The organism is Anaerolineales bacterium, assembly GCA_003105035.1.
In the GTDB taxonomy this organism is placed as follows: Bacteria; Chloroflexota; Anaerolineae; order Anaerolineales; family UBA4823; genus FEB-25.
Genome location: PQAL01000035.1, coordinates 1 through 57,671 on the forward strand (window position 1 = coordinate 1; position 57,671 = coordinate 57,671).

53 protein-coding genes (1 of these 53 running past the window's edge) are annotated in these 57,671 nt (G+C 53.0%); 27 read left to right on the top strand and 26 right to left on the bottom strand.

Annotation, left to right across the window (positions count from 1 at the left end; all coding sequences use genetic code 11):
- From C3F13_14590 to C3F13_14620, 7 genes are all read left to right on the top strand, one after another.
- On the top strand, window positions 1–1,251 hold a 1,251-nt coding region (locus tag C3F13_14590; protein PWB51087.1), incomplete at its 5' end, for an AAA family ATPase.
- Window positions 1,252–1,260: 9 nt separating this feature from the next.
- Window positions 1,261–1,923 carry a phosphoglycerate mutase gene (locus C3F13_14595; GenBank protein ID PWB51088.1) on the top strand — a complete coding sequence of 221 codons (663 nt, stop codon included), beginning with the start codon at window positions 1,261–1,263 and terminating at the stop codon, window positions 1,921–1,923.
- Window positions 1,924–1,966: 43 nt separating this feature from the next.
- Window positions 1,967–2,494 carry a DUF3090 domain-containing protein gene (locus C3F13_14600; protein ID PWB51089.1) on the top strand — a complete coding sequence of 176 codons (528 nt, stop codon included), beginning with the start codon at window positions 1,967–1,969 and terminating at the stop codon, window positions 2,492–2,494.
- Between the two features lie 57 nt (window positions 2,495–2,551).
- Window positions 2,552–3,280, top strand: coding sequence for a hypothetical protein (locus C3F13_14605; GenBank protein ID PWB51090.1), 729 nt, complete (start codon window positions 2,552–2,554; stop codon window positions 3,278–3,280).
- Window positions 3,281–3,284: 4 nt separating this feature from the next.
- Window positions 3,285–4,310 carry a homoserine dehydrogenase gene (locus C3F13_14610; protein ID PWB51091.1) on the top strand — a complete coding sequence of 342 codons (1,026 nt, stop codon included), beginning with the start codon at window positions 3,285–3,287 and terminating at the stop codon, window positions 4,308–4,310.
- Window positions 4,311–4,344: 34 nt separating this feature from the next.
- Window positions 4,345–5,193, top strand: a complete 849-nt coding sequence (locus C3F13_14615; GenBank protein PWB51092.1) for an LLM class flavin-dependent oxidoreductase — start codon at window positions 4,345–4,347, stop codon at window positions 5,191–5,193.
- Between the two features lie 15 nt (window positions 5,194–5,208).
- Window positions 5,209–5,724 (top strand): hypothetical protein, encoded by a 516-nt coding sequence (locus tag C3F13_14620; protein ID PWB51093.1) that lies wholly within the window; start codon window positions 5,209–5,211, stop codon window positions 5,722–5,724.
- Between the two features lie 14 nt (window positions 5,725–5,738).
- Here C3F13_14620 and C3F13_14625 read toward each other — a convergent pair whose 3' ends face one another.
- Together C3F13_14625 and C3F13_14630 are read right to left on the bottom strand one after the other, a co-directional pair.
- Window positions 5,739–6,467: a hypothetical protein gene (locus C3F13_14625; GenBank protein ID PWB51094.1), complete on the bottom strand. Its 729-nt coding sequence runs from the start codon at window positions 6,465–6,467 to the stop codon at window positions 5,739–5,741.
- Window positions 6,468–6,484: 17 nt separating this feature from the next.
- Entirely contained in the window at window positions 6,485–7,183 is a 699-nt protein-coding gene (locus C3F13_14630; GenBank protein ID PWB51095.1) for a hypothetical protein, read from the bottom strand.
- 139 nt (window positions 7,184–7,322) lie between these two features.
- Here C3F13_14630 and C3F13_14635 point away from each other — a divergent pair, with 139 nt between their 5' ends.
- The 7 genes from C3F13_14635 (at window position 7,323) to murI (ending at window position 11,847) form a co-directional block, all read left to right on the top strand.
- A complete protein-coding gene (locus tag C3F13_14635) occupies window positions 7,323–8,192 on the top strand; it encodes an alpha/beta hydrolase (GenBank protein PWB51096.1) in 870 nt (289 codons plus the stop codon).
- A 2-nt stretch (window positions 8,193–8,194) separates the two neighbouring features.
- On the top strand, window positions 8,195–8,692 hold the full coding sequence (locus C3F13_14640; GenBank protein PWB51097.1) for a hypothetical protein: 498 nt from the start codon (window positions 8,195–8,197) through the stop codon (window positions 8,690–8,692).
- Between the two features lie 2 nt (window positions 8,693–8,694).
- Window positions 8,695–9,126 (top strand): hypothetical protein, encoded by a 432-nt coding sequence (locus C3F13_14645; GenBank protein PWB51098.1) that lies wholly within the window; start codon window positions 8,695–8,697, stop codon window positions 9,124–9,126.
- A gap of 146 nt (window positions 9,127–9,272) precedes the next feature.
- On the top strand, window positions 9,273–9,740 hold the full coding sequence (locus C3F13_14650) for a GNAT family N-acetyltransferase (GenBank protein ID PWB51163.1): 468 nt from the start codon (window positions 9,273–9,275) through the stop codon (window positions 9,738–9,740).
- Between the two features lie 55 nt (window positions 9,741–9,795).
- Window positions 9,796–10,533, top strand: a complete 738-nt coding sequence (locus tag C3F13_14655) for a hypothetical protein (protein ID PWB51099.1) — start codon at window positions 9,796–9,798, stop codon at window positions 10,531–10,533.
- Entirely contained in the window at window positions 10,434–11,003 is a 570-nt protein-coding gene (locus tag C3F13_14660) for a hypothetical protein (protein PWB51100.1), read from the top strand. The genes C3F13_14655 and C3F13_14660 overlap by 100 nt, the downstream gene beginning before the upstream one ends.
- A 13-nt stretch (window positions 11,004–11,016) precedes the next feature.
- A complete protein-coding gene (gene murI / locus C3F13_14665; GenBank protein PWB51164.1) occupies window positions 11,017–11,847 on the top strand; it encodes a glutamate racemase in 831 nt (276 codons plus the stop codon).
- A gap of 825 nt (window positions 11,848–12,672) precedes the next feature.
- Here murI and cyaB read toward each other — a convergent pair.
- From cyaB to C3F13_14705, 8 genes are all read right to left on the bottom strand, one after another.
- Window positions 12,673–13,284 (bottom strand): class IV adenylate cyclase, encoded by a 612-nt coding sequence (cyaB, locus tag C3F13_14670; GenBank protein ID PWB51101.1) that lies wholly within the window; start codon window positions 13,282–13,284, stop codon window positions 12,673–12,675.
- 24 nt (window positions 13,285–13,308) lie between these two features.
- Entirely contained in the window at window positions 13,309–13,842 is a 534-nt protein-coding gene (locus C3F13_14675) for a hypothetical protein (GenBank protein PWB51102.1), read from the bottom strand.
- Window positions 13,809–15,323 carry an acetyl-CoA carboxylase biotin carboxylase subunit gene (accC, locus tag C3F13_14680; protein PWB51103.1) on the bottom strand — a complete coding sequence of 505 codons (1,515 nt, stop codon included), beginning with the start codon at window positions 15,321–15,323 and terminating at the stop codon, window positions 13,809–13,811. The genes C3F13_14675 and accC overlap by 34 nt, the downstream gene beginning before the upstream one ends.
- Before the next feature lie 24 nt (window positions 15,324–15,347).
- Window positions 15,348–16,166 carry a hypothetical protein gene (locus C3F13_14685; GenBank protein ID PWB51104.1) on the bottom strand — a complete coding sequence of 273 codons (819 nt, stop codon included), beginning with the start codon at window positions 16,164–16,166 and terminating at the stop codon, window positions 15,348–15,350.
- A 54-nt stretch (window positions 16,167–16,220) separates the two neighbouring features.
- Window positions 16,221–17,771, bottom strand: coding sequence for a methylmalonyl-CoA carboxyltransferase (locus C3F13_14690; protein PWB51105.1), 1,551 nt, complete (start codon window positions 17,769–17,771; stop codon window positions 16,221–16,223).
- A 44-nt stretch (window positions 17,772–17,815) separates the two neighbouring features.
- A complete protein-coding gene (locus C3F13_14695; GenBank protein ID PWB51106.1) occupies window positions 17,816–18,364 on the bottom strand; it encodes a hypothetical protein in 549 nt (182 codons plus the stop codon).
- Between the two features lie 21 nt (window positions 18,365–18,385).
- Window positions 18,386–19,417, bottom strand: coding sequence for an alcohol dehydrogenase (locus tag C3F13_14700; GenBank protein ID PWB51107.1), 1,032 nt, complete (start codon window positions 19,415–19,417; stop codon window positions 18,386–18,388).
- Between the two features lie 318 nt (window positions 19,418–19,735).
- The gene (locus tag C3F13_14705; protein ID PWB51108.1) at window positions 19,736–20,905 is read right to left on the bottom strand and encodes an acyl-CoA dehydrogenase; all 1,170 of its coding nucleotides are present in this window, start codon (window positions 20,903–20,905) and stop codon (window positions 19,736–19,738) included.
- 141 nt (window positions 20,906–21,046) lie between these two features.
- Here C3F13_14705 and C3F13_14710 point away from each other — a divergent pair, with 141 nt between their 5' ends.
- From C3F13_14710 to C3F13_14725, 4 genes are all read left to right on the top strand, one after another.
- The gene (locus C3F13_14710; protein ID PWB51109.1) at window positions 21,047–22,891 is read left to right on the top strand and encodes an amino acid permease; all 1,845 of its coding nucleotides are present in this window, start codon (window positions 21,047–21,049) and stop codon (window positions 22,889–22,891) included.
- Window positions 22,892–22,907: 16 nt separating this feature from the next.
- On the top strand, window positions 22,908–23,732 hold the full coding sequence (locus C3F13_14715; protein ID PWB51110.1) for a peptide ABC transporter substrate-binding protein: 825 nt from the start codon (window positions 22,908–22,910) through the stop codon (window positions 23,730–23,732).
- An 8-nt stretch (window positions 23,733–23,740) separates the two neighbouring features.
- The gene (locus C3F13_14720; protein PWB51111.1) at window positions 23,741–24,286 is read left to right on the top strand and encodes a hypothetical protein; all 546 of its coding nucleotides are present in this window, start codon (window positions 23,741–23,743) and stop codon (window positions 24,284–24,286) included.
- Between the two features lie 120 nt (window positions 24,287–24,406).
- Window positions 24,407–28,558, top strand: coding sequence for a hypothetical protein (locus tag C3F13_14725; GenBank protein ID PWB51112.1), 4,152 nt, complete (start codon window positions 24,407–24,409; stop codon window positions 28,556–28,558).
- 160 nt (window positions 28,559–28,718) lie between these two features.
- On the opposite strand, the gene C3F13_14730 is transcribed toward C3F13_14725, so the two are convergent.
- Both C3F13_14730 and C3F13_14735 read right to left on the bottom strand, forming a co-directional pair.
- Window positions 28,719–30,569: a hypothetical protein gene (locus C3F13_14730; protein ID PWB51113.1), complete on the bottom strand. Its 1,851-nt coding sequence runs from the start codon at window positions 30,567–30,569 to the stop codon at window positions 28,719–28,721.
- Window positions 30,570–30,681: 112 nt separating this feature from the next.
- Window positions 30,682–32,136, bottom strand: a complete 1,455-nt coding sequence (locus tag C3F13_14735) for a hypothetical protein (protein PWB51114.1) — start codon at window positions 32,134–32,136, stop codon at window positions 30,682–30,684.
- Between the two features lie 662 nt (window positions 32,137–32,798).
- On the opposite strand from C3F13_14735, the gene C3F13_14740 reads away from it, so the two are divergent.
- A complete protein-coding gene (locus tag C3F13_14740) occupies window positions 32,799–33,485 on the top strand; it encodes a hypothetical protein (GenBank protein PWB51115.1) in 687 nt (228 codons plus the stop codon).
- Between the two features lie 135 nt (window positions 33,486–33,620).
- On the opposite strand, the gene C3F13_14745 is transcribed toward C3F13_14740, so the two are convergent.
- The 5 genes from C3F13_14745 to C3F13_14765 form a co-directional block, all read right to left on the bottom strand.
- A complete protein-coding gene (locus C3F13_14745; protein PWB51116.1) occupies window positions 33,621–34,112 on the bottom strand; it encodes a hypothetical protein in 492 nt (163 codons plus the stop codon).
- Window positions 34,113–34,117: 5 nt separating this feature from the next.
- The gene (locus tag C3F13_14750; protein PWB51117.1) at window positions 34,118–35,839 is read right to left on the bottom strand and encodes a long-chain fatty acid--CoA ligase; all 1,722 of its coding nucleotides are present in this window, start codon (window positions 35,837–35,839) and stop codon (window positions 34,118–34,120) included.
- Between the two features lie 18 nt (window positions 35,840–35,857).
- Window positions 35,858–37,732, bottom strand: a complete 1,875-nt coding sequence (locus C3F13_14755; GenBank protein PWB51118.1) for an aldehyde ferredoxin oxidoreductase — start codon at window positions 37,730–37,732, stop codon at window positions 35,858–35,860.
- Window positions 37,733–38,095: 363 nt separating this feature from the next.
- Window positions 38,096–38,569, bottom strand: coding sequence for a hypothetical protein (locus tag C3F13_14760; protein ID PWB51119.1), 474 nt, complete (start codon window positions 38,567–38,569; stop codon window positions 38,096–38,098).
- 165 nt (window positions 38,570–38,734) lie between these two features.
- Window positions 38,735–39,202, bottom strand: a complete 468-nt coding sequence (locus tag C3F13_14765) for a hypothetical protein (GenBank protein ID PWB51120.1) — start codon at window positions 39,200–39,202, stop codon at window positions 38,735–38,737.
- Window positions 39,203–39,397: 195 nt separating this feature from the next.
- Here C3F13_14765 and C3F13_14770 point away from each other — a divergent pair, with 195 nt between their 5' ends.
- Genes C3F13_14770 through C3F13_14785 form a run of 4 tightly spaced genes read left to right on the top strand, consistent with a single transcriptional unit; the run spans window position 39,398 to window position 44,486 of the window.
- The gene (locus tag C3F13_14770) at window positions 39,398–40,207 is read left to right on the top strand and encodes a hypothetical protein (protein PWB51121.1); all 810 of its coding nucleotides are present in this window, start codon (window positions 39,398–39,400) and stop codon (window positions 40,205–40,207) included.
- On the top strand, window positions 40,208–41,392 hold the full coding sequence (locus C3F13_14775) for a hypothetical protein (GenBank protein PWB51122.1): 1,185 nt from the start codon (window positions 40,208–40,210) through the stop codon (window positions 41,390–41,392).
- A gap of 18 nt (window positions 41,393–41,410) precedes the next feature.
- Window positions 41,411–42,703 (top strand): hypothetical protein, encoded by a 1,293-nt coding sequence (locus C3F13_14780; GenBank protein PWB51123.1) that lies wholly within the window; start codon window positions 41,411–41,413, stop codon window positions 42,701–42,703.
- Window positions 42,704–42,707: 4 nt separating this feature from the next.
- The gene (locus C3F13_14785; GenBank protein ID PWB51124.1) at window positions 42,708–44,486 is read left to right on the top strand and encodes a beta-galactosidase; all 1,779 of its coding nucleotides are present in this window, start codon (window positions 42,708–42,710) and stop codon (window positions 44,484–44,486) included.
- A 21-nt stretch (window positions 44,487–44,507) separates the two neighbouring features.
- On the opposite strand, the gene C3F13_14790 is transcribed toward C3F13_14785, so the two are convergent.
- The 8 genes from C3F13_14790 to bfr all read right to left on the bottom strand — a co-directional run bounded on the left by C3F13_14790 (window position 44,508) and on the right by bfr (window position 50,205).
- Window positions 44,508–45,443 (bottom strand): hypothetical protein, encoded by a 936-nt coding sequence (locus C3F13_14790; protein PWB51125.1) that lies wholly within the window; start codon window positions 45,441–45,443, stop codon window positions 44,508–44,510.
- Window positions 45,444–45,445: 2 nt separating this feature from the next.
- A complete protein-coding gene (locus tag C3F13_14795) occupies window positions 45,446–46,282 on the bottom strand; it encodes a DNA-formamidopyrimidine glycosylase (protein ID PWB51126.1) in 837 nt (278 codons plus the stop codon).
- A 47-nt stretch (window positions 46,283–46,329) separates the two neighbouring features.
- Window positions 46,330–46,884, bottom strand: coding sequence for an N-acetyltransferase (locus C3F13_14800; protein PWB51127.1), 555 nt, complete (start codon window positions 46,882–46,884; stop codon window positions 46,330–46,332).
- Window positions 46,885–46,940: 56 nt separating this feature from the next.
- On the bottom strand, window positions 46,941–47,486 hold the full coding sequence (locus C3F13_14805; GenBank protein ID PWB51128.1) for an N-acetyltransferase: 546 nt from the start codon (window positions 47,484–47,486) through the stop codon (window positions 46,941–46,943).
- Window positions 47,487–47,504: 18 nt separating this feature from the next.
- On the bottom strand, window positions 47,505–48,524 hold the full coding sequence (locus C3F13_14810; GenBank protein ID PWB51129.1) for a methylmalonyl Co-A mutase-associated GTPase MeaB: 1,020 nt from the start codon (window positions 48,522–48,524) through the stop codon (window positions 47,505–47,507).
- A 10-nt stretch (window positions 48,525–48,534) separates the two neighbouring features.
- On the bottom strand, window positions 48,535–48,942 hold the full coding sequence (locus C3F13_14815; GenBank protein PWB51130.1) for a methylmalonyl-CoA mutase: 408 nt from the start codon (window positions 48,940–48,942) through the stop codon (window positions 48,535–48,537).
- Between the two features lie 255 nt (window positions 48,943–49,197).
- Entirely contained in the window at window positions 49,198–49,701 is a 504-nt protein-coding gene (locus tag C3F13_14820) for a rubrerythrin (GenBank protein PWB51131.1), read from the bottom strand.
- A 36-nt stretch (window positions 49,702–49,737) separates the two neighbouring features.
- Entirely contained in the window at window positions 49,738–50,205 is a 468-nt protein-coding gene (gene bfr, locus C3F13_14825; protein PWB51132.1) for a bacterioferritin, read from the bottom strand.
- Window positions 50,206–50,454: 249 nt separating this feature from the next.
- On the opposite strand from bfr, the gene C3F13_14830 reads away from it, so the two are divergent.
- From C3F13_14830 to C3F13_14845, 4 genes are all read left to right on the top strand, one after another.
- Complete coding sequence (locus tag C3F13_14830; protein ID PWB51133.1) at window positions 50,455–51,678, top strand: hypothetical protein; 1,224 nt, start codon at window positions 50,455–50,457, stop codon at window positions 51,676–51,678.
- Window positions 51,679–51,683: 5 nt separating this feature from the next.
- Window positions 51,684–53,015, top strand: coding sequence for a hypothetical protein (locus C3F13_14835; GenBank protein ID PWB51134.1), 1,332 nt, complete (start codon window positions 51,684–51,686; stop codon window positions 53,013–53,015).
- A gap of 145 nt (window positions 53,016–53,160) precedes the next feature.
- Window positions 53,161–53,628, top strand: a complete 468-nt coding sequence (locus C3F13_14840; protein ID PWB51135.1) for a hypothetical protein — start codon at window positions 53,161–53,163, stop codon at window positions 53,626–53,628.
- A 92-nt stretch (window positions 53,629–53,720) separates the two neighbouring features.
- Entirely contained in the window at window positions 53,721–56,825 is a 3,105-nt protein-coding gene (locus C3F13_14845; GenBank protein PWB51136.1) for a hypothetical protein, read from the top strand.
- A gap of 106 nt (window positions 56,826–56,931) precedes the next feature.
- On the opposite strand, the gene C3F13_14850 is transcribed toward C3F13_14845, so the two are convergent.
- On the bottom strand, window positions 56,932–57,671 hold the end of the coding sequence (locus C3F13_14850; GenBank protein ID PWB51165.1) for a hypothetical protein. Its footprint extends 3,520 nt past the window's final position; the window shows 740 of its 4,260 coding nt (coding positions 3,521–4,260); the start codon falls outside the window, past its right edge — the gene reads right to left on this strand; its stop codon occupies window positions 56,932–56,934.

The window sequence follows — 57,671 nt, forward strand, 5'->3', positions numbered from 1 at the left end:
TCTTCCATCATCCTGTGGGGACCACCCGGTTCAGGCAAGACCACCCTGGCGATGGTCATCGCCAACCTGACCAAGTCACATTTTGATACGTTATCGGCAGTTCTGGCAGGCAAAGCTGAGCTTAAGGAAGTACTGGGAGCTGCCACAGAACGCCGTAAGCTTTACCAGAAAAGGACCATCCTGTTCGTAGATGAGGTGCACCGCTGGAATAAGGCTCAGCAGGATGCACTCCTTCCGCATGTGGAAAACGGCGCGGTGACGTTCATCGGGGCTACTACCGAAAATCCATACTTCGAAGTGATTGGCGCGTTGGTATCTCGCTCGCGCGTCTTCCAACTGCGCCCATTAGGGGATGCTGATGTCCACTTGCTGCTTGAGCGCGCCATCCAGGACGTGGAACGCGGCTATGGCAGTCGCAAGATCGAAGCGGACGATGACGCCCTCGAGCACATCATCCATGTGGCTGGGGGCGATGCCCGCAATGCCCTGAACGCCCTTGAGCTGGCAGTAGAGTCCACTCCACCCAATGAGCAGGGTGTCATCCATCTCACCCTTGGCGTTGCCCAGGATTCGATCCAGCGTCGCGCCGTCCTGTATGATAAGGATGGGGATGCCCACTATGACACGATATCAGCCTTCATCAAGTCGGTGCGCGGCTCCGATCCTGATGCCGCTCTGTATTGGCTGGCAAAGATGCTGTATGCCGGTGAAGATCCGCGTTTTATCTTGCGCAGGTTGATCATTCTTTCTGGCGAAGATATTGGCCTGGGAGATCCGTTGGGGCTGGTCGTCGCCAGCGCTGCAGCTCAGGCTTTCGACTATATCGGCATGCCTGAAGGCGTTTACCCCATTGTTGAAGCTACGCTTTACCTTGCTACTGCGCCTAAATCAAACACGGCCACCTCGTATTTCAAGGCCTTCCAATTGATCGAGCAGGAAGGTACCGGTGATGTGCCTCAGCACCTGCAGGACAGCAACCGTGATGCAGTAGCCTTGGGCCATGGCAAGGATTATCGGTACCCGCATGAATCCCCTGAGCATTTCCTCCCGCAGCAGTACCTGCCTAGATCTGTCTTAGGGACCTATTTCTATACACCCTCCAGCCAGGGGTATGAGGCAGAAGTGGCTGAACGGCTGCAACGCTGGCGCCTGGCCCAGCGCAAAGCTTTAGGCATCACCAAGACCGAAGAAATCCCCGACCTGACTCAGGATACCATCCTGGAGATCAAGCACAAGCACAAACCAACCTAAAGGCTGTTTATGACTATTTTCCTGCTCATCCGTCACGGCGAGACTGATTACAACAAGAAATGGCATCTGCCTGGACGCATCCCCGACGTGCACCTCAATAAAAGAGGCTGCCAGCAAGCCCAGGCTTTAGCTGACCATCTCTCAACGGCACCCATCAAGGCAATTTATTCCAGCCCGCTCGACCGCACCCTCGAAACTGCCGGACCGCTGGCAAAACTACTCAATCTTGAGGTAATCCCAATGGTGGGGTTGCTGGAGACAGATTGTGGGGAGTGGCAGGGCTTATCGGTGAAAAAGCTACGCAGGCTGAAGGTCTGGCAGGAAGTTCAACATCACCCCTCATTGTTTACTTTTCCAGGTGGTGAATCAGTGCGCGAGTGCCAGCAACGCATGGTGCAGGCCATAGAATCCCTGCGGTTGATCCATTCGCCCGATGATGTGGTGGCGTGTTTCAGCCATGCCGACCCCCTCAAGCAGGTCATCGCCTATTATCTCGGCTTAGGATTGGATAACTTCCAACGCCTGAGCATCACACCTGGCTCTGTCTCTGCTTTGAGCATCACTGGCAACAGCAGCCAGCTGATGTCATTGAACTATAATCCATCATTCTCTTGGGAAGCCTTACAGCCATCCAATCTAAATAAATCAGCCGCTAACGCCAGGTCTAAATGATCGCAGCTTCAAATGGCGGGGAAATAATTGGTATACTACACTTATGACTTCTATTGATATCGATCTCCACCCGGTTGACCATATCTCCATTGACGCCCTCGGCCAGCCAGGGAAACGCGTCTTCTACATCCAGGGTTGGCAGGGTGAGCGCACGGTCACCCTAATCATTGAAAAATTGCAGCTGCAGACACTGGCAGTGGGAATTGAGCAGTTTCTTGCAGAAGTCCAGGACAAAGCCTCCAGTTTACGAGAGGCTTCGGCGGAGTATGACGAGGAGCAGATGCACATCCACCCCCCGGTTGACCCCTTATTCCGGGTGGGTGAGTTTGGCCTGGGTTATGACGCCGAGAATGACTTGATGGTGTTGGTGGCGCATGAATTGCTGCCGGAAGGAACACCTCCAGAAGAAGTTGGTGTGGTGCGATTTTGGTGCACGCGCGACCAGCTGCGCGCCCTGGCGCGTTGGGGCATTGAAGTAGCCTCACGCGGCAGGCCGATCTGTCCACAGTGCGGCGAGCCAATGAACCCCGAAGGACATTTCTGCCCCAAGAAAAACGGCCATAAGCATTAATCAACGACAAACACCCTAATCTTTTGCCGATTGCGTCCGCATCAGCCTGGTATATAAATGCCAGAGATAGCTACTCCACAAATCCTAAACCTGCTACAGATTGGCGAGATCATCATCAAAGGTGAATTCGTCTGGGGCTCAAATTATACATTTCTGGCAGAGGTCAACCAACAGGGTGATATGATCCAATGTGTATACAAACCCAGCCGTGGGGAACGCCCGCTGTGGGATTTTCCTCCCTCCAGCCTGGCACGGCGTGAAGCTGCAGCTTTCCTGGTGAGTGAGGCCTTAGGCTGGGAGTTAGTGCCACCCACAGTTTATCGCCGAAAGGCTCCTATTGGCCCAGGTTCACTGCAGCTGTATATTGAGCATGATCCCGAAATCAATTACTTTAACCTCAGCGGAGCTGACCGGCAACGCCTGCGCCCGGTAGTTCTATTCGACTTATTAATCAACAATGCTGACCGCAAAGGCAGCCACCTGCTTTTTGATGATCAGCATCACTTATGGCTGATTGACCATGGAATTTGCTTCCATGCCGAGAATAAACTACGCACGGTGATTTGGGATTTTGTCGGTGAACCCATCCCCGAAAAATTGCTGGATGACCTGCGTTGCTTTAGGCAGGTACTAATGCCTGGAACTGATTTGATCAAAAACCTGCAAACCCTCCTTTCCACACAGGAAATCAAAGCGCTGGCGAAGCGTACCGAGCAACTACTTTCAAGCCGTCAGTTCCCGAGACCCGATCCTGACGAACGTTCATTCCCCTGGCCGTTGGTATAACCCTATGACACATTACAACTTAGCATTGATCGGATTTGGCAACGTGGGGCAGGCATTCCTGAGCCTGCTGCAACAGAAAAAAGACCTGCTAATGGATGAGTATGGGCTCAGCTTCACGGTGACTGCCATCGCTACCGGGCGCCATGGTATGGCAATCAACCGGCAGGGGATGGACCCTGATCGCGCTATCCAGCTCATCTCTCAAGGAAGCTCCATTAACTCACTATCAAACCAGACTGCACCGATAGATACATTAGAACTGATCAGAAGTTGTAGGGCAGATGTGTTATTCGAGAACACGCCGGTTAATTACGAAACAGGGCAACCTGCTCTTACTTACTTGGGTGCTGCATTGGAAAATGGCATGCACGCTATCACCGCCAACAAAGGCCCGGTTGTGCACGGCTACGAGGAGTTGACCCATCTGGCTAAGCAACATGACCGTAAGTTCTATTTTGAATCTGCTGTGATGGATGGAGCTCCCATTTTTTCCCTGTTTCGCGGCAGCCTGCCCGCCCTCGACCTGAAAGCCTTTTTAGGTATCCTGAATTCCACCACCAACCTGGTGCTCACCCGCATGGAAGCCGGTGACAGCTTCGCTGGATCCGTGGCCTATGCGCAATCCATCGGGCTGGCTGAGAGCGATCCTACCGGCGATATTGACGGATGGGATGCAGCCGTAAAAGTTTCAGCCTTGGTCACGGTATTGATGGGTATCCCGCTCAAGCTGGCTCAGATTGACCGTACGGGTATTCGTGGGCTTACCGCGAATGATATCCAACAGGCTCAAGCCCAGGGAAAGCGCTGGAAGCTGGTTTGTAATGCTCGGCGTGAAGGCGAGACGGTCATAGCCAGGGTTAAGCCCGAGCTGGTCGGACCTGATTCACCTTTATACGGCGTAACCGGTACCTCCAGCATTGTCACCTTCGAGACGGATGTCCTCCCACAGCTATCCATTGTGGAAGGCAACCCAGGGCCGGAAACTACCGCATACGGTTTGCTGGCAGATTTTATCAACGCCACGCGCTAGGTTTTCTAATCGATAACAATGGAGGGGAACAGCTATGTTTTACGGTATATACACGCCTAATTTTGGAGCAGAAACCACGCCACGTCTGCTGGCTGAGTTGGCTGCTGAAGCGGAAGAGGCGGGTTGGGATGGTTTCTTTCTGTGGGACCATATCGTCTACAGCCGCAAGCAGCTGCTGCCGCTATACGACCCATGGGTTACCCTGGCAGGCATTGCATGCCATACCGAGCATTTACGCTTTGGCACGACCGTCACTCCCCTAGCCCGCCGTCGCCCTTGGAAGCTGGCTCGCGAAACGGTCACCCTCGACCATCTTTCTGGCGGGCGGCTGATCCTTAGCGTGGGCATCGGTGACCCAGACGAAGATGATTACGGCACTTTTGGTGAGTCAACCGACCGCAAGGTGCGGGCCGCTATGCTGGATGAGGGCTTAGAGATCCTGGATGGCTTATGGAGTGGCAAGCCCTTTGCCTTTCAGGGAGAGCATTATCAGCTAAAAAAAGTCACCTTCTTGCCCACGCCTGTCCAAAAACCACGCATCCCAATCTGGGTGGGCGGGTTTTGGCCGCATAAACGGCCATTCCGTCGCGCAGCCCGCTGGGATGGAACATTCCCCCTAAATTCAGGTGGGCCGTATACGCCTCCACCAGATACCCTGCGTGAGATCCGTGCATATATCGATAAGCATCGTCAAAGCCAGGCACCTTTCGACATGGTCATTATGGGCACCACACCCGGCAATGATTTAAAGGCCGGCCAGAAGAAAATAGCTGGATATACCGGAACGGGCCTTACCTGGTGGCTTGAAAGCCTTTACCGCTGGCGCAACTCGATCGAAAGCATGCGCCAGCGTATCCGCCAGGGCCCACCCCGCATCGACTGACTCTCGTAGGCATCAATGGAGGAAGGCTTTACCATGATCACTGGGCATTTCAATGCTGGAATCGCGGCGTTAATCCGCTCTCCCAAGACCGGACAGTACTTGCTCCTGCGCCGAGCTGCAGATAAAGATTACGCTGCTGGGGTTTGGGAATGCGTCACCGGGCGAGTTGACCAGGGAGAAGGATTTGAAGATGCCTTGTACAGGGAAGTACAGGAAGAACTTGGGGTTACAATAAAAGCCGATTATATCCTCGGTACCACCCATTTCTACCGCGGTGTTCCCACACCAAAGAACGAGCTGGTGGGCGTGGTTTTCCTCTGTTCACTGGATGAATCCCAATCCATTTCAATCAGCAGGGAACATTCCGAATTCCGCTGGCTTTCTGCAAGCCAGGCCTTCGAGCTGCTTTCATCGTCTGACCCGACCACGCAATGGGCACGCCGGGTGATCGAGCGAGCTGAAAAAGTACGTGCTCTGTTGCTAGATGAGCTTCTGGCTTTTCAGCGGGAATCAGGGTTTGAGTTTGGTTAGGGGTGTGTAAAATATCAGGATAGCCTGTGCTTGAACAGGAAAGATTCGGCAGCCTGTTCTTCTGTCGCCTCAATATACATCCGCTTGATGGTTTCTTCGAGCAGGGTCGCCATCCGCAGACGCTCCTGATGGGCATCATTATGCGTATTGTAAAATACTGCCCGACTGACCCTGACCACCCCGGATTCTTGGATCATCACCGGGTAAAAAGGCAAGCAATCACCAGTCTGTTGGTAATACAGCTCACCCAGGCGTAAAAAGCCGCGTTTGAATCGAGTGATTCCGGTAAGTGGGTTGGGTTCCGCTTTGGGGTTCTCTGGCGCGACCAGTAAATACTTACCTTGTTTCAACAGAGATATGCTCGTTTGGAACATTGCTTCCTGCTCTGAGCGATCTTCCGGCACTGGGATGCACCCCACTGATAGAAGCAATGGCGTAGATAGCATACAAATGGTCTGGGAGATGGTTTCACTAAGCGGAGGCCCAATATGCAAGACTTTTTCCACAAAATCTTGGCGAACATTTTCCGGGCCTTTAACCTTATCAACTGTGGCTCCATCGACCCATGGGTATAAGCGCATCGGTAGCGCGATACATAAGCCTACCGGCCCAATCGCCCCCATGTGGTTGGAGACGATAACGCCTGCTCCATCCTTTAGATTCTCTTCCCCAATGAGCACACCATCCCACATAAAGGCTTGAAGGATGCTGAGAATGAGATGGTAAGCCGTGTCACTAAGCACTTAGTCACTCCTGCAGATCATTCTCGGATATCAGGAAAATCATAAAATAATGGCTTGGCTGATACCGATAACGATATCACATTAATGAAATATTTGAGATTCGAATCAAACGATTTCCTTAATCGCCTCGCTGAAGTATTTACCAGCAGGCTCCGGTCGACTTTAATCCGCCCAACTTTACGTAGCTTCAGGGTCAGCCAGTAATCCACACTGAGGTTGATATGCGAATCAATGCCTCCCATGTGTGCCAATGCCTCTCGCCTGACCGCCATATTATTGCCTGGCATTGCACTGTTCAAATACAGGATGAGCTGAAAAATATTGTTTACTATCGGCGGTACATCATAAAAGGACAGTTTTCCACCTACCCCAACGATATCTGCTGATATTGTAAAAGAGGATAGGATCTTCTCGGCCCAATTAGGTGGTACCCGGCAGTCGGCATCGGTAAAGGCGATAAATTCAGTGTCACTGACCTCCACTCCTTTACGGATGGCATGCACATAGCCTTTTCGTAACTCCTTTTCAATTCTCACTCCTTTTTGAGTGACAATTCGGTTAGTTAAATCACTAGAGTTATTATCGATAACAATGATCTCGTACAGGTTTTTATCCAGCGTTTGATTAATGAGGCTATCAAGGCAGCTTGCGATCAGCGCTTGTTCATTGTAAACTGGCACAATAATCGTCAATTTTTTGTCCACTTGTCCCTCCATTTTCTGACGAAAGCAACCATCGGTTACTTAATTTTTATTATAGTCTAGCTGCATCTGAGCAGCGTATAATTGTTATTAATGTTCGCTAAACAATCACTCATCATAAGGAAATCTGGTGTGGGGTAAATAACAAAAAGCTATGAACATACCAAATTTGGAACATGTACACCTCCCAACAAATGGGATTCGCCTGCACATCGTGCAGAGCGGCTCGCGTTATGGCCCGCTGGTGATCCTACTGCACGGCTTCCCAGAATTCTGGTACGGCTGGCGGCACCAGATTCAGCCCCTGGCTGATGCCGGGTTTCGAGTCTGGGTGCCAGATCAGCGTGGCTACAACCTCAGCGATAAACCCACTGGAGTTGCAGCTTACCGGTTGGATGAGCTCGCAGCAGATGTGGCAGGCCTGATCGATGCTGCTGGTACTGATCAGTGTTACCTCGTTGGGCATGATTGGGGCGCCGCTGTTGCCTGGTGGGTGTCATTGAAGTATCCAGAAAGGGTGAAGAAAGTCGCCATTCTGAACGTACCCCACCCAGCTGTGATGATGCAGACCCTCACCCATAGCCTGGATCAATTACGCCGTAGCTGGTATATGTTCTTTTTCCAGATTCCCTTTCTTCCGGAAGCGATCCTGCGGAACGACGATTGCCAAGCTATGGTCCAGATGCTGCATACCACAAGCAGCCCTGGTTCCTTCACCGAGCAGGATTTCGATAAATACTTGCAAGCCTGGTGGCGTAAAGGTACCCTCACCAGTATGCTGAACTGGTATCGGGCTGCTTTCCAGATGCCCCCCCGCTTAGCTGGTAACCAGCGGATTAAGCTGCCAACGCTCATCTTGTGGGGCGCACAAGACATAGCACTAAGCCGTCAGATGGCTAAACCCAGCCTGGAGCTATGTGACCAAGGCCGGCTTGTGTTCTTTGAGAACGCCAGCCATTGGGTCCAGCATGATGCCTCATCGTCGGTCAATCAATATTTGATCGACTTTTTCTCAGCCGCTTAGAAATGACCAGCGACGCCCCAGAGCCTGCCCTAACTTACCTCCAGCTGCGCGAAAAGGTGCTAAGCGTAAACCCGGCGGAGCTTGGTCTGGCACAATCACCAACCTCCTCACACGTCTGGGGTGTGCTGATGGAGACAGGTTATGCGGTGGGCTCAGCTACCCTGGTTTGTCTGGTAGACGGTACGACCAGCCTATATTTGAGCACTGGCGGTGGCTTGCTGGGGAAACCCGGCTCTGCCCCGCTGGTTGAGGCTTCCAAAGGGCTGGTCGCAGAAGCCGAAGCTTGTTTGCAGCTCACCTCCCCTGCGGAAGAGATCCCCCTTCCGGAAGCGGGTCAGGTCAGGTTCACCTTGCTCACCTATGCAGGCAAGCGGACGATTGTGGCTGCTGAAGATAGGTTATCAGCTGTTGATCAGCCACTAGGCCCACTGTATCAGGCAGGGCGCCATACATTGTTCCAGCTACACTCACTCACAGGGCAAAAGCATCCCCAGAGTTAACCATGGACGAATTTGACGTTGTAACCGGAGCTTTTGGTTTTTCCGGTAGATATATCACTCGCCGTTTGTTGCAAGTAGAACAAGGCCAATCCGCTGAGGATATCATCCGCGATGCTATCGGACCTGAGACCTATACTTACCGCGAGCTGGTGCACACGATCGGAACCATCATCGGCAAAAATCGTCCCATCATTTCTGTATCCCCCCAAGTGGGTTATTGGGCGGGTTGGCTGATTGGCAGGCTGATGGGCGATATGCTGATTACGCGCGATGAGATAGTTGGCTTGATGCAGGACTTGCTCTACACCACCTCTCCACCCATCGGCGAAACGCGGCTCACAGAATGGGCTCGGAACCACGCCTCCACCTTGGGGTTGCATTATCAGAACGAGATCCACAGGAGGCTACATCGAGAAGCATCATACACTGATTAATAGTCTCCCGAGGGACAATGAGCAGAGTTCCTAGGGATAGCTAATATTGCTGATATAAGGAATCTCCACTATTGAACACAGATACTGCATTTGAAATCGATATTCGTCCAATCGACATTAACGAACGCCCCATCCTGCGTAATTTGATGGAGCTGTACCAGTATGATTTCAGCGAGTTTGACAGTGCTGATCTCAGCCCGATGGGTATATATGACTACCCCTACCTGGACCATTACTGGACCGAGCCTGATCGTTCGCCTTTCCTGGTGCGGGTGAACAATATGCTGGCCGGTTTTGTGCTGGTGTCACGTTACAACTACTTCACTGGTGACAAGGACTCCTGGGTGTTGTCTGAATTCTTTATTATGCGAAAATACCGCCATAAAGGTGTGGGGGAGTTCGTCGCAGGTCAAATATTTGACAGATTTTCGGGTGACTGGCAGGTAAGCCAGATTCCCGAAAACGCTGAAGCGACTGCGTTCTGGCGTAAGGTCATCAGGCGTTATACGCATGGTAATTTCCGGGAATACAATCTGGATAATGAGCACTGGCGTGGTCCAATTCAAACATTCTCCTCACCGGCCACAAAACGTGATACTTTGCCAGGGGACTAAACAGGGTAAAATTCGGGATATTTTGTAATCAATCGACGAGGCATGCAATAGTCTTATGAGAAAACCTCTTATCGGGCTTACTACATCTCGCTTTCATAAACGTTCACAGCGGACTGTGATTGGCGTAAATGAACCTTACACCCGCGCCCTGGCGGGTGCAGGAGCCATTCCCATGCTGCTGCCGGTACATCTCACCAGTGATGACCTGGATGCATTATTACCGCAGCTGGATGGCATCCTTTTTACGGGTGGGTATGATGTTGACCCACGCCGGTATGGCAATGCGCCACACCCGAAGGTGGAAGGCATCGATATCGAACGGGACGAGATGGAGGTCCACCTAGTCCAAGCGTCGGTGGTAAAAAACAAGCCGATACTCGGCATCTGTCGCGGCTGCCAGGTGATCAATGTTGCCTTGGGCGGAACGCTATATGAAGACCTGTCCGACCAATTTCGGGGTGATGTTGCCCACGACCGTCATGACAAGCCTCGCGATTATCTCGCCCATGTGGTAGATGTAAAAGCGGAGAGCCTCTTAGTAAACATACTTGCAAGCTCGCACGCCCAGGTAAACAGCTTGCATCACCAGGGTGTGCACCGGCTGGCGCAGGAACTACAGGTAACTGCCACTGCCCCTGACGAGCTGGTGGAAGCGTTTGAAATTCCTGGCCATACTTTTTGCCTGGCTGTGCAATGGCACCCCGAAGAGCTCCAGGCACACGAGCCAATGCGCAGGATATTCGAGGCGTTCGCCGAAGCCTGTCGAGCGAACATCTCTGGACTGGAAGGGTAAAGGATGTGAGTGTAAAGCAGCGATTTCGAGCGGTGATTAAAGACGCCGGAGATGGTGGCGCGTATGTTAGCATTCCATTCGATGTGGAAGCCACCTATGGTAAGAAACGCGTAAAGATCATCGCCTCTATCGAAGGCGAGCTTTACAGGGGCACCCTGGTGCGTATGGGCACACCACAGCATGTCTTGATCATCCTGAAGGAGATTCGCCAGAAAATCGGCAAATCTTTTGGAGATATGGTGACGATCGAACTGGAAGAGGATACTGAACCGCGCGTTGTTGAAGTCCCGCCAGAGCTTCAGCAAGCTTTGCTTGACCACCCTCCGGCGCAGGAACAGTTCAACAAGCTTTCCTACACCCATCAGAAGGAGTATGTCCGCTGGGTTAGCGAAGCCAAGCGGGAAGATACCCGCCAGAAACGCATCGTTCAAACGGTAGAAACGCTCATTAAGGATAGCAGTGAACATTAGCCCCATCCATCCGATTGGTATCTTCGATTCAGGCATCGGGGGCCTGACAGTTTTGCAGGCGATCCACCAGCTGATGCCGGATGAACCCCTGCTCTACCTGGCCGACCAGGCACACGTCCCCTATGGGCCACGCCAGATGGATGAAGTGCGCCGCTTCTCCGAAGCCATCACCCGCTTCCTGATTGACCAGGGAGCCAGGCTGATCGTGGTGGCGTGCAACACAGCCTCGGCGGCAGCACTGAAGCACCTGCGGACGACCTTTCCGGAAATTCCTTTTGTGGGTATGGAACCCGCCGTAAAACCGGCTGCCGAGCATACCAAAAGCGGGATTGTGGGCGTTCTGGCTACCCCTGCAACCTTCCAGGGTGAGCTGTACGCTTCGGTAGTTGAGCGGTTCGGTCAAGGAGTGAGACTGCTTCAAAACACCTGCCCGGGATTGGTGGCACAGATCGAAACGGGTGCATTTGACTCCCCGGACACTCGAAAAATACTCGAGAAAGCCCTTCGGCCGATGCTGGCCCAGGGGATCGATACGATCGTGCTGGGTTGCACGCACTATCCATTCGTTATACCGGTTATCCAGGAGATCGTGGGGCTAGGGGTGCGGGTGATCGACCCGGCACCAGCGGTTGCACGACAGGTTCAGCGCCTGCTGGTGGCCAGTGACCTGATGGAGATGGGACGCGGGCTGCAGGAACAGATCACACCTTTCCCATTACACATGATGCGCTTCTGCACCACTGGAAAGTCATCTGACTTTGAGAAGCTGCTGAAGAACCTGCTGGGTGAAATCACCCTGTCGGAGAAGCTGATCTGGAACCAGGGGAGGTTGGTGGAGGGGTGAGGGGGGCAGGAGCGAGCCCAGCATAGCGATGGCCGTTTGGGATGGGGGAGAATTGAATTTAAAAAAACAAATCGAGACAATTATTGACGCAGAACGTGAACCTGTGCTATGAATGGTCTGGGAGTGATGCGATCACCGGCCGAGAGGAAGGAAAGGGTAAAATAACGAGAGGTTGATGGAAAGGAGTTGAAAGGGGGTGGTTGACCTGGATCAGGCATACAGAGTATTATAAATATCTCATAGGAGCAGAGATGATTAGCTTAGAATCTCTGAGCAAGTGATTACTCCGAGTAAACCGAAAAAGCAGGTTATTGGAATAAACCCAGAACAGATTGCCACGTCGGGCTCCATATGATGCAGCACACCAAGGATGCGGGGGTGAGTTGTGCCTGATCAATGTAATTACTCACCGATCTTTTTCTATATTCCGTCATTGCAAACTTCCCATATCAATACCGCTCGATTGCCATCCTGGTCATAATTGACTAATTATGGCTGAAGGAGATTGCTTCCGGGACTTCAGAGATGCTATTACCCAGAGATTCGCAGTGCGTCCCGTCGCAATGACAACATCCGGTGAGTAATTACTGGTCTATTACAGCACATATGTTCTACTTTACAAGGAGTTTAGGGGAACTAGTGAATATTTTAAGGTTGTGAGCTGTGTACCAAGAAAGAAAATTAGGAAATGATAAACCGCTCAAAAAAGACAGCATTAAAACAAGAGAAGCGATTAGCAATTCACTGAGATCATAGGTGGAGTTTACGTAAAACCTGTCCCGCCTTCTTCACGACAAAAAAGTTCAGAAACTAAACGATGACTTTCTATTCGTCGGCAGGCAGGAGGCCTATGGCTTCAGGTTTTGCATCAATCCCCTTAAAATTCTCAAAGGTCAGGTCACGAAAAGTCAGACCCAGCTGCGTCCGCATGCGCTCGAAAAGAACCGTGTAGCTATCCATAATACGCCTGTCCCAATTGAAGCCCAGCTGCTGAGCCAGCCCATGGATGCTTTCAGCATCCGGTCCTTCGATTTCAAGAAAATCACCATTGGGCAGCTCATCCAGCACGACTTCCAGGTCCCTGACCAGGTAGGTGGTGCGGTACTTTTCGTATATCGTGTAAACCTGGTAACCAAGCGCTTCCAAAAGTGCCCTGGCAGTATCAAAATCTGATACGGTGAACTCAAGCTCCTGGCGCAGGTGCGCACCACCTTGCGATACACCAGGTCCTTTGTAAGTCACCCTTGTGCGCGTGTCTCGCCGTAAGCGTAGCAGCTTGCCTTCTGATGATAATGACCCACCAGGGGTGTCAAAACGCAGATTGCTCTCCAGCACCCGCGGGGCGATCACCTTTCCTAAAGCAGATATTTTTTTCTCTATCTCGTTTCGCCGGGAGAGGTAAAACTTGATTTCCAGCTCATTACCTTCGATATTCATTTAGTCAAAATCCTTGGGTTCCGCTCATACCACACTGAGGATCGTTTCCTTCTGTTCAACCCGCTCGCCTGCACGGATGCGGATACGGGTTACTTTCCCATCCCTGGGTGAGCGCAGCTCATTCTGCATCTTCATCGACTCTAAAATCACCAGGACATCACCCTTGCGAATTCCCTGACCCTCTTCAACTGGGATGGATATGACCATTCCCGGCATGGGGGCCTTAAGGTGAAAGTCCTCATGTTCGATGACCCGGCCTCCGAGGGCTGCCCGCAAGCGTTTCTCCCGCTCATCTTCCACGGTAGCCGCGTACAACATGCCCTGAAATAGCACCTGCCAGGTGTCTTCATTTTGAGTAACACTGGCATCCACGGATTTTCCGTCCACAATCAGGGAGTAGACCTGCTCGTCGCCGACCGGCATAAAATCCACCTGGTGAATCACTCCGTCGATACACACCTGGTGATCATCGATAATGTCAATCACATATTCATGTCCGTTGACCATGGTTACATAAATCATGGCTACTTCCTCAACCTTTCCCAACGGCTTAACCATTTCCAATTGCTGGTATCGCGTTCGTTGCGCTGGATCACATGGGCTGCCCTCTCGGTCTGTCGATGAGCCACAAGGGTTGCCAGCAAAGCGGCAACTTCAGGCTGTGTTTCCTTGGCCTCTTCGGCTTCTTCAATGGAGAAACGCTCTTCCACAAAACGCGTATCATATTGGCCACCCATGAAGCGGTGCGAATCCATCAGCCGCTGATGGAACGGGATGTTGCTGTGCACGCCCAGGATTTTATACTCCTCCAGGGCTCTACGCATGCGCAGGATGGCTTCACCACGCGTATCTCCCCATACGATCAGTTTTGAGATCAAAGAGTCGTAATAAGGCGACACCTCAAAACCGATATACACGCCCGTATCCACCCTCACTCCTGGGCCGGTTGGCAGCAGGGTATGAGTAATGCGACCAGTGGACGGGATGAAATTATTATATGGGTCTTCCGCATTGATTCTGCACTCAATTGCCCATCCATTGTGATGAATGTCCTCCTGGAGGTGGCGCAGGCAGCGCCCTCGGGCGATACGGATCTGCTCCTTGACGATGTCGATTCCGGTGACCATCTCAGTGATAGGGTGCTCCACCTGTAAACGGGTGTTCATCTCCAAGAAGTAAAAATTCTTGTCCTTGTCCACCAGAAACTCGATCGTGCCGGCGTTGACGTAATTAACTGCGTGGGCAGCTCTGACGGCCACTGCCCCAATTTTCTGGCGGAATTCCTCATCATCACCGACGAACGGTGAAGGGCTCTCTTCCAGAAGTTTTTGGTGCCGGCGCTGGATGGAACATTCACGCTCACCCAGGTGAATCACGTTATCCTGCCCATCTGCCAGGATCTGGATTTCGATGTGGCGTGCCCCCTCCACTAATTTCTCCAGGTAGACGTTGCCATCCCCAAAGGATGCTTCTGCTTCACGCCGGGCTGCGTTGAGCAGTGTCGGCATCTCCTCCAGGCTCGAAACTTCGCGCATGCCCTTACCACCCCCACCTGCGGTGGCCTTCACCAAGAGCGGGAAACCGATCGAAGGCGCTATGGCAAGCAGCTGCTCATCACTCAACGCGCCTTCCCCTTCCGTGCCGGGAACCACCTTCACACCGGCGCGACTGACGGTGCTGCGCGCGACAGCTTTATCGCCCATAGCGGCGATGGATGAGGGATTGGGGCCAACGAAGGCAATTTTTGCATCGCGGCAGGCTTGTGAAAACTCCGCCCGCTCAGCCAGGAAACCATACCCCGGGTGGATGGCTTTTGCTCCGCACTTGCGAGCAATATCGATGATCTTGTCAATTCGCAAGTAGGAATCGCGCGAAGGAGCGGGTCCCAGGCGGTAGGCTTCGTCTGAATAGCGCACATGTAAGGCCTGTCGATCTACATCTGAATAAACCGCCACAGTTTGTAATCCGAGTTCCCGACAAGCCCGGATGATGCGAACTGCGATCTCACCCCGGTTGGCAATCAGTACTTTATTGAACATAAAACCACTCCATCGTATTCATATTCAGCCATGTCTTAACAAAATAGCCGCATTCTCCTTAAGAAATTCAAGCAGCCTGGGATTGAGTATCGCTGCGTTCTCCTGGGGCAGCATGTGCCCTGCTTGCTGTACGATCCAAGCTTCGGCACCAGCGATCGCCGCGGCTGCATCTAGAGCGTGTTGGGGTGAAGCATGTTCATCCAGCTCTCCCTGCACGATTAAGGTTGGACACTTTATCTCTTTAATGACCGGGCGCATGTCCCAACTTAAAAATTCATAGCGGTGCCAGCCATCATACCAATTGTGGAACACCACTTCATACTTCATGCCATGAGCCTTATACATACCTTTCCTGAAGCGTTCATCTGTTTCAAAAGCCTTTCGAATGCCCTGGATACCCGGCTTCATCCTGGGTTCAATATAGATATGGGCCGCTACAGCCACCAGGCAGCTAACCTGGTTTGGATATTGAGCTGCAAAATAGAGGGCGATCGTTCCACCATCGCTGTGACCCACCAGCGCCGTCCGCTGGATACCCAATTGCTCCAACAAGCTGTGCAAGTCCTGGACGTCTGTGGCGAAAGTCGGCAGGTCCAGGCTTGCCCTGTGTTCAGAGGCGCCATATCCCCAGCGGTCATAAGCAGTCACATGGTAACCTGCCCCGCTCAGCGCTTGTATCTGCGAACGCCAGGCTTTAACAGAACCCAGTCCATGGTGAAGCAGGATGACATGCGGTCCGTTTGCCGGTCCATATTGCTCCACATTCAGGTTGTGCCCGTTAATAACCATCTGCATTTTCACACTGATTTCAGATGGATCATCCACCATTCGTGAACAGGCCATGCCAGGAATTTTTCAGCATCTCGCCCGTCCTGCAAATAATGACGATTGAATTCTTCATAGGGGGATGCAGCCGTGTTTCTTGGGCGGGTTCGTATCGCGCTTGTTGCTGAGCATCTCCAAGCCATTAATCAAGCGCGGACGTGTCTCCCAGGGCTCAATGACATCATCTATATACCCCCGCGAGGCGGCAATATACGGGTTGGCAAATTTCTCCCGGTAATCCTCCACCAGCTCCGCCTTCTTCTTGTCGGGGTTTTCAGACTGTGAGAGCTCCTTGCGGAAAATGATGCTCACCGCCCCGTCGGGGCCCATTACAGCGATCTCGGCAGAAGGCCAAGCCAGGTTCACATCCCCGCGTACGTGTTTGCTGCTCATCACATCATAGGCCCCACCGTAGGCTTTACGAGTGATGACGGTGATCTTCGGCACAGTGGCCTCGCAGTAGGCATACAACAATTTTGAGCCTGAGCGGATAATCCCACCGTGCTCCTGGGCAGTGCCTGGCAAGAAGCCCGGCACATCCACAAAAGTGATGATGGGGATATTGAAGGCATCACAAAAGCGGACGAAACGGGCACCCTTTTCTGATGATTTGATATCCAGCACACCTGCCAGCACCATCGGCTGGTTGGCAACGATGCCCACGCTGTGGCCCCCCAGGCGGGCGAACCCGATCACAATATTTTGGGCATACATTTCTTGAATTTCAAAAAACTGGTTGCCATCCACGATCATCCGGATGGCATCCTTGATATCATATGGCTTGCTGGGGTCATCCGGGATGATGGAGTTCAACTTCTCTTCCATACGCAGCGGATCATCATCGATGCTCAGGAAGGGCGGATCCTCCATGTTATTCTGCGGTATGTAGGAGAGTAGTTTCCGGATCAAGTAGAGTGCGTCCGGCTCAGAGTCAGCTGCCAAGTGGCACACGCCTGATATTTCGGAGTGAACATCTGCGCCGCCCAATTCTTCAAATGTGACTTCCTCGTGGGTCACAGCCTTGACCACATCCGGCCCGGTGATGAACATGTAGGATGATTTACGCACCATGATAATGTAGTCTGTCAGAGCTGGTGAGTATACTGCGCCACCTGCGCAGGGCCCCATGATCACGCTGATCTGCGGGATAACCCCTGAAACGAGTGTATTACGCAAGAAGATATCGGCGTAACCACCCAATGAGACCACCCCCTCCTGGATGCGCGCCCCGCCCGAATCGTTTAACCCTATCACCGGTGCGCCGTTTTTGAGCGCCATATCCATGATCTTGCACACCTTCTCGGCATGCACTTCACCCAGGCTGCCGCCAAAGACGGTGAAATCCTGCGAGAAAATATACACGAGCCGGCCTTCGATCGTACCCCAACCAGTGATCACACTATCGCCGAGGAATTTTTGACGGTCAAGGTTGAAATCATTCGTCCGGTGGGTAACAAAGGCATCCACCTCACGGAATGAGCCCTTATCGAGTAACAGGTCTACCCGCTCCCTGGCAGTCAAACGGCCACGCTCATGTTGGGCCTTGATCCGCTCAGCCCCGCCGCCCAACCTCCCCTTCGCTTTTGTCTCTCTCAGCCGTTTTACTTTCGGATCATCGCTCATGTTAATCTCCAGCAGGTTGATAAGTATATTTTCACGGGTAACGATTAATTATTGATGCTTTCCCTGTCAATTTGCCCTTCATTATGACTGGTGACCAGATCCTGTGCAGCAAAATATGCTTTCACCCTGGCTCGGTTCAAGGTCCACTCCATGAAAACTAATAAGACCACGGTCAGCCCAATCGCAAATGGCCAATTGGTTGGCAGGATGACCTGCATGGTGCTGGTGGCTCCACTGACGGGGTGGTCCTTTAAAAAGACCTGGTCCAGCCAGTAATATAGGGCATAAGTCAGGCCAACAGCTTGCATCAACCTGGGTGCCCATGATTTCGCAGTCCATAATCCCCAGATGAGTGCCGCACCTGCCATAAACCAGACCAATCCGGTGAGCGCCAGGTATAAGGGTGAAATTATAGACCGGGAGGCAATGAAACTCCATGACCAGATACTCAGCACAAAACGCAAAAAGCTAATAATCGTGATAGTTAACACTATCAGCACCAGCAGGGTTACGCTCCGCGGGCGTTTTTTAACCTCAAGCGGATAATCACCGGGTGATTTTTCAGGTTCGGACGGGGCTTCTATGTTATCCATGGAAAAGTGAAGGCGCGTGGATCAATTGATGGACAAGGTGATTTTTCCAAGCTGTTCGCCCTTTTCCAGGCGATCCAAAGCTGCAGCCGCATCTTTGAGCGGGTAATCACGATCCATGACCGGTTTAAGCTTACCTTCAAAGATTAAACCCATTACTTTGGCAAAGTCGGCGCGGGTTCCCATGCTGGAGCCGAGGACTGACAGGTGCTTGCCGAAGATCAGGCGGTTATCGATCTCAAATTTCGGCCCTCCCGAATTGCCTACCGTCAGTATGCGCCCGCCTTTTCCGGCAGCGCGAAAGCTCAACGGGAACGTGGTGCCCACATTGTCAACCACCACATCGACGCCGCGCTTCTCAGTCAGGGTATATACGGTCTTTGACCAATTCTCCTCTTTTGTACGGTCAATGAGCTGGTCGGCACCCAAGGCTTCGGCCAGCTTGAGCTTCTCAGGATCAGAACCTACCACAACTACAGTCGCCCCGGCAAGTTTGGCAATTTGGATACTGGCTGTATTTACCCCTCCAGAAGCGCCTACCACCAGCACACGCTCGCCCACCTGTAATCCGCCTCGTACGATCAACGAGTGCCAGGCAGTATGGAAAACAAGCGCAGCCGCGGCAGCATTATGCAGGTCAAAATCGGCAGGGACTGAGAGCAGGTTCATGGCTGGAACAACCACATACTCCGCATAAGTGCCCCGCACGGTTTCCCCCAGCAGGTGCCAATCGCGGCAACGGTTATCTTGCCCAGCAACGCAAGCCGGGCAATGGCCGCACCCGAGATTGGAATTGATCACGACACGGTCACCCACATGCCAACCACTGACGAACGCACCTGTTTTCGCCACCGTTCCCGCCCCATCTGCTCCAGGGATGTGTGGGTATTCGAGCTTGATACCAGGCCAGCCGTTGCGGGTCCACAGGTCCACCCGGTTGAGTGCAGCTGCCTCCAGCTTGACCAGCACCTGCCCCTCCCCTGGTTCAGGGGTGGGGAAGTCGGTATACTCGAGTACTTCAGACCCACCGTGCGTGTGAAATAAGATCGCTTTCATCGATACCTCCGCTTTCCCCTGTCAATCCTGGGCTGGGAATGAGACAAAGGATAAGTAATCTGGATAGTTTACCGTATCATTCTGTCATGATGGTGGAGAGACATTTCCCAATCTCGAGGGTAATCGGTTGTGTAATTGAGCTCTGACCCAGCCAGGATACGGCATCCCAATCCGGTTGCCAGGAGCGAGTATTGTACTTTGTATCCCGGGTTTAATGCCATGCAATCATCGAATATTCAAAGGATATGCCTCATTACATGAATGAGGCATGCACTTGACCTTATCTACCCCTTTTTATCGTGTAAATCCTATCCAAAACTATCGAAGTCCCAGCTCGAGACGTGAGATGACCAGGCGCTGGATTTCGCTGGTACCCTCATAGATCTCAGTGATCTTGGCATCCCTGAAGTAACGCTCAACGGGTAGCTCCTTGCTATAACCCATGCCACCATGAATCTGCACTGCGGTATGGGCCACAAACATAGCCGTCTCTGAGGCGAAGAGCTTGGCCATGGCTGCTTCACGGGTGAAGCGCTCACCGGTAATTTTGGACCGTTCCTTCGCCAAGGCTGCGTTATACACCAGCAGCCGTGAGGCTTCAATGCGCGTCTTCATATCTGCAATCTTGAAGGATATCCCCTGGAATTCACCAATCTTGGAACCGAACGCTTCACGCTCCTGAGCATATGCCACGCTGGCTTCATAGGCTGCTTCGGCAATCCCTAACGACTGGGCAGCAATCCCGATCCGGCCCGCATCCAAGACAGCCATGGCGATCTTGAAGCCATCCCCTTCTTCACCCAATCGGTCCTCCACCGAGCAGCGGTATTCTTCGAAGAGGATCTCACTGGTGGCAGAAGCACGGATACCCAGCTTGGGCTCTTTCTTGCCACGCACGAAGCCTGGTCTGGTGGCATCAATCAGGAAGGCAGTGATCCCGCGATGCTTTTTCTCAGGGTCAGTCATGGTAAACAGCACGATATAGCCAGCCACCGGACCACTGGTTACCCAAGACTTGCGCCCGTTAATGATATAGTCATCCCCATCCCGCACAGCCCGGCTACGCATGGTCCCCGCATCCGAGCCCGACATAGGCTCAGTCAGGGAATATGCGCCAATCGTTTTACCGGAAGCTACGGCAGTAACATACTTTTTCTTCTGAGCTTCCGTACCAAACTTCATGATACCGTTGCAGAACAGGCTGTTATTGACCGACATGATGGTGCCGTGTGCAGCATCCACCTTGCAAATTTCCTCCAATGCCAGAACGTATGCCAAGGTATCCATCCCGGAGCCGCCATATTCTTCAGGCACTTCGATCCCCATGAAGCCCATCTCACCCATTTTCATGATCGTCTTGGAAGGAAATTCGCCGGTCTCGTCAAACTCGGCAGCCACAGGTGCAATCTCTTTTTGGGCAAAATTACGCGCTGCGCTGCGAATACTTTCATGCTCATCAGTAAACGGAAATAAGCCACTGCCAGCCATTGTGTCCTCCGTATGATTTATGTATGAATATCGATTTGATTATAGCATGGAAGGTTTAGGCCTTAATTATCACGCCATTCTCACACTCAATATCAGGGGAGTGGTATATACTATAGTCAAAGCAGGGACCGATATACTGGAATGCTATCGCGACTTAAAGCTTTTTTTATTGGCTCACCCCTCCCCACTCAACAGCTGGCTGACAAACGCCTGAATAAAATCCGTGCCCTGGCCGCATTTTCACCAGATGCATTGTCCTCTATTGCCTACGCCAACCAGGAAATTTTCCTCGGTTTAGTACTGGCCGGAAGCGCAGGCTTGATCCTCGCCTGGCCTATCGGGCTGGCCATCACCGCTCTTTTGGCAATCGTTGCCATTTCGTATTACCAGACTATTCAAGGTTATCCTTCCGGTGGGGGATCCTATGTAGTTGCCCGAGAGAACCTGGGGACAATGCCAGGATTGGTGACAGCTGCAGCCCTGCTCATTGATTACCTGCTTACTGCAGCAGTGAGCCTGACCGCCGGGGTTGAAGCGATTGCATCAGCTTTTCCTGCCCTGCATGAGCACCGGGTACTGATATCCTTGGGATTGCTGCTGATCATCACCTTCGCCAACTTGCGTGGTCTGCGAGAGACAGGGACATTGATGGCTATCCCGGTATATCTATTCCTGTTCACTTACCTGCCTATGCTAGCGTACGGGATGTATCAGCTAATTACTCATGGAAGCATATCTTTAGCCTCTACAGCGCCACCTGCCGCACATCCCGTGACACTTTTCTTGATCATGCATACCTTCGCAACCGGCTGCACCGCCCTGACGGGTATTGAAGCCATCAGCAATGGTGTACCCGCTTTCAAGCCACCGGAATCAAAAAACGCCGGCCAGACCTTGATTGTCATGGCCATCCTGATGGGTATCCTATTCGTAGGCAGCATTGGACTCACCCAATACCTGGGGATCATCGCTGCCCAACAGGAGACAATCCTCTCGGCCCTGGCACGCCACCTGCTCGGTAATGGATTTCCTTATCTGCTGATACAGTTTTCAACCATGCTCATCCTGGCTGTGGCCGCGAATACCAGTTTTGCCGGCTTTCCGCGCCTGGCAGCCATCCTTGCCAAGGATGGATTCCTACCCCGCCAGTTCACCGGCCTGGGTGACCGGCTGGTCTTTGCAAATGGAATTATCGCCCTGGCGATTGCCACAGCATTGCTGATCATCTTGTTTGGTGGGACCAGCCACCTGCTGATTCCTCTCTTCGCAGTGGGGGTATTCCTGGCTTTCACCTTATCGCAAGCCGGGATGGTCAAGCACTGGTGGCGTGATCGGAAAAACAACCGGCGCTGGCTGGCTAAAGCTGCCATGAATGGCCTGGGAGCACTCGCAACTCTGACCACCTTGCTGATCGTGGCAGTAAGCAAATTTCGCGAAGGGGCCTGGATCACCCTCCTGCTCCTGCCTCTAATTGTGTTTGCTTTCTTACAGGTTAGAACACATTACCAGAAGGTGCGTCAGCAGCTCAGTTTGCGTGGCTTACCGCCCGATCTTAAGCCTCTGCCTCCCATGCGATTAGTTGTGCCGGTTTCGGGCGTCCACCGAGGCATGGTGCCGGCAATGGATTTTGCACAGTCAATCTCAAAAAACATTACCGCGATTTATGTGGAGCTTGAACCTGGTGCAGGTGAAGAACTGCGCAAAGAATGGGTCTGCTGGTGGCCCGACATCCCTCTGGTGGTTTTAGCATCCCCGTACCGTTCGATCATCCAACCCTTACTGGATTACCTGGATGAAGACGATCGGCAGCACAACGATGGAACTTTGGCTGCGGTTGTTTTGCCAGAATTTATCCCCGCCCGCTGGTGGCAAGCCTTACTGCACAACCAGACCACCCTACTCATCCGGGCAGCCCTGCTCTACCGTCGTCGTACGCTGGGATTCCAACGCATCATCATCGATGTCCCCTATCACCTAAAGAAATAGACAAGGAGCCAACCTAATGAAAATCCTGATCGCAACTGATATGGAAGGTATCACCGGTGTGACCAATTGGGACCAGGTGGATCCCAACCATGCTGAATACCCACGCTTCCGGCGCTTGATGACCGGTGATGTCAATGCCGCAATACGAGGTGTGTGCGCAGCGGGTATCAAAGACATCCTGGTGACGGATGGTCATGATCGCGGCACCAATCTCCTGATCGAGGAGCTGGATCCCTGTGCCCAGCTGGTGTGTGGTGATTACTCGCCCCTGGCTATGGTCCAGGGAGTGGACCAGGGTGTGGATGGAGTCATCTTTATTGGTTATCACGCCAGGGCTGGCTCTCAGAATGGCATCCTCGATCACACCTGGTCAAGCCGCCGGGTAGCCAACCTGTGGCTGAATGAAGTGCTGGTGGGCGAATATGGGCTGAACGGGGCAGTAGCTGGTTACTTTAATGCTCCTGTGCTCATGCTCACTGGAGACCAGACGGTGTGTGCCCAGGCATCAGAGCTGTTAGGAACGATTGAGACGGTGGTGGTGAAAACCGCCGTAAGCCGTATGGCTGCGGTATGCCTGCCTCCCCAGGTCACCGAAGAATTAATCCAAAAGACTGCCATGCAGGCGGTAAAGCGCTTAGAAGCAGGCGAAGCCCCGAAGCCGTACACCGTTTCAAAGCCTGTGAAGGTTACGATCGATTTCAACACCTCCGACCAGGCGGACCAGGCAGCCATCTTCCCGGGAGCGACTCGCCTGGATGGCCGGCGCCTAACTTTCATCGCTAAGGACATGCTGGCAGCGTATTTGGGATTTCAGGCTGCGGTGGCCCTGGTTGGTCTGTAGTCCCAGCCATGCCCCTGTATACCATCGGATACAGCAACCACCCGATTGACCGCTTCCTGGGACTGCTGCTGGACCATGGCATCAGGCTATTAGTAGATGTACGCAGCACGCCTTACAGCCGCTTTAACCCACAATTTAACCAGAAAGCACTGGAGCAGGCTTTGCACACCCGAGGCATTGTGTACTACTACCTCGGGGATGTACTGGGGGGAAGGCCTAAAGACCCTGCGTGCTATATCCACAACACAGTGCCCACCAAAGCTGATGACTTCATGCATGAAATTGACTACCCTGCGGTGATGAGGCAACCCTGGTTCACCCAGGGCATCGACAGTCTGCTCGAGCTGGCGGGCAGGCAGCTTACCTGTATCCTGTGCTCGGAAAAAGACCCCGCCCACTGCCACCGGCATCATCTAATTGCCCGCTACTTATTGGCTGAACATCCCAAGATGACCATCTGGCATATCCTGCCAGATAGCAGCCTGATTAACGCTGGATTTCTACTGGGTCCTGCCAGCCACACAGACCTGGAGCAACTGTCATTCAAAGTGTAAAGTCACCCATTAGTATTGGTCGGGGATAAATGAGATTATTACATGCGGTTGCCTGGTCTACAACCCTCTCAATTTCCCTTAAACTAACTATGCTATAATCCCCCCGCAGAAAGGGAAATTATGCTTAAGAAATTCGTTACCATTTTCGGCGGTGACCCAAACAAGAAAGCCCTGAATAAGTCAACCGAGATCGTTGACCAGGTAAACAGCCTAGAGCCCCAGTTTGAAGCGTTGAGCTCCGAAGAGTTACTGGGTAAAACCATGGAATTCAAGCAACGCCTGGCAGAGGGTGAGACTCTGGATGACCTGCTTCCAGAGGCGTTTGCTGCCGTGCGCGAAGCCAGTAAGCGCACCAACGGCCAGCGACATTATGACGTCCAATTGATCGGTGGGATCTCATTGCACCAGGGTAAGATCGCTGAAATGCGCACTGGTGAAGGGAAAACCCTGGTGGCTACTTTACCGCTCTATTTGAACGCCTTAATGGGCAAGGGCTGTCACCTGATAACCGTCAATGATTACCTGGCTCGCCGTGATGCGCGCTGGATGGCCCCTATATTCAACGCCTTAGGGTTGAGCGTAGGCGTGCTGCAGATGGCCTCCCGTACCGAGAATGGCAAGAAAGCCTTCATCATTGACCTTGAAAAGACCTCTCCGCACGAAGATCAGCACCAGTTACGTCTGGTTGACCGGCGTGAGGCTTATGCGGCGGATATCACTTACGGAATCAACTCGGAATTCGGTTTTGACTACCTGCGCGATAACATGACCATGCGCCTGGACGAGCGCGTCCAGCGCGGTCACTATTATGCCATCGTGGATGAGGTCGATAACATCCTCATCGATGAAGCCCGCACACCCCTGATCATCTCCGGGCCAGCCCAGGATGAATCAGAATGGTACCTACGCACGGCCGTGGTCGCCCGTCAGCTGAGGCCCGAAGATTTCGAGCTGAATGACCGCGACCGCACCATCACCCTCACTGAGCTTGGTGAAATGCACGTCGAAGAATTGCTTGGCGTTCCACTGCGCGACCCCGATCGCCCTGAGGATGTCACGCCTGAGCAGGCCCGCCTGATGGGTTTTCTCGAGCAAGCCCTGCGGGCCCAGTATCTGTTCAAGCGCAACAAAGACTACCTGGTGCAAGCTGGTAAGGTAGTGATCGTTGATGAATTTACCGGCCGGCTCATGCCTGGACGGCGCTGGTCAGATGGATTGCACCAGGCTGTTGAAGCCAAGGAAGGTGTGCGCGTCCAGGCTGAGAACGTGACCTACGCCACCATCACAATCCAGAATTACTTCCGCATGTATGAAAAGCTATGCGGCATGACCGGTACCGCCCTGACCGAAGCGGAGGAGTTCGACAAGATCTACAAGCTGGATGTAATCGCCATTCCCACCAACCTGGAATACCAGGCAATCCGTGAAGGGTCCTCGCTCATCCAGCTGGAGGACCGGGATGAGCAAGGCTACAAATACAACTTTTATGCCCTGCGCAACGACCCCGATAAAACACCGGTCTTCTTCAAGCGGAAGGATTACCCGGATGTGATCTACCGCACCGAGGAAGTCAAATTTCGCGCCATCAGCAGCGAAATCCTGCGCCTGCACGCGATGGGCCGCCCCATGCTGGTCGGTACGACCTCGGTTGAGTTATCCGACCATCTCTCAGCCCGCCTACGGGCTGAGCCGTTACGTAAGCTGACCCAGGTAGCCCTGCTGCGCCAAGCCTGGCTGGAAAAGAACAACCGTGAAGAAGATGGACGGCTGATCGAAGAGTTGGTACCCCTCAACGCACCTCTCGACCAGTTACAGGTGGCTGAGATGCGCAAGATGGCACGTGACCTGGGGATTTCCTTCAACCCGGAGGACCCCGAAAACCTGTCGCGCCTGATTGAAATTCTCGAGCTCACACCCGAGGATAGTGGACGATTGAAGGGAGACCTGGAAGCCGGCATCTCCCACCAGGTGTTGAATGCCCGCAAGCACACCGAAGAATCGCAGATCATCGCAGGGGCAGGCGCATTTGGGGCGGTAACCATCGCCACCAACATGGCCGGTCGTGGTGTAGACATCAAGCTGGGCGGTGAGCTGCCTGAAGGGGTGATCGATTCAGTCAACCGCGTGCTGCGCCGAGCAGGCTATGCTGACCCGTACGATATGCGCCACGAAGAAAGACGCCAGGCTCTCGAAAAGCTCACCACCGAGCAGATCGGTATCTACGAAGCCGATATCAACACCTTTTTAACCTACATGCAAGACATGCAGCGGGTGAAGGACCTGGGTGGCCTGCACGTCATCGGCTCTGAACGCCATGAAGCGAGGCGCATCGATAATCAGCTGCGCGGCCGTGCTGCTCGCCAGGGTGACCCCGGATCATCCCGCTTTTATCTCTCGCTGGAAGATGAGCTGATGCGCCGCTTCGGCGGTGGCCAGGTTGAGTCGATCATGCAGCGCATGAAGATCGACGATGCGGTACCCATGGAGGTGGGCCTGGTCAGCCGCCTGGTGGAGCAGTCACAGACGCGCGTTGAAGGTGCCAACTTTGACGTCCGCAAGCACCTGTTGGAATACGATGATGTACTGAATACCCAGCGCAAAAGCATCTATGGCCAGCGTGATCGCATCTTCACCAAGCAAGACCTGTCAGAGGATATCAGTGAGCTCCTGGCTACGGAAGTCAACCGACGCGCTCCTGAGGCATTGGACGATGCAGAAGGTCCATGGAAGCTTCTGGCCTGGCTGGACCAAATCCAGCCGCCGCTCGACCTGGCCGGGTTGCTGTACCCGTCCTATTCCCTCAAACTATTGGTGGACTACCTGGCGAACCGCCAGAAGTCCTATTCGTCTGCTGCAGATCTACGCGATGCCCTGCTCAGTCTGGCTTCAGAAGCCTTGACGGCGGAAGAGACACACCTGCTGCATACGATCGACGAGTTGCTGGCCTCCAGCCATGAGCGGCTGGAAAGCCAGGCCAAGGAACGCTTGGACGCTCTCGATACCTTTTATGAAGGGCTCAACCTGGGTGAGGCGGATGAGGCCGCGCCTCGCTCAGCACGGGAGCTACTGGATGAGCTGGTGGGCATGGTGCATGTCAATATCCGCCTGACCCCCGAAGAGTTACGCCTAATGCGGGATGACCCCGAGCAGGTACGCAAGTCCATCCGTTCGCAGATCGAGAATGCTGTGGCTGGACAATCTGTTATGCGCCTGGTGGGTGCCATCGAACGCCGTCTGGAAGATAGCGTCGATCTGGATGCAACCCAATTCGACACTTCCGATTGGGAGAGCATGGCTGACCAGGTGTACAAGGCTACCCAGCAAATCCTCTCCAAGCGTCGCGAGCGCCTGCTTGGCAATGGCGCTGGCCCTGCGTCAGGTCAGCTGTCCCATGATTTGGAATCGGCTCTGGCCAAAATCAACGGACCGGTCACCAGCAACCATCTGTTGGGTCTATTGCTGATGATGCCTCAGGGCACCAAGGCCTCGTTTGACAAGAAGACCCACCGGCGGGTGCTTGAGCGAACCACGCGCCTGACCTATATTTACCTTGCCACCAAGCTGCTTGAAAAACGCACCTCGGAAGACATCACCGAAGATGTGCTGAAACACCTACAAAGTGCCCAGGAGACCATTCGCCGGGCCTGGGGCGCAAGTGAATTTTCCCGCATCGCTGCATCCCGCTTGCCGGACCTCGAGCCCAACCTGCGCGATACACTATGCAGCTTGCTGGGCGAACAGGTATGTGCCAGCCTGCAGACGCAACCCCTGCAAAGCTTGGACCGAGAACAGATTCTTACCGTTATGGATGAGCTGGGCAGGCGCATGCTCACCGAAGTCTACCGCCAGCTGCTCCTGGGGGTAATCACCGAGCTGTGGGTGGATTACCTGACCCAGATGGAATCCTTGCGCATCTCGATCGGCCTGGAGGCCTATGGGCAGCGAGACCCACTGGTGCAGTATAAATCCAAAGCCTTCGAGCTGTTCCAGAATCTGCTCAAGGATATGCGCAGCGGGGTGATCACGCGCATGTTCACCTTCCGTCCGCGCGTTCAGACCAGTATCCAGGGTGAAGGCAAACACCTGGTCACCGAGGGTGCGCTGGAAGCAGGAGCAGAGCCAGCCGAGACGGGTGGGGATGGACAAGAGCAGGCTGAGGAAGCAATCGCGGAGGAATCGGGTGAGGAAGAACCTGAGGTGGAACCTGCCGCACTCAGCTCAAATCAATCAGAGCTCAGTCGGTCACAGAAGCGGAGAAGGCACCGAAAATAAGGAAGATAATAGAATAACCACTAAGGATTGAAAGACCCAAAGGTTCTTTTATAACAGCTGACCTAAATATGATAGTTTTAATAGGGCTATTCGAACCTCATAAATAGAAAACAACCGCCCTCCTTTTCAACAAGGAGGGCGGTAAGTTATCGCCTAAATGTTATCGTGTCACTTTAGTGGCTATTGAGATCATTTCATTATCGCCAGGGTAGACATCGCGGGCATTGATGAGTGTGACGACAGCTTTGAAGGTGACTTTGCCCAAGGCGGCATCTTCAGCGGTGAAGGTGTAATTGAAGGTGAAAGCTTGGGCCCTGCTGGGTGGACGGGCGGGGATGGGTTGGGTGATCGAACCCACCAGCTCATATCCATTTACGGTGCTTTTGTACAGGTCCACCGTAATATCTTCGGCATAATTCAAGTTCTTTATGTAGACGGTAATCGTCTTGGTTTGGCCGGCGCGGGCGGAAGTGGGTACGACGAAGCGAGTGATCCCAACATCATGGGTACGAACCTGTACCGTTTGGGAGGTCGAGGCTGTACGTCCATCTTTCGTCATTGCAGTCAACTGGACTGTGTAGTCACCATCAGCCGCATATGCATGGATGGGGTAGCAATCCGATGCGCTGTTCCCATCACCAAAATCCCAGGTACAAGACTGGGTATCTGACCCACCCGGATCGGAAGATTCATTGTTAAATTGAATGCCTTCCAACTTCATCGGATCTAAAGGACTAAAGCTAAATTGGGCTACAGGCGCTGGCGCTGGGTAAAAGTTAAAGTTTATTGTAGTACCCCAATATTCTGCACCATTGAAGGTTTGGATGTAGTAGGTCTTACCAGCCTCAAACCTAGTGGTTGCTCGAATCATAGCATAGTTATTCCGGCATTCTAACAATTTCAGGTTATTTAAATCCGTGCCGGAATACACAGCAATGACTGGGTAGCTGCCTTGGGCCTCAGAAGTATATGAGCCGCTTGATGCTGGAGTAAAAGCATACCAGATCGTTTTTTGAAAATACCAGTAGCTGCAAACACTTGGCTCACCAATTTCCGTTGTGGCAGATACAGCCTCAACAAAATCGGAATAAGGAACTTCAGTGATCACCTTGGCATCAGCAAAATTATCGTTACTAGGTGGAGGAATCAGTTCCATCGTGAATGTTACTTCACCGCCATTATCGGTAAAAACCTGAAAATAATAGGTCGTCCCCGCAGATAACGTAATATCTTTCTGAGAGAAACTCCAATCACTCATACAATCGATCATTTGCAGATTAGCTAGATCCGAGCCCGTATAGGTAGCTAGCCTTAGATATCCATCGCCAGATAGCTGCCGCCTGTACAGACCATCACTAGGAGCTAAGTAAGAATACCAAACTGTATGCTGAGCATACCAGTAACAGGGATTTGGCTCTCCTGGCTCTGCTGTCGCTAAGGCTGTGTTCACTGTTTGGGAGAACGGCAATTCTGGAATTGCCAGGGCATTAACGAAATCGTCATTCGCTGGTGGAAGATTCTCGGCGATACTTAGTGTGACGATTCCTCCGACGGGTGATTCTCCTGGTGGTGGGTACGCTCCGACCTTGATAGCCATCAGCTCAAAATAGTAGGTTGTACCACCGAGCACAGCAAAATTAGTGGTTATCTGTGAATTAAGCCAACAGCCCACTGGATTAAGATTCCCACCTTCTGAGCGGAAAATCGACAATACAACATAAAAGTCAGCATCTGTACTCACGGAGATATTCAGGCTTTCATCTTCAGCTGGAGCGTAAACATACCAAATCGATCTGCCCTGAATTGAGCACGTGTATGGATCACCCGGCCCAATCGTCGCTTCAGATGTATCCTGACTATCACTAAAGGGCAAACTCGAGATTTCTGTAGCTGCGCCTATATCATCGTTCCCGGGAGGCGAGGCTAATACAGCTATGGCACTGAATGCCAGCAGGATCGTAGTGATCATCAAAATGCCTGCCAGGTTTTTAATTTTTTGAATTGTGTTCATGCTCTCCTCATGCAATTCTTTTTTGTAAAATATGTACTCTTATTATCAACGTTATGCTTAGAGACCAGTCCATTCACATGGTCAATGTCATCTAAAATTCGTCGATGGCGGGCTATTTTGTTACCTTGATCGCATAAGATATCAATTCATTATCCAGTGGAAAAGCATCACGCGCATTGATAATGTTTGCGATCACTTTGAAGGTGACCTTCCCTACTGCTGCATCCTCCTTGGAAAATGTGTATGCGAAGGTGAACAGCTGAGCCCGGTTGGCGGGACGCACCGGCATCGATTGGACGAGCGATCCGACCCATACATTTCCATTTGCAGTAATCTTGTACAAGTCAACCTGGACTGTTTCTTGATAATACAGGTTTTTGATATAAACATTGATTTGCTTGGTTTGACCGACGCGGGCGGAATTGGACACTTCGAAGCGGGTGACCCCGACATCATGAGTCCGGACTTGCACAATCTGTGATGTTGAAGCTGATCGCCCATCCGAAGTTGTTGCCTCCAAGTTGACTGTGTAGTCACCATCGCTTACATATGTATGAATGGGACTCCAATCGGTTGAGCTAGTACCATCTCCAAAATTCCAATTACAGCCTACAAAAGCACCGACAGGATCATAGGAATAGTTGTTAAATTGAATCGAGTCGTATTTGTTTGCATCTCCGGGCCAATAATTAAAGTAGGCTTCGGCAGGTGGTGTGGGGTAGAGATTAAAACCAATAATATATGGACTGTCCCAATAATAATAAATGTACACTTGGTAATAATATGTCGTATTCGCTTCTAACCGTACAGTTAACCTGGTTGGTGCATTCCAATCACCCACGGCACAAGCAATATTATTCAGGCTGCTCAAATCAGAACCGGTATAGATCGCCACAACAGTAAAATAACCAGCGTCAACAGTATACGAACCATTGGTTGTAGGTCTGAATGAGTACCATATCGACCTTTGAGCTTCCTGTCCACAACCAGCTGGCTCACCCGGCTCTGAAGTCGCAGCAATTACATACACCGAATCTGAGTAGGATGGTTGTGAAATTACCTTGGCGTCAATAAAATTGTCATTGGTTGGCGGTGTGACCTGGTAAATATTAAAATTAATATTCAAACCCATATCATCAAATGCAAAGAAAGTTTGAATGTAGTAGGTTGTACCAGCATTAAGGTACAACGTTGACTTAGCCGAATACATAGAAGTTTGGCAATCTACTACTTGCAAGTTATTCAAATCAGATCCTGTGTAGATGGCCAGAACTGGGTGCGAGCCTCCATTGGATTCAAGGCTATAGAACCCATTTTGTGCCGGAGTATACGAATACCAAATAGATTTTTGGAATATCCAGTAACATCCCATAGGCTCGCCCTGCTCAGTGGTCGCATCGGTTGTATCAATGATGTCAGTGTAAGGCGTACCTGGAATTACCCTGGCATCGGCAAAATTATCATTGGTCGGAGCGTCAGCCAAGGCAGTGATAGCCGTGATGGCGAGCAGGATGAGTGTGAGCACCACGGTACCTGCGATGTTCTTGATTTTTATTTTTATGTTCATGTTCTCCTCAAGTAATTCTTACATGGTGGAAGAAGCGAACTCGGGTTACAGCCGACCAGCCGATCGCAGATCAAGTCACTATCTTCCAGGTAGCCGTTAGTTTTCTTTGAATCCAGCATAGCTGATAATCACCTCCTCGAGAAATACTCTATCGGTCAAGCTTTCATTAGCCTCAATGTGATTCGTGAGATTAAACACGATGAAATTATTATTCCAAACATCAACTGCCAATACCAGTATCATCACTGCCAAAAAACGCCAAAATGGTGAGCAGCTCAGGCGATTTCTCCTAATAGAAGCAAAAAAAACACTTGCGTGGACTTATGATGAGCTATTTACCGGTAATAGCCTATGAATTACGAATGAAATCGTATCAATTTAAGAAGGAAAAAAGAAGCCGCGGGTGATGAAGAACCCAGTTGGAGCCTGCAGAAGCTAGCACCTGCCAGGTACAACTGAGCCGATCATAGAAGAGGCAGCGGCACCGGAAGTTGGGCCTCGACGGATGCATCTATCTAGACATACTCCAGTGGAGCGTCTCTCCATCCAGGAATCAAGTAGATATCGGCGAATGATAAACACGATAAGGTTAGTAGAGGAATAATCTCGTTTCAGAGATTCATAGAGTCTTAACCAATGTGCAACCAGATGCTTCGATAAATATGCATATAATCCTGAACAAGAAACCAAACCGCTACACACGGGAGGAAAAAATGGCACAACCGCTGGATATTATCTTGGCATTCCACAATGCATTTCGTAACGACATGCAGCGGATCGATCGCGCCGCGCGGGATACGGCACGAGGAAAAACAGGCTTATCCCAGGAAATCGAACGCTTCCGGTTCTTTAACGAGATCCTGGTCTGGCATGCAAATGGCGAAGAACAGGCTATCTTTCCAGAGGTTGAAAAGGTAGCGCCTTTAGTTGCTGAAGCCTATGAGCGTGACCATCGCGGCCTGGACGCGGCCTTCGATGCTCTGAACTCAGCCGTGACTGCCAGAGATCTACTAGAAACCTCACGCACCTCGGCTGCCTTCAAGTTCCACCTGGATATTCACCTCGGGAAAGAAGATGCCCACCTGTATCGCATTATGCGCGAGCGCATCCCCATCCCCGAGCAGGCCAGGGCTGTCGGCATCATGTCGAAAGCAGTGCCGCAGGAGCGCTTTCCTGAGGCAATCGCCTGGCTGTTCTCTCTGATCAACCTTGATGATCAGGAGAATGTCATGCTCATCTGGCAGATGGCGATGATGCCAGAAGTATTTTCTCAGGTTAAACTCCTCGTCCAAAAAGCGACCGGGGATGGGTGGGCAGATCTGGTACGGCGAGTCCCAACGCTGGAGTGATCTCAATTCAATCCAGGTGATTTCCAAGGTTTATTAGCGTATGCCCTGGCTTGCTGTCACGCCATCAAGGACCAAGCTTAAAAAAAGCTATACAAGGTACTATTTGTAGTTAAATTCGATAATCGTTTTCAGACCTTACAACCCCAGCTGCTGGCGGAACTGCGCCGCATATGCCCGGTATTCTTCCAGCTTCTGCGGGTCGAGCTCGTCCTGGAAGATCAGGTGTACCTGGGTGAGGGCATCCACGAACGTATCGGCGTTCGGAGCAACGCCTAAAACGTTCGACATGCTGCCTTTTTCCAGCTTGATCTTCCCCAGCAGGAAATCGGTGATGAATTTATGCTCTTTCCTCAGAATCAGCTTCCACTGCTGAGGTGAAGCTGAGAGGAACATCTCCGCCTTTTCCTTGGCCTCCGCCTCATTATAGAATCGGAAGTCAGTCAGAGCGCCTTTGGTGACGATGCCTCCAAAGATGAGGTCCTTTTCAATCCCCCAGGCAGGCTCAGCTGTCACCCGGTACATGATCGCCACCGACAGCTTCTTCATCGCTTCCTGGAAGCGTGGTGTAAACTGGTAGATCCGGGTAGTCTCTTCCAGCCACTCTGGTGTGCAATAGATGCAGTCCATCTTGATCAACCCTCCTTCTGGCTTTTCATCCTGGCGATCGCCTGCGCGCGCAGGGCATTCTTAAACACTTTTTCCGTTACCGTCAGTGGCAGCTGGTCGCGAAACTCAACCACTTTCGGTACGGCATAGGGAGATAGGTGCTGGCGGCAAAAATCGCGGATCTCGGATTCTGTCACCGAACCTTTATACCCGTCCTTCAAGGCAACCACGGCTATCACCCGCTCACTGCCGGGAATATCCGGGTCGGGGATACCGAAGGCAGCCGCGGTGGCAACGGCGGGGTGCTTAAATAGCACCTCATCCACTTCGGTGGTATAGACCTTGAAGCCCGACACATTGACCATATCCTTCATGCGATCGACGATCTGGAAATATCCCGCTTCGTCCATCACACCGATATCGCCAGTGTGCAGCCAGCCGTCTGCAGTGAGGCCGCTTCCCGGTTCGGGCCAGTACCCGAGCATGACCTGCGGGCCACGGATGACCACCTCGCCCGGTTTACCCACAGGAACATCCAGGCCTGTTTCAGGATCAGCCAGGCGGCATTCAGTATCGGGCAATGGGACACCGATCCCCGGTTTCTCTTTTGCCATGAACCCCATGATACGCGAAAAGCTGGTGAGATTGATATGGGCAACTGAAGTGGTCTCGGTCAATCCATACCCCTCCGAGACAGACATACCGGTCTTCCGCTTGATCTCCGCAGCCACTTCTTGTGGCAGTGGGGCAGACCCACTGAACAACATGCTATTGGAACGCTTCAACCCTGCGTCTGCCAGGCGCATGAACTGAGTCGGCACGCCAGGCACCAAGAACGGCCGGTGGTCGATGATCGAGGCGAGCAGTGCATCTGTATCTCGTGCGTCTGGCAAGACCAGCAGGCGCATTCCCAGGTAAACGGAAGTAGTCTGGATGAAATTGCCATATACATGAAACATGGGGATCGAGAGCAGGACGGAGGTTTTCCCGCGAACACCTCCCAACAGCGGTTTCATGAACCATGGCAGGGTCTGCACGATACTGGCGTAACCATTGTAATGGGTGAGCATCACCCCTTTGGGGGTACCGGTTGCCCCACCGGTGAATGCCAGCTGACATAAATCGTGCATGGGGTCGATCACCACATGAGGCGGAATGGGGTCAGGTTCAGTAAGCATCGAGCCAAAATCGTAGACCCGGCCCGGCAGAGGACCCTCAACCTGGTCGCCAAGGAAAGACGCCTGGGAGGTTAGGAGAATCCCTTGCAGATCCGAGCCACTGATCAAAGCCAGGGCACGGTCGAGATTAGCCTGCTGGCAAATGATGAAGCGGCTGTGCGAGCGACTCACCTCGTGGTGAAGCCCTTCATCCGTACGCAAGATGCTGGTTGGTACCACCACCCCGCCAGCCCTGAGGATGCCCCAAAAGGAAATTATGTATTCGGGGCAGTTAGGGAGAAAGATACACACCCGGTCGCCTTTCTCCAGGCCCAGTTTAATCAGCCCATTGGCCAGGCTGTCCACCCGGCGCTTCAGCTGGTGATATTTGATCTCCTGACCTTTGAACAGGATGGCGGTCTGGTTGGGAAACTCACTGGCGGAACGATCCAGGATTTCAAAGAGGGGTTTCTGCGGATATGGATCAAGACTGTAATCGAGCTTATATGGGCCGAGCATATAACTCTTCAGCCAGGGGCGATCCGTGTAATTCATGGCATGCTCCTCATCCTGGTCAATCTGCCTTGCCATTTAACCCAGGTTTTGTGGTCAGACACATACTAAAGAAATTAAGTCATCGAGTTCCAATTCATGAAGCCTGGTAGGGGTTGGAATACCGGTGGCGACATCCCAGCCGCGCAGCTCATAATAAGCATCCTTCATTTTCTCCAACGCCGGAAGATCAAAAACCATGCCCCTGGCAGGGCCGTCTGGCAGTGGATCCGACATCAGGCGCTGGGGGAGGAGATCATGTTCACGGCGTAAGCCTTCGCGTACGGAATACACTCGCGCTAAATTCTGCAACCGGTCGCCACACTTGCGGAATTCAGCCAGGTCGAAATCCCACCCGGTGGCTGACCTGACCAGATCCACGAGCTCATTCGCGGAAACCACGACACCCATGAACTTACATCCGCCTAATGCATCCAGGACATTCAAGGCATTCTCCAAATCAATCAATACCCGGGCATCATGTGGATCAGCCGCGTATGGATCAGGGATAGTGCTATCGTCCACGATCAAGAAAGGCATATCGATAAAGGTTGGACCCTGGACATACCCATTCATATGATCACCGCCACGATTGGCAGTTACGTACGCCAGGCCGGTGATCTTGGTGGCACGTGGATCATAAGCAGGCAACTCCAGCCCTTTCACTTGAATGGCAAAATGCTCGCTATCGTGACCCAGGCGCTGCGCCATACGCAGTGACCCTTCGGCCAGGAGATCTCCAAAACCCTCCCGGCGGGCAATGCGTTCTACCAGATCAACCACGAGGTCAGCGTCGCCGAATTGTAAATTCAGGCCCCCGGTCTGATCCGTATTGATGAACCCACGCTGGAAACACTCCATGGCAAAGGAGATTGTCGCACCTGCGCTGATCGTGTCCAGACCATATTCATTGCAGCGGTAATTTGCCATGGCGATGGCGTTTAAATCGTCGATGCCACACATGGCTCCCAGCGTATCAACCGTTTCATATTCTGGCCCTTCGCCGTGTTTGCCTTTCCATTTTCCCTCGCGGATCTCCGTTCCCCGGCCGCATGCCACCGGGCACGCAAAGCAGCGCACCCCTTCTACTAATATCTGGTCTGTCATCGCCTGACCGTTAACATTATCGATCTGCTCAAACGTCCCCTGCTGCCAGTTCTGGGTTGGATAACCTCCGCGCATGTTGACCAGGTCAGCAACCATATTAGTCCCATACGTCTCAATGACGATCTTGATCACCGATTCATCCATATACTCGCGTTGGCGCTGAGTGACTTTCATGAATGTCTGGGCGTCATCGAGGGCGATTTTCTGGGTGCCTGCACAAGCAATCGCTTTTAACCGTTTGGAGCCCATCACTGCTCCCATCCCGGTGCGACCAGCCGCGCGGTGTTTATTATTCATGATGGATGCATAACGCACCAGATTCTCGCCAGCTGGCCCTATGCAAGCCACATTGACCGGCTTGCCGATCTCAGACTGAAGCCTGTTATCGCATTCAGGAACCGTCAGCCCCCACAGGTGATCGGCTTTGCGCAGCTCAGCCTTGCCGTTCATCAACAAGAGGTACACGGGCTCAGGTGAAACACCATCGAAAATCACCCCATCGAAACCACTCCATTTCATGGCTGGACCGAAGAAACCACCGGAATTGGACTGACCCCAATAGCCAGTTTGGGGCGATTTTGCAACCACTGAATAGCGACTGGCACTGGCCGAAGGTGTGCCGGTCAGCGCCCCGGTCATGAAGATCAAGACGTTTTGCGGTCCAAGGGGATCGATCCCCGGTGAGGTGAGCTCCAGCAGGTAGCGAGTTGCCAGACCAGCTCCACCCAGGGTCTGCCTAGCCCATGGGAGGTTGAGTGGCTCTGGCTGAACTGTCCCTGCAGTGAGATTTACCCGCAGAATTTGGCCCATAAACGCGTTACTCATAAGGTAGCCTCCAATCTGAAGGGACCAATCACAGGTCAATTGGTTGGTGAACGAGCTGAGGTTGTAGGAAAAACCGATGCACTTTAATAAGCCTCCATAACACAAAAAAGGCTTAATCCAGATAAATACAATAAGCCAATTGTTTGGAAATCCACCCTGATGGTTGCGGCAGTGATAGGTTTATTATAACAATATTAAGGGAAGATGCAGAGAAAAGTTGGGTTTCGTACGGGAGAGCACCGTACTCAACCCAACCTACTACACCAATTAAAACCAAGACGCACCAGTGATGCGTCTCTACAAAAATTGTCCCTATGATTTATATGATTTGATGATTGGCATGATTATTTGTAAACCAGAATCCTACACCTTCGATCCGCAATTCGTACAGAACTTCGTTTCGGCGGGTAGCTCGGTGCCGCAGTTCGGGCAAAACCGGGTGGTTTTTGAGGCTGCAGGAGCAGGGGATGGGGCAACCGCTTGGGTTGCAGCCGGCGCTGGCTGCGATTGTGCCTGTCCGAACACGGTCTGACCAGCTGGCTGCACCGGTGGAGTGCCATAAGTCTCCGCATCGATGCGCTGAATCTCAGCATTCTTCGCTTCAACCTGTTCCAGCAAACTGGCAATTGCCTGGCAGCTCTCGTCATATTCCGCTCCGGTTATCCCGGCTGTTTCACGCTCGGTGAAATACTTTTCTCCCAGTTTGGCGTAGTTCTCCTGAACCTGGTTTTTTAGCTTATCCAGCTCACCCCTGGCACGGTTCAACCGGCTCATCTTATCGGCTTCGAAAGCCACCTTTTCAGCACCGCTTTTCAGTCTTCCAAATATATCGCTCATCTCATCCTCCTGGAATTAATTGCTTAAGTATAGCTGAGGGTCTAAAGTTACACAACCCAGGTGATGTCGCCGTAAAGATATCAGACCATAATAAATATCAAGCAGAACATACCTTTAAAGTATCCACATCTTCTTTGAGCGGTCCTTTATTCATCCTGGCCTGACTCAACGTGGGGTTTGTGCATTTAAAGCCCGTTGGATATCTTTGACTCGGTGGAAGGCAGAATGTCCGTCCAGGTCATATGGCCATTCCTGCCTACGCTCCCGGCCACTGAACCACTCATCCGGGGTAGCTCTCAGGGCCACAAGCACATCTTCCTGCACCTGCCGATGCCAGGCCAGGATTTCTTGCGGTGGCTGATCACGCCAGCGCATGTAGATGAGGTGATTGGCCTCAGTCTCATTCAACCCGCGATCTTCTACAGGGCGGGGCAGCCCACGGGCAGAGCGGGCGGTATCAGCCTTCCAGTGGGTGATATGTGCCAGGGCATCCTTCACCGTCCAAGGATCTTTCGTCTCAGGCCTGGCCAGGGGGTATGCCCATTGCTCTTCCGTCAGGCGGGCGACCAGCTGGTCGAGGAGCTCGAATTCTTCAATCGTCCTGCGGATAACTTTTTCACGGTCGTGACGCATGGCCTTGTTTGCCTCCTATCTCAGTCAACTCAAGCCACTCAGATGCTCTATTATATGACGCACAAGGATAGGTTGGCCAGCTACTCAATAAGTCTGGGCAAGAATATCCGTGATGAAGTCCCTCGTCAGGGGTGTCAACCCAGGCGTTGACATCGCCCGATTTATGCACTACACTCAAATCTCCCTGGAATTTATATGGACGAATTATCATCACAGCAGGTGACCATCGATGACCCTTACTGGACCAGGCAGCTAGAAACCAATTCGAGCCAGGCCATCTACCACCAATGGGAGCAGCTGGAAACCAGCGGCTGTATCGACAACTTCCGTATCGCGGCGGGTGAGCTGGAAAGCTTCAGGGAAGGCTTCTTCTTCGCCGACTCAGATGCGTATAAATGGCTGGACGCAGGCGCCCGGATCTATGCCACCAAGCCCAACCCAAGGCTTGCCCAGTTGATGGACAGATTTATCTCCCTGGTTGGCCGTGCCCAGGACCCGGATGGCTACCTGTTCACCTACAACCAAATCCTGTTCCCAGACACACGCTGGCAGAACCTGTGGATCGAGCACGAGCTCTATTGCCACGGCCACCTGATCGAAGCAGGTGTGTCACACTTCCTGGCCACCCAGCAGACCAACCTGCTGGATATCGCCCGCAAAGCTGCCGAGCGGATAATGGCTGACTTTCGTGACAAGGGACCGGAATTCACCTCGGGCCACGAAGAGATTGAAATCGCCCTGCTACGCCTTTACGAAATTACAGGTGGCCGATCCTATCTCGAGATGGCCCAACAGTTCCTTGAACAGCGCGGGAAAACAACGCCTCTATCGTACACCATTTCGATTATCCGCCAGATCCGGTCTGTCGCATCGCGCCTCTCCCAGGTTCGCAAGGAGCGAGAAAGATACCTGGCTGAGCATGCGGATTATCCACCAAAAAAGCTCCCGCCCGGGAATTTTGCCAAATCAACCTCGACCTCCTACTTACGCTGGCTGGTCAGATAATTGAACGGAAAGTACCTTCAGCAACATGTCCCCATCCGCCGTCAGACCGTGCCGGTTGGGCATTCGGTCAGATTCGGATACCTGGAAACTGCAACGGCAATGCTGGCCCTCCTCCTGGGCGAGGCAAGCCTGCTGCCCGCCATGGAACAAACCTGGGAACACATGGTGCAGCGCCGCATGTACGTCACCGGTGGTATCGGAGCAGTGCCCGCGCTGGAAGGTTTCGGCAACGATTACGAACTGGATCCCGAATTGGCTTACGCTGAGACGTGCGCTGCCCTATCCTGCCTGTTCTGGAACTGGCAGCTGTCTCTAATCACTGCTCGGGCCAGATACAGCGACCTGTTCGAGTGGCAGCTGTATAACGCGGCAGCCGTCGGGATGGGGTTGAGTGGGAAAGACTACCTTTACAACAATCCCCTCGTCTGCCGGAGTGGCGTTACCCGCCGGGCATGGTATTCGGTTCCGTGCTGCCCTTCCAATTTATCGCGCACCTGGGCGGACCTGGGAAAATACATCTGCTCGGCCGATGCTGACAACCTGTGGATCCACCAGTATATTGGCAGCCGCATAAGGGTAGAGATGGGGGAGGAAGTAAATATTCACGTTGAATCAGATTTACCCTGGATCGGAAAAACCAGCATCCATATCAAGCCTGCCAGGCCGAGAGAATTCACCCTGCACCTGCGCATCCCTTCCTGGGTAGCTGCTGAACCGGCCTCGCCAATGATCAAGATAAACAATGAACCTTTGGCGAGCACAGGCCTGGCGGCTGCCCGGCCTTCTCAACCGGCACAGCCTACGGCATCGGGTTATGATCCGGAGCAGAGTTACTTCTTGCCCATACGCAGGGTCTGGTCTGCTGGCGATATGATCGAGCTGACCTATGACATGCCGATCTGCCAGCGTCATGCCCATGCCAAGGTGAAGGGGCACCAAGGTAAAGTTGCACTCACCCGCGGTCCGCTGGTTTACTGCCTGGAGAGCACGGATAACCCGGGGGTGGATATCTTCTCTGCCCGGCTCGACCCAGCCAGCCTGCAGACTGAACATGCACCACACCTGCTAGGTGGCATCAGCATGTTGAAGGGGGCAACCCAAGATGGCCAACCGCTCACCTTCATCCCCTATAACCTATGGGCTAACCGGGGCGAATCACAGATGACAGTTTGGGTAAACACATAAACACGATATGGAGCTACCATGATTGCTACCCTTACCATTTCAAAAAAAATCTGGACTGCTATCATCCTGTTGGGCTTTGCCGGCCAGCTGGCCTGGGGAGTGGAGAACCAGTTCTTCAACACCTTCATGTACAACAATATCACCCCCGACCCGCGCCCCATTTCGTGGATGGTAGCAGCTTCAGCCGTCACGGCTACGCTCACCACCATTCTGATGGGCACGCTCTCTGACCGGACCCGTTCGCGCTGGGGGCGACGTAAACCTTTCATCCTGTTTGGATACCTGGCCTTGGGCGTCATGACAGCGCTCTACCCTTCAGCAGCCGTTTTCCAGCCGGTTGGGGTAGCGATTTTCATGGCCATCTTGCTCGACTGCGTGATGACCTTCTTCGGTTCGACGGCCAACGACGCGGCATTAAACGCATACACTACCGACGTGACCAGCAACGAAAACCGCGGCCGGGTGATGGGGGTGATGGAAATTCTGACCTGGGTGGCAATCCTGATCGTTTACGGTGGGGCAGGCCCAATCATTGATCGTTTTGGGTATACCGCCTTCTTTTATTTTATCGGTGGACTGGTGTTCTTGCTTGGCTTGGTGGGAAGCCTGTTCATCCATGATGAGCCGCTGGGTGATAAACCGAAGGGAACTTACTGGCAGCACCTGGCTGAGAGCTTCCAGTGGAAGAACCTGGTCGCCAACCGAAATTTCTTCCTACTGATGATTGCTGTGGCATTGTGGCAAGTAGCCTTCAACATTTTCTTTCCATTCATCATCATTTACCTTCAACATTACCTGAAGCTGGACATCTCAAGCTCCTCATTAGCCATCGCGGTGATCATCCTGGTGGGTGGGATCGCCCTGGCCTGGCCGTTCGGCTTGCTGGTGGACCGTTGGGGTAGAAAACCTGTAGCGATGGCGGCAATTATTACTGAGATGATCGGGCTGATCTTGTTTTCGTTTACAAAATCCCTGGTTCCGCTCATCATTACCGGCATCCTGTGGCTTGCCCCATTCACTGCCTGGACCATAGCCACCAGCACGTGGAGCAAGGACCTGTTTCCTGAAGACAAGCGCGGTCAGTTCGCCGGGTTCTACCTGTTTTTCTGGGTCATGCTGCCCATGATCCTGGGTCCTCTCACCGGCGGATGGCTCAGCAGCAGCTATGGGATCAAAACCGTGATCGACGGGCAGGCAGCCATCGTCCCCACTCCGCTCCTGTTTCAGGTAGCCGGGGTGGTCACCCTGCTGACAGCTATTCCGCTATGGTTCGTGAAAACCCAGCCAACTCCAGCACAAGAATCGGTTTGATGGCATGGATGAAACCATGGATTGGCAGCTGGCTTCTGGCACGCTTCTAACCCGCTGGGCGAAGGATGTCAGACCTGAGAATGCCTGGCAGGAATACCCCCGTCCACAGATGAGCAGGCACGAATGGCAGAACCTAAATGGCATTTGGGATTATTGGATCACCGAGCGGAAGGACACATCCAAGTGGAAGCAGCGCGGTAAAATCCTTGTCCCTTTCCCGATCGAGTCTGCCCTTTCGGGCGTCATGCGCCCACTCGAGGCAGATGAGTTGTTATGGTATCAGAGGGCATTCGTCATCCCCAAAGAATGGGATGGTAAGCGTATCCTGCTACATTGCGAAGCTGTGGATTGGGAAACGACCGTCGCCGTTAATGACCGCCAGGTGGGCACGCACACAGGTGGATATTTACCTTTCTCATTCGACATTACCCAATATATCGTCGGGGGAGGGGCTCCAAACCAACTGGAGCTCTCTGTCTGGGACCCAACCGACACGTACTGGCAGCAGCGTGGCAAACAAGTCCGCAACCCAAAAGGCATCTGGTACTCAGCAATCTCCGGCATCTGGCAGACAATCTGGCTGGAAGCAGTGCCTGAGACTTTCATTGCCGGGCTGAAGATCACGCCTGACATCGACGCACACATTGTGCGGGTGAAGGCTGACCTGGTCGGTCCGCAGTCGCAGTCCATCGCCATTAATGTCGATGTATACGACCAAAATGCCTGCATTGCTGATGGTCAGGCAGAAGAAGGTGTGGCGGAGGTAACCATCCAACTACCTGATCCAAAACTTTGGAGCCCAGATTCTCCCCATCTTTATGACCTGGTGGTGACCGCGGGTGAAGATTGGGTGGGCAGCTACTTCGCCATGCGCAAGTTCAATCTGGAAGACGGTCGCTTGTGCCTGAATGGTTCACCATATTTCCAACTCGGACCACTCGACCAGGGTTACTGGCCGGATGGCCTGTACACCCCGCCTTCAGATGAGGCCATGCGCGGTGACCTCGAGATCTTGAAGGGGCTGGGCTTCAACATGCTGCGTAAACACGTTAAGGTGGAACCCAGGCGATATTACTATTACTGTGACCAGCTGGGGCTGATCGTCTGGCAGGATATGACAAATGGAGGCCGGGCAGTAGGCGAGGCGACCTCCATCCTAACGATGATGTTTGGCTCGCGACGGCGGGACCACAACTACCGATATGCCGGTCGGCAGGACGTCGCTTCTCGCCAGGATTTCAAGCGGGAGCTGCATGAGCTGGTAGACCATCTCCACAACTATCCGTGCATTGGAGTGTGGGTGCCTTTTAACGAAGGCTGGGGCCAATTTGATGCCAACCAAATTGCGAACTGGCTTAAGGAATATGACCCCACCCGCCTGGTAGATCATGCCAGTGGATGGTTTGACCAGAAGGGCGGGGATTGCAAGAGCATCCACATGTATAAGCTAAACCTACCCGTGACTAAGCCTGAAGCTTGCCGGGCGGTAGTGCTGTCGGAATTTGGCGGTTACAGCTTGAAGGTCGCAGGTCACCAGTGGAACCCGCAGGCGGAATTTGGATATAAGAAATTTGACACTTCTCAGGAACTAACTGACGCCTATGTGGATTTGTTGCAAACCCAGCTAAAACCCTGGATGGATGCAGGGCTATCGGCAGCCATCTATACCCAGACTACCGATGTGGAAAGCGAGGTCAACGGTTTTGTGACCTATGACCGTCAGGTGGAGAAGATGGACTTTTCGAGGATCAGGCAGGTGCACCAGGAGCTTCTCCGAGCATAGTATTCCTGGGCAATATCCCGCTTATTTTCCACCCATCTTGCTCTGCTTCTCCCACTCCAGCACGGCGGAGCGGATCAAGCCACGCACCTCTTCATCCGGCACCTCTTTGACACCGGAAAATTGTTGCCCATCCAGGCTGACGATCACTCCATGGCCTGGCCCATCATTGACCGTGAGCCCCCGTTTTTCAAACGATGTCTCGGTAATCATGCCTTGCAGGATATCGTTAATTTGCGTGGCAATACTTTTGACCACAGGAGCAGGCGCAGGTGCAGGCATCAGGATACCGCTCACCAGGTCAGGGAGCTGGGTGCTGACAGGTTTTACCTCGGGCTCAGGCTCGTAGAAAAACGGTGGCACACGCGGCGACTGTGATTGATCGGGCAGGGTTTCGGCAGGGATCCAGTCGTTCAGCTCAGGTATCGGTTTGGCGGTAGGCTCGGGCAGCTCTATAGCAGCCACAATGGGAGCAACAGGTAAAGGCTGCTCCAGCTGTCCCGGTTCACTGAGTGAAAACGGTGGAACTACCGGCTCTGAGGTGTCTGCTTCTTCCATCTGCCATGAGGATTCTGCTAACGCAGGGTTAATATCTGGCTCGGTCGAATCTGATAGAAGCGTGGCTGCATCGTTCGCTGTCGCCTGGCTGTCGGTTGCCTGTGATAAAGCTAACCACTTCACCAATACATTGGAAGTGAAGCTCAGACGGCGCAGTTGTGAAGGAGCGAGCTCCTCGACGGTCTTATAGGTTTTTCCCTCCATCTCGACCACCAGCTCCTTAGTAGTATTATCCCGCATCAGGCTGGTGATTACTACCAGGTTAGAATCCCTGGCTACACCTGCTGCGCTTTTCCGCCTTATGCTACGTATCAGGGCAACGATGATCCAGATGAGACCAACAATACCTGCTCCCAGGAAAAAGAAGAAGCCGGCAATCACTAACAGAGTGGACGAGTCCATGATCAACCTCCGTTCGGGCAGGGAGCGGGCTGACAGGAAGGGCAAAAATGGGTGCCGCGCTGCCCCACAATAGTGCGTGCAATTGGCGTGCCACATTCAGGGCAGGGTAACCCTGTACGCTGGTACACGCGGAAGTAATTCTGGAAATCCCCACCTCGGTATACCCAATCAATACTGGCCCCGTTACGTGCAATCCCATCGCGCAGAACAGCGCGGATACTTGCCAGGAGACGGATTGTCTGCTTTTCAGTGATGGCATGGGATGACATCAACGGGTGCAGTCTGGCAAGGTTGAGGGCTTCGTCAACATAAATATTTCCCAACCCGGCGATAAATGTCTGATCGAGCAGCAGCGGCTTGAGCTGGCGGTGAGAGGTGTGCAGACGCTCAAATATGGCGTGAGCGGTCAAGCTTTCATCAAGCGGCTCTGGCCCCAGGCCTCCGAGTACACGATCAACCTCATTGACCAGCCAAACACGGCCAAACTTGCGGGCATCATTGAACGCCAGCTCGTAACCGCCTTCCAATTGGAGCACCAGGCGGTCATGGTTAGCAGGATTTGTGCATGCAGGTCTGACCAACAAGTCACCGCTCATACGCAGGTGAAATAACAGCCAATCGCGGCTGAGCCGGAAGACCAGGAATTTCCCACGCCGGCCGATGTCTTCGATCACCTGACCGGGGAGACGGACAGTGAATTCGGCTGGAATGGGTTCAGCCAGGCTGCGCGCCCACAAAAGTTCAACGCCCAGGATGTGCCTGCCAGGCAGGGCAGGCTGTTCTTGCATTCCCAAGCGCAAGATACGGGCTATGGTTTCAACTTCGGGTAATTCGGGCATGTGTTTTCAACATCTTGGGCTTGCCAGCCAGGGGAACGGATCATCGATTACGAGCCGGCCAGATATTCGGTACGCAGGATGCTCATCACCAGCACATCGAGATACCTACCCTCCTTGAATTCAGCCTGGCGCTGGCAGCCTTCGTGGGTAAATCCAGCTTTTTCATAGGCGCGCATGGCTCGCTGATTCGTTTCGAACACCCGCAAGAATATCCGGTTGAGATTCAGGGTGTCGAAACCAAGTTTTACCAGCAGCCTGACAGCTTCGGTACCGTAACCACGATTCCAATACGCCTTCTCTCCGATCATGATACCGAATTCAGCGCTGGCGTTCCGCTGGTCGAAATTAAAAAAGCTCCACGTACCGATCAGCTGCCAGTATTCCTGGCCATGAGCATCCAATTCCCTAGCCTCGATAGCCAGATTGTGCTCATTGAGTGGTTTCGAGCGCATCTTATCGAACCAATCTTGCTCATCGGCGGTTGAGAAGGGCAAGTAAAAGCCAACCCCCCGCCTTACTTCAGGATCGTTGATCCATCTGGCAAAACTCACCAGGTCGGCCTGCTCAACGCCTCTGAAACGAATTCGCTCTGCGAATATCATCTGATCTCCAATGTCCTTACCAGGATAACACAACAGCTGATTTCATCGTATGAGTATCAAATTTCGTCACGCAGGATGCTCATGCGCAGTACATCGATGTACCTGCCACCTCGGAATTCAGCCTGACGTTCACGGCCCTCTTCGATAAATCCAGCCTTTTCATAGGCACGGATGGCACGCGGATTAGTCTCATAGACGTGCAAGAAGATGCGATGCAGGTTAAGCATATTAAACCCATGCTCAACCAGCAAACGCACCGCCTCGGTGCCATAACCCTGGTTCCAGATGGATTTCTCACCGATGGCGATACCCAATTCCGCTGATCGTGTACGCCAGTCGATAGAATCGAAAGCCAGGCTGCCAATCAGCTTCCAACCTGGCTCAGCAGGGTTACCCGTCGATTGTTTCACTTCGATTGCCATCACATGCTCTTCGCCGGGGCGTGTGAGCATGCGCTCGTACCAGCCCTCTTCTTCGGTTTGAGAAAGTGGATTGTGAATCAGCAGACCTTGCAGCACCTCGGGGTCGTTCAACCACTGGACAAAAAAGGGCAGGTCAGCCTTTTCCACCGCCCTTAAACGGATACGCTCACTGTAGATCATTGTTACGACCTGTCATTCTCAGGAGACTCCATCCACAAGCTTCTCCACGGCCTCAAAAGGCGATAGTCGCCTGGCGATAATATCATCCAGTGCTTGATCATATTGGCCAGCCACCAGACGCGAGCGAAAACCTTCAACCAGGGTGTTCTGCAGCAGCAGATCAAACTCAGTCTGCAGCCTCCAGCGCTCACGCTCTCCCCAGCCTCCTGTGGCCTGAAGATGGGTCCGGTGGTCGATGATCGCCTGTGCCAGTCGGGCAATACCGTTCCCGTCCAAGGCAACCGTGCGTAAGATGGGTGGCATCCACAGTGCTCCCTCTGGCTTAGCGGGAGCTCCCTGCGCTGCCACCGTCTCAAGCTTGCCATGGTGGACAAATTGATGAGGAACAGGATGGGCCAGGTTCAAGGAGCTACGCAAGGCACGCTCGGTGTTTTCCACACCCGGAAGGTCAGCTTTATTCACCACGAATATGTCGGCGATCTCCATGATGCCGGCCTTGATCGCCTGAATATCGTCACCCAGGCCGGGCGCTTCGACCACGATGGTGGTATGCGCCAAACGAGCAATATCCACCTCCGATTGGCCAGCTCCAACAGTCTCGATCAGCACCAGCTCAAATCCGGCAGCATCCAATACCTGGGCAACGGAGGCGGTGGCTGAGGCGATGCCGCCCAATGAGCCCCGCGTAGCCATTGAGCGGATGAAGACACCCGGGTCACCTGCCAGGTCACGCATGCGGATGCGGTCCCCCAATATCGCCCCTCCACTGAAGGGGCTGGTGGGATCTACCGCTACAATCGCCACCCGTTGGGACAAGTTCGCCTGCCGCACAAAGCGGGCAAGCTGGTTGACCAACGAGGATTTTCCCGTGCCGGAAGCACCGGTGACACCCACCAGGTGTGCCCTGCCGGTGTGCTGGAATAGCGCACTCAGCGTGCTTCTCCCTAAGAGAGTGCCATTCTCAACCTGGGTCAGGCTGCGTGCCAGTGCCAGCCGATCACCTGCCAGCACTGCCTGGGCGAGGTTTTGCTCACTCATAGGAAGCGCTTCATCTGCCTGAAGCTTTTACAGCTTTGCGGATATCGTTCACATAGGTCTCACTCAAGGTGCCTGGCCCGTAGATACCGATTACTCCCATTTGCATAAGCACGGGCACATCTTCATCAGGGACGATGCCTCCCAGAAAGACTTTAACATGCCCCTGCCCATTCGCTTTTAACAACTCGAGGACGCGCGGAACCAAAGCCATGTGGGCACCCGAAAGGATGGAAAGGCCCACCGCATCCACGTCTTCTTGCAAGGCAGCCTCGGCAATCATCTCGGGGGTTTGGCGCAGGCCGGTATAGATCACTTCCATCCCGGCATCACGCAAGGCACGTGCCACCACCTTGGCGCCCCGGTCGTGCCCGTCAAGCCCGGGCTTGGCAATCAATACTCGAAATCTTTGCTCACTCATCTTGCCTCCATTGCGATAACCAAGAAAATTATACCAAATGGAAGCAGTCGCAGTAGCTATTGGTGAGGCGCAATCAAGCGCTTATGTGGCTGTTGGAGAAACGGTCAAGTTGGGTATCGAATATCGAGGGTTCATTGACCCGAGCACCTGCATGAGGTAACAATGTAAGGCTAAGCGAGTCCAGATGGGCGGCCATAAAAAACATCCCACCGGGTCATTTGACCCGGCAGGATGTTTTAATGATCAATCAGGCTGTTAGTTGATCTTCTCGAATTTGCTGGCGGGCGTCTTGCATATGGGGCAAATCCCATCCAGTGGCCCTTCGTGGGTAAACCCACATATTGGGCAGACGTAATAATCCACTTCCGGCAAGGGTTTCTCGCCTTCCAAGGCATTCAGTGCTTTCTGGTACAGCTGCTCGTGGAGCTTTTCAACCTCAAAGGCGAACTTAAAGGAGGTAAGGGCGCGCTTCGCCGATTCTGCCTCAGCATCCTGGATGAATTCGGGGTACATCGTCACCCATTCATAGTTTTCGCCAGCAATGGCTGCTTTCAAGTTGTCGGCAGTGGAGCCGACGCCATCCAGGGCACGCAGGTGGCTATGGGCATGCACCGTCTCCGCCGCGGCTGCCGCCCGAAACAACTTGGCAACCTGGGGCTGGCCCTCTGCATCAGCTTTTTTGGCAAACGCCAGGTATTTGCGGTTCGCCTGAGATTCTCCGGCAAATGCAGCCTGTAGATCATCGGTAGTTTTTGACATAGCAATCTCCTCAAATAATAAATTCTAAACTATTGTTCAGTCGACTTGCTCGACCAGGTAGGTCTGCAGGCCCATGAGCTTAACCTGCCCAATCTGGGCTTCAAGCCAATCTACGTGTTCTTCCTCGTCCTTGAGGATAGAATCAAATAGCTCTCGTGTGCCGTTATCACCCACCTCGTATGCCAGGCGGATCCCCTCGTTATAGCCTTGGACTGCACCATACTCAGCCGCCAGGTCATTATCGAGCTGGTTTTCAACTGTCGCACCGACGCTGATCTTCTTCAGGTTGCTGACGATCGGTATACCGTCCAGGAACAGGATACGGGCGATGAGCTTTTCAGCGTGCTTCATCTCGGTTATGGCGCGCTCTTCAACAACCTTCCCCAGCTTTTCAAACTGCCAGTTATCACACATTTCTGCATGAACCATATATTGGCTGATGGCAGTCAGCTCATCTGACAACAGGTTATTGAGCGCAGCAAGGATCTTTTCGTTACCTTTCATAATGAATTACCTCCTGGTTATTTGATTTGGTGAACTGTTTAATTTTTTGATATTATATTGGATTGCTGCTTGGAAGGAAAGTAATAATACTCATATCATAAGGATAAAAAAATAATACCACATCCAGGGTGTGTTTGGGATGGAGATATTCATCAGCTCATATAATTCACCCATAAGGTAATGAAAATCTAGCATAAAATCTGGTAATATGAATAGTTCAGGCACCAACCAGCCTGATGGGAGGTTGCTTTGATCAGTCCGAATAAGATCGATGAATGGATCCACGAGGTGGAAGAAAGACCCACTTCTGCTGCGCTCATCATCCGCTATATCGCCAATCGCCTAAGCGAGCTGGCTAACCGTGAAGAGGAACTGTCCGCAGAAAATATCGAGCTGCTCAGCGGGAGAAGGGTGGAAGAATATGAAAATCGCATCGCCAGCTTGGAATACCAGCTGGAGTTGTTGAAGCGCCAGCTGGGTGGTGAGGTGGCGGTGCCCATTGAGCAGCCGGTGATCCCACCGACTCCCGAAACCCTGCGCCTGCTGGTGTATAGCTCATTGGGGAAGGTCCTTTGCATGGAAATTGACCCACCCAAGCTATTATCCCAAGGTGCAGTCGCCAGGATCGATCTTGGAAGTGAGCAGGAAGGAATTAACCCTGTTGTGCTGGGCACCACCTCCCGGGAAGAGCTTTTGTTCATCTTTGACACAGGCCGAACCGTGACCCACCCGGTGGCTAAGCTGCCAATTTCCAGCCATGAAAACGCTAGCTGGGAGGAGGCATTTTTAGAAGAACCGCGCATAAAGGAAGAGCTGGCAGCCATACAACCGATAGCGAAAATGCCGTTATTCGAATTCTGCGTCCAGGCCAGCCGGCGGGGGTACGTGAAGAAAATCAAAATACCATCCTTTACCACCCACCTGGCGGAGGATTACATTGGCAGCGGTGTGAAACTGCCCGCCGATAAAACGTGTGGCGTGACTTTCGCCAATCGTGAGAGCTTGTTCGTGCTGGTGAGCCAGGAAGGATTTATCTTCAGCATGCCAGTCGAGCAGCTGCCGATCGGTATCGAGGAGGTGATCCGCCTGGGAATCACGGATCACATTGTCTCCATGTTCACGGTCACACACCAGCCATCCGTTGCCTTTATTACTCAGAGTGGCAAAGTAGTCCACCGCGAGGCGAGTTGGCTCGAGCCAGCCAACTCCTTTAAGTCGAGAGGGCAGGCGATCCTATCCAGGGAGCGGCGTGAGGCAGGAACAAGAATTATCGGTGCGGCCCCGGTTATGGATGAAGACCATGGGGCATTTTTATTCGCGGATGGCACACTCGGCATAGCTCTCCTGAAAGACTTGCTCGCTCAGGGGAGTGTGCCGCTCAGCAACGAATGTGGGGCGATCTTGAGCTTCACCGGCTTTCATGCGCCAGGGAATATTGCAACAGCCAAAACTGCTGATCACGCGAGGCATTGAGAGCCATGGGATTAAAGGTCGGCCTTGATTTTGGCACTTCCAATTCAGGTGTGGCCATCTACCGGGATGGAAAAGTGAGCGTCTTGCCAATCGATGGCAGGAATGTCGTCCCGCAGGTGATGAAGACCATCCTGTACATCACGCGGGATTACCGGCATTTCATCGGCCAGGAAGCAGTCGAGCTGTATTACAAGCAAAACATCAACCGGCAACGGCGCTTCGTAAAAAAGTGGTCGGGGGAGATCGATTACCATGGCGGTGACTTGCATTATGTACGGGATATTTACGTTTATGTCGACGAGCTGCAGCCTGGCCGGTTGCTCCAGTTCATCAAAACCACCCTGCGCTCGGAGAAATACCAGGGAACCCAGGTCTTTGAGCGATTTTACAATCCGGCCGACATCATCTCGGGGTATTTGCGGGTTTTGAAGGAACGGGCAGAGAACCTCCTCGGTGAACAGATCAGTGCAGTGACCATAGGCAGGCCTGTGCAATTCTCGCTGGATGCTGCGGTAGACAGTAAAGCCCAAAACACCCTGGAACAAGCCGCCCTCGAGGCAGGGTTTGGGCAGGTGGAGTTTGAGCTTGAACCCATAGCAGCAGCCTTGTTTTATGAATTATCGCTCAGCCATCCACAAAATGTGTTGATCTTCGACTTTGGTGGCGGCACGCTTGACCTGACCATCATGCGCCTGGGCGATCCAAACCACCGCCAGGTGTATGCCAGTGGAGGCATCGGGATTGCCGGGAGTGATTTTGACCGGGCCATCATAGAAAAACGCATGCTGGCACACTTTGGCAAGGGTCTCGTCCAGCACGAACCACTGATCAATGACCTGATCGATACCATCCCTGATTGGGCCTCCCTCCCCGAGCTATCCACTCCCCGCGCCCGGGCGGAGCTGGATAGGGCGATTCAAGCCAGGTTAGCTCCGGTCAGGTTGAAAGCCCTCGAAGCGCTAATCTTCAATGACCTGGCATTCTCCTTCTACAATATGGTCGAAGGGACCAAGATCAAACTATCCAGCCAGGGGACGGTCATTGCCAGCATGCAGGAAAAAAACCTGGACATCTGGGAACTATATACCCGCAGCCAGTTTGAGAATGATATCCGTGAATATTATCAGCGCATCGAAAAAGTCTTGCTCGACACCTTATCTGCCTCCGGAATGGAAGCAGGTCAGATCGATGCAGTGGTGAAAACAGGTGGGTCATCCAACATCCCCATGTTCACAGAGATGCTGATGAGCATATTTGGAGCTGACAAAGTTATTGCCTCCGATGTATTCAACTCCGTTACAGCTGGCCTGGCGATTAAAGCCAACCAGGGTCCATAAATCCAACTGCCGGGAGAGTGGCACGGTTAATCTCATAATATGCTAATGCAGCCTGGTTCTGTCGCCGTTATAATCCAAATAACATCTAAATTATCTGAAAACATCATTCTACCTGGTAGAGAATCACCCTGTAGACGAGGGCAGCATGGCAAAAAAACCGGATTTTGACCTTCAAGCAGCACATAAATACTTCTCAGCCGAATGCTTTAACCGCGCCTGGGACTTTATCGATAAACCCCTCCGCAGCCCAGCTGAGGAAGAAAAAATGCTTCAGCTAAGCCTGGCATCACTCTGGCATTGGACCCAAAGGGAGGACTGCACCCCCACGAATTTATCCATCGGATACTGGCAGATCTCACGCGTATATGCCCTTATCCGCCGGGCTGAGCAGGCTCGCCGCTATGGTGATTTATGCCTGGAAGCTTCAAAAAAAGACGGCGTCCTTCCTTTTTACCAGGGTTATGCTTATGAAGCCTTAGCGCGTGCCGAACAGGTGGCAGATAACCTGGATGCTATGGAAAAATACCTGATCCAGGCTCACCAGATTGCCAGCGGGCTGACCGAGCCGGCAGAGAAAAAACAGCTGTTGAAAGACCTGGCCACCATCCGCTAAGCGCCCGATACTCAAACCCATCACCTGACCATCAGCATGTCGGTGTGGTGGTCGTCCTTTGCACCCAACCCAAGCAGGGTTACAATCGTTGCATGGGTTATTTCCATCTCGTCACCCATTCGCATTATTCATTCCTGCGTGGACTCCCCTCTCCCCAAGAGCTTGCCAATACAGCAGCCGGGCTGGGAATGAGCAGCCTTGGCATGACCGACCACCATCGCTTGAGTGGGATGGTCGAATTCCAGGATGCCTGTCAGCAAGCAGGGATCCAGCCGATCATCGGTCTGCAGGTGTCCATAGCCCCACCACCAGAACTGGGGACTGCCGAGCCAGGGATAGTGACACTGCTGGCAATGGATATGAGCGGCTGGCGCAGCCTGTGCAGGATCTCTAGCTCCCTGGGCGGAGATAGCGATATCCTTCCGTACACTAAACTTGCAGATGAAGCCTCGGGAATCCTGTGCCTTAGTGGGGGCAGGAGAAGCCTGCTGAACCGCCTGGTGGCCACCCAGCAGCGTTCTCTTGCGGAACGCTGGATATCACAGCTGATGGATGTCCTACCAGATCGCCTGTACATCGAGCTGCAGAGCCACAGCCCGGAAGATAGTGAACTGTGCGTGAGCCTGTCCATCCTGGCTCACCGCCTGCACCTCCCCTCGGTGGCTACACACGATATTCATTACATAAGAGCTGAACAAGCCCGCTTGCAGCAGGTCATGACCGCCATCCGATTGATAAAACCAATAAGAGATCTCGGGCAGGATGATGTGGCTCCTCCACACGCTGAGTTCCTCAGCCCGCAGGAAATGGCGGAGAGGTTACCAAATTTTCCGCAGGCATTGGCGGCTACGCAGGAAATTGCTGAGCGCTGTAAACTGGAACTACCCCTGGGAACATTGCACTTCCCTGAAATCCCTGTGCCTGCAGGGACAACCAGCCAGGAACTGCTGCGTCAGCGTGCCCAGGCAGGCTTATCCAGGTTGTACAGCCAGGTCACACCTGAGCTGCAAAGCCGGCTTGATCATGAACTGTCGGTCATCGGTGAATATGGGTATACCTCCCTGTTCTTGATCGTGGAAGACATCCTTAATTTCGCCAGGCAGGAAGGCATCCCATTCTCATCACGCGGTTCGGCAGGCTCTTCCCTGGTGGCCCACTGCCTTGGGATCACTTCACCCGACCCGATTCGGCTAAACCTGTTTTTTGAGCGTTTCCTCAATCCGGCCAGGGCCACGCCTCCGGATATCGACACCGACTTATGCTCGCGCCGGCGTGAACAGGTAATCCGCTACGTCTATCAGCACTTCGGTGAAGACCGGGTGGCGACCGTTTGCACGATCAACCGCTTCCGCAGCCGCTCAGCCATCAGGGAAGTAGCCAAGGCGTATGGGCTCCCCGCGGAGGAGGTGAGCCGGCTGGCTGATAGCCTGCCTTTCCGCTGGTATGGCCCCTCCAGCCGGGGGGCGAATAAGGAAGACCCCTTTGCCGAGCTCAGTGAGCATTACCAAACTCCTACCCACCAAAAAATATTTAAAGATACCGCGGCCTTGATCGGATTACCGCATCACCTGTCAGTACACCCTGGTGGCGTGGTGATCAGCCCGGGGTCGATGACTGACCTGGCACCCACACAGCTAGCCAACAAAGGCGTGACCATCACTCAATTTGACCTGGATTCGATCGAGCGCCTGGGACTGGTAAAGATCGACTTGCTGGGCATCAGAGGCTTGACTGTTTTGGGGGATGTTGTCGAGATCATTGCCAAGGAGCAGCCTCTGGTCACGCGCCACCCCGGGGTGTCTACCCTCACAGAAATTTTGGAAAATATACCCACTTATGATCCAGCCGTCAGCCAGATGGTCAGTCAGGGGCGCACCATTGGTTGTTTTCAAATTGAAAGCCCCGGAATGCGGGCCACCCTTAAAGAAATAAAGGCTAGCAGCGTGGACGACCTCATGGTGGCATTGTCGCTTTACCGGCCAGGCCCGCTCACCGGCGGGCTAAAGGATGCCTTCGTGCGGCGTCACCTCGGTAAGGAAGCCACTGAGCACCTCCACCCAGCTTTAAGCAACCTGTTAGCAGACACTTACGGGGTGATCCTGTACCAGGAACAGGTGCTACGCATCGCCCACGAGCTGGCCGGGTTCAGCCTGGCAGACGCCGATTTACTGCGCCGGGCGATGTCACATTTCGACCCGGGCAAACAGATGCAGACCCTGCAAGAGAAGTTCATCAGCGAGGCATGGGAGCGTAACCAGGTGCCGGAGGAGATAGCCAGGCGAATTTGGGATTTAATGGCCGCATTTGCTGGATATGGATTCCCAAAAGCCCATGCGGCTTCCTATGCCATGGTGAGCTGGCGCTCAGCCTGGTGCAAGACGCATTACCCGGCCTTCTTCATGGCAGCTGTGCTGGCTAATTGGGGTGGCTATTACAGCCAGCGGGTGTATATGACCGAAGCACGCCGGCTGGGGCTAAAACTGCGTTCTCCAGAAGTGAATTATGCCGAGCGTGAGTTCAGTGTAAAGCTGATCGATGGCGAGCCCGTGTTATTCATGGGCCTGGACCAGGTCAAGGAGCTCACCCGGCGTACCCAGTCTTCCATACTGAGCAAGCGCCCATTTAGCTCCTTCAGCGATTTCCTTACCCGCACCGATCCCCGCCCGGTGGAAGCTGAGAACCTGATCAAAACAGGTGCCTTGCAGGGTTTTGGCACGATCCCTGGTCTTCTACGCCAGCTCAAACAGGGCAACTGGCAGGCTGGGCAGCTCTCGCTGTTCAGCATGGATGAACAGGCGGAAGACGATTGGGACCTGGCTCAAAAAGTGGCTGCGCAGGAAGAGCTGTTAGGCACCGGGGTCATCGCCCATCCGCTTGAGCTGGCTGAGAAGCAGATCGCGGAGACCGGTGCATTAACCACCGTGGAAGCGGCCTCACGGCTGGAGCAGCATGTGCGTGTGGCCGGCACCCGCCAGATCTGGCGTCGCAGCCTCACCACCCGTGGCGAGTATATCTACTTTATGTCTTTGGAAGACCTGGAAGGCATGTTGGACGTAGTAATCACGGCGGATGTTTACCGGCGCTCAAAGGCAGCCTTTACGACCCCGGGGCCTTACGTTGTGGAAGGCCGTGTGGATCTCGATCGTCAGCGGGGGGAGCCAATCATTCACGCCGAAAAAATCTGGTCTATAAAATAAAAGAATGGGAGGCCAGCTAACAACCGGCCTCCCCTTAATATTTCCCCTTTCAAAGTCCCCATTCTTTATTCTATTGTGGTAGTTATTAGGCTCCTTCCCTGCTTATTTATGGAGCGGGTGGTATGGGGAATGGCGTGGCATTCACCCAATTTGAGTTCCCAAGGATATTGACCGCGCGTATCCTGAAGTAGTAGCTGACACGTGGGATATTACCAGTGGTGTATGTTTGTGTGTTGGCACCTACTGTGACGGTTGTCAATCCGATAGTGAAATTGATGTCGGTGGCACGTTGGATTTCAAAACTGGCCTCGTTGTTGGAATTATCCACCCAGGTGAGGGTAACCCGCTCATTGTTACCCTGCCTGACAGCTGTTGCAGCCAGGATGGAGGGGTCTGCGGGAATGTCAACCGTGATAGTGGCCAGGTTCGAGTAACCTGATGATCCTAGAGGGGAAATTGCCGCCACCCGATAGAAGTAAGAGGTACCCAATGTGACGGTGTTATCCACAAAACTTGTCGCACCGGTATTGTTGTGGGCTGGAGCCGTGGCAATCAGGACAAAATTCACGCCATCAGTGGAACGCTCAACCAAAAAGCCGGTTTCACCGACAGAGTTGTCGATCCAGTTAAGATTAACTGACGGACTAACCAGTAACGATGCTTGCAGGTCCGAGGGGGCTGCAATCACAGCTATAGTACCTGAGACAGACTGGACCGTTTTGTTCGGGTACGCTGTACCATAACCCACAGTGTTCTGAGCCACGACCTGGTAGGATACAATCGGACCGTTTCGCCGGTAAGAGGTGTCGTTAAAACTCCTCAATCCGTGCATGTTTGGTTGATCTA

Excerpts from the sequence above, each read along its gene's own strand:
- C3F13_14595 (PWB51088.1), top strand. The coding sequence starts at position 1,261 with ATGACTATTTTCCTGCTCATCCGTCACGGCGAGACTGATTACAACAAG.
- C3F13_14600 (PWB51089.1), top strand. The coding sequence starts at position 1,967 with ATGACTTCTATTGATATCGATCTCCACCCGGTTGACCATATCTCCATT.
- C3F13_14605 (PWB51090.1), top strand. The coding sequence starts at position 2,552 with ATGCCAGAGATAGCTACTCCACAAATCCTAAACCTGCTACAGATTGGC.
- C3F13_14610 (PWB51091.1), top strand. The coding sequence starts at position 3,285 with ATGACACATTACAACTTAGCATTGATCGGATTTGGCAACGTGGGGCAG.
- C3F13_14615 (PWB51092.1), top strand. The coding sequence starts at position 4,345 with ATGTTTTACGGTATATACACGCCTAATTTTGGAGCAGAAACCACGCCA.
- C3F13_14620 (PWB51093.1), top strand. The coding sequence starts at position 5,209 with ATGGAGGAAGGCTTTACCATGATCACTGGGCATTTCAATGCTGGAATC.
- C3F13_14630 (PWB51095.1), bottom strand. The coding sequence starts at position 7,183 with ATGGAGGGACAAGTGGACAAAAAATTGACGATTATTGTGCCAGTTTAC.
- C3F13_14635 (PWB51096.1), top strand. The coding sequence starts at position 7,323 with ATGAACATACCAAATTTGGAACATGTACACCTCCCAACAAATGGGATT.
- C3F13_14640 (PWB51097.1), top strand. The coding sequence starts at position 8,195 with ATGACCAGCGACGCCCCAGAGCCTGCCCTAACTTACCTCCAGCTGCGC.
- C3F13_14645 (PWB51098.1), top strand. The coding sequence starts at position 8,695 with ATGGACGAATTTGACGTTGTAACCGGAGCTTTTGGTTTTTCCGGTAGA.
- C3F13_14650 (PWB51163.1), top strand. The coding sequence starts at position 9,273 with ATGGAGCTGTACCAGTATGATTTCAGCGAGTTTGACAGTGCTGATCTC.
- C3F13_14655 (PWB51099.1), top strand. The coding sequence starts at position 9,796 with ATGAGAAAACCTCTTATCGGGCTTACTACATCTCGCTTTCATAAACGT.
- C3F13_14660 (PWB51100.1), top strand. The coding sequence starts at position 10,434 with ATGGCACCCCGAAGAGCTCCAGGCACACGAGCCAATGCGCAGGATATT.
- cyaB (PWB51101.1), bottom strand. The coding sequence starts at position 13,284 with ATGAATATCGAAGGTAATGAGCTGGAAATCAAGTTTTACCTCTCCCGG.
- C3F13_14675 (PWB51102.1), bottom strand. The coding sequence starts at position 13,842 with ATGGTTAAGCCGTTGGGAAAGGTTGAGGAAGTAGCCATGATTTATGTA.
- accC (PWB51103.1), bottom strand. The coding sequence starts at position 15,323 with ATGTTCAATAAAGTACTGATTGCCAACCGGGGTGAGATCGCAGTTCGC.
- C3F13_14685 (PWB51104.1), bottom strand. The coding sequence starts at position 16,166 with ATGGCCTGTTCACGAATGGTGGATGATCCATCTGAAATCAGTGTGAAA.
- C3F13_14690 (PWB51105.1), bottom strand. The coding sequence starts at position 17,771 with ATGAGCGATGATCCGAAAGTAAAACGGCTGAGAGAGACAAAAGCGAAG.
- C3F13_14695 (PWB51106.1), bottom strand. The coding sequence starts at position 18,364 with ATGGATAACATAGAAGCCCCGTCCGAACCTGAAAAATCACCCGGTGAT.
- C3F13_14700 (PWB51107.1), bottom strand. The coding sequence starts at position 19,417 with ATGAAAGCGATCTTATTTCACACGCACGGTGGGTCTGAAGTACTCGAG.
- C3F13_14705 (PWB51108.1), bottom strand. The coding sequence starts at position 20,905 with ATGGCTGGCAGTGGCTTATTTCCGTTTACTGATGAGCATGAAAGTATT.
- C3F13_14710 (PWB51109.1), top strand. The coding sequence starts at position 21,047 with ATGCTATCGCGACTTAAAGCTTTTTTTATTGGCTCACCCCTCCCCACT.
- C3F13_14715 (PWB51110.1), top strand. The coding sequence starts at position 22,908 with ATGAAAATCCTGATCGCAACTGATATGGAAGGTATCACCGGTGTGACC.
- C3F13_14720 (PWB51111.1), top strand. The coding sequence starts at position 23,741 with ATGCCCCTGTATACCATCGGATACAGCAACCACCCGATTGACCGCTTC.
- C3F13_14725 (PWB51112.1), top strand. The coding sequence starts at position 24,407 with ATGCTTAAGAAATTCGTTACCATTTTCGGCGGTGACCCAAACAAGAAA.
- C3F13_14730 (PWB51113.1), bottom strand. The coding sequence starts at position 30,569 with ATGAACACAATTCAAAAAATTAAAAACCTGGCAGGCATTTTGATGATC.
- C3F13_14735 (PWB51114.1), bottom strand. The coding sequence starts at position 32,136 with ATGAACATAAAAATAAAAATCAAGAACATCGCAGGTACCGTGGTGCTC.
- C3F13_14740 (PWB51115.1), top strand. The coding sequence starts at position 32,799 with ATGCATATAATCCTGAACAAGAAACCAAACCGCTACACACGGGAGGAA.
- C3F13_14745 (PWB51116.1), bottom strand. The coding sequence starts at position 34,112 with ATGGACTGCATCTATTGCACACCAGAGTGGCTGGAAGAGACTACCCGG.
- C3F13_14750 (PWB51117.1), bottom strand. The coding sequence starts at position 35,839 with ATGGCAAGGCAGATTGACCAGGATGAGGAGCATGCCATGAATTACACG.
- C3F13_14755 (PWB51118.1), bottom strand. The coding sequence starts at position 37,732 with ATGAGTAACGCGTTTATGGGCCAAATTCTGCGGGTAAATCTCACTGCA.
- C3F13_14760 (PWB51119.1), bottom strand. The coding sequence starts at position 38,569 with ATGAGCGATATATTTGGAAGACTGAAAAGCGGTGCTGAAAAGGTGGCT.
- C3F13_14765 (PWB51120.1), bottom strand. The coding sequence starts at position 39,202 with ATGCGTCACGACCGTGAAAAAGTTATCCGCAGGACGATTGAAGAATTC.
- C3F13_14770 (PWB51121.1), top strand. The coding sequence starts at position 39,398 with ATGGACGAATTATCATCACAGCAGGTGACCATCGATGACCCTTACTGG.
- C3F13_14780 (PWB51123.1), top strand. The coding sequence starts at position 41,411 with ATGATTGCTACCCTTACCATTTCAAAAAAAATCTGGACTGCTATCATC.
- C3F13_14785 (PWB51124.1), top strand. The coding sequence starts at position 42,708 with ATGGATGAAACCATGGATTGGCAGCTGGCTTCTGGCACGCTTCTAACC.
- C3F13_14790 (PWB51125.1), bottom strand. The coding sequence starts at position 45,443 with ATGGACTCGTCCACTCTGTTAGTGATTGCCGGCTTCTTCTTTTTCCTG.
- C3F13_14795 (PWB51126.1), bottom strand. The coding sequence starts at position 46,282 with ATGCCCGAATTACCCGAAGTTGAAACCATAGCCCGTATCTTGCGCTTG.
- C3F13_14800 (PWB51127.1), bottom strand. The coding sequence starts at position 46,884 with ATGATATTCGCAGAGCGAATTCGTTTCAGAGGCGTTGAGCAGGCCGAC.
- C3F13_14805 (PWB51128.1), bottom strand. The coding sequence starts at position 47,486 with ATGATCTACAGTGAGCGTATCCGTTTAAGGGCGGTGGAAAAGGCTGAC.
- C3F13_14810 (PWB51129.1), bottom strand. The coding sequence starts at position 48,524 with ATGAGTGAGCAAAACCTCGCCCAGGCAGTGCTGGCAGGTGATCGGCTG.
- C3F13_14815 (PWB51130.1), bottom strand. The coding sequence starts at position 48,942 with ATGAGTGAGCAAAGATTTCGAGTATTGATTGCCAAGCCCGGGCTTGAC.
- C3F13_14820 (PWB51131.1), bottom strand. The coding sequence starts at position 49,701 with ATGTCAAAAACTACCGATGATCTACAGGCTGCATTTGCCGGAGAATCT.
- bfr (PWB51132.1), bottom strand. The coding sequence starts at position 50,205 with ATGAAAGGTAACGAAAAGATCCTTGCTGCGCTCAATAACCTGTTGTCA.
- C3F13_14835 (PWB51134.1), top strand. The coding sequence starts at position 51,684 with ATGGGATTAAAGGTCGGCCTTGATTTTGGCACTTCCAATTCAGGTGTG.
- C3F13_14840 (PWB51135.1), top strand. The coding sequence starts at position 53,161 with ATGGCAAAAAAACCGGATTTTGACCTTCAAGCAGCACATAAATACTTC.
- C3F13_14845 (PWB51136.1), top strand. The coding sequence starts at position 53,721 with ATGGGTTATTTCCATCTCGTCACCCATTCGCATTATTCATTCCTGCGT.